This is a genomic window from Thermomonospora catenispora, from assembly GCF_006363815.1.
Lineage (GTDB): Bacteria > Actinomycetota > Actinomycetes > Streptosporangiales > Streptosporangiaceae > Thermomonospora > Thermomonospora catenispora.
In genome coordinates this window covers 1-46,385 of the sequence record NZ_RRYT01000035.1, presented here as the reverse complement: position 1 = coordinate 46,385, position 46,385 = coordinate 1, and the positions used below count along the sequence as shown (strand labels likewise).

The window sequence follows — 46,385 nt, the reverse complement described above, 5'->3', positions numbered from 1 at the left end:
GGCGGCCCCCGCCGGGCGGGGCGTCGCCGAGCCGCCCGCGCCGCGGCCCCGCCCCTCCCCCGCGCCGGCCTGGACGGCGGCCCGCCTGCTCACCGCCCTGGCCCTGCTGGTGTCGCCGTTCCTGCCGTGGGCCAGGATGCGGCCCCGCGTGCACGTGTTCGGCATGACGGTGAGCACCGATCCGGTCTCCGCGGCGGGGGTCAACCTGGACGGGACCGCCCAGGTCGTCCCGGTGCTCGCCGTGGTCGCGATCGTCATGCTCGGCTGGGGGGCGCTGGCCGCCGAGCACCGGATCGGCATGCTCGCCGCCGTCCCGGCCGGGCTGTCCCTGCTGGCGTGCCTGCTCTTCCTGCTGCGCGCAGAGCGGATCCACACCGGGTACGGCTCGACATACGGCTCGCCCTTCTCGTGGCCGCCCGGCTCGGAGTCGGCCACCGCGCCGAGGCTGGGCGCCGAGCTGGAGCTGGCCCTCGACTACGGCTGGTTCCTGTGCCTGGTCGCCGCGCTCCTGCTCACCGGCCTGGCCCTGACCCGCCGCTGAGCCCGCTCCCGTCGCCGCCGCTCACCCGTCGAAGCCCAGACGGCGAAGCTGCTTGGGATCGCGCTGCCAGTCCTTGGCGACGCTGATCTGCAGGTTCAGATAGATCCGGACCCCCAGCAGCGCCTCGATCTGCTTGCGGGCGGCGGTGCCCACCTCGCGGAGCCGGGCGCCCTTGCGGCCGATCACGATGGCCTTCTGGCTGGGGCGCTCCACGAACAGGTGGGCGTACACGTCCATCAGGTCGTCCCGCCCCTCCCGGGGCGTCATCTCATCCACCACGACGGCGATGGAGTGCGGCAGCTCGTCGCGGACGCCCTCCAGCGCCGCCTCCCGGATCAGCTCGGCGACCAGGATGTGCTCGGGCTCGTCGGTGAGGTCGCCCTCCGGATACAGCGGCATGCCCTCCGGCAGACGCGAGATGAGCAGGTCGGCGAGCAGGTCCACCTGGAAGCCGTCCACCGCGGAGACCGGGACGATCTCGGCGAAGTCGCCGAGCCGCTCCACCCGCACCAGCTGCTCGGCGATCTGCCGGCGGTCGGCCAGGTCGGTCTTGGTGACGATGGCCACCACCGGGGTCTTGCGCACGTTGGCCAGTTCCCGGGCGATGAACCGGTCGCCGGGCCCGATCTTCTCGTTGGCCGGCACGCAGAACCCGATCACGTCCACCTCGGTCAAGGTGGAGCGCACCAGGCTGTCCAACCGTTCCCCCAGCAGGGTGCGCGGCTTGTGCAGGCCGGGGGTGTCCACGATGACCAGCTGGGCGTCGGGCCGGTGCACGATGCCGCGGATGGCCCGCCGGGTGGTCTGCGGGCGGCTGCTGGTGATCGCCACCTTGGTGCCGACCAGGGCGTTCATCAGGGTCGACTTGCCCACGTTGGGGCGCCCGATGAAACAGGCGAACCCGGACTTGAAGCCACCGGTGGTCGTGTCGGTCGTGGTCTGCGGCGATGTCACCCCTCGATTGTCGCCTACCCGGCCGCCTGATCGGTTCGCCGGACGCGTCCGCCCCGGCCCGGCTCCCCGGGCCGCGGAGGGCGGTCCCACGGGAGCCGTGAGGGCCTTCTCAGGGCTTCATCAGGGCTTCAGCGTGGCGCGCAGCGTCCCGTCGGGGGCGGCGAGCAGGATCGGCGCCCCGCCGCCCAGGTCGCGAACCGCCGCGACGTCGGCGTCCGGGATCTGTTCGGCGGCGGTGACCACGGCGGCGGCCTCCAGGTCCTCGGCGCCGCTGGACACCGCCATGGCCACCGCGACCTGCAGCGCCGACAGCTTCAGCGAGGGCAGCTCCACGCTGGCGGCCGCATAGGTCCGGCCGGTCTCGTCGCGCACGGCCGCCCCCTCGGCGGCGCCGGTGCGGGCCCGGGAGGACCGGGCCAGCGTGATGATCTTCGCGTCCTCGGCACTGATCTCGCTCACGATCCCCAAGCCTAAGGCCGCATCGCCGCGGTCAGCCCCGGGCCCGCGCCGAGTCCGCCGAGCCGGCGTCCCGGCCGGAGGACTCGGTCTCCGGCAGGCGGCGCACCAGCACGGTCCCGATCCGGTTGCGGCGGCCGGCGATGCTCTCGGCGGTCAGCTCCAGTCCCGCCACGGTGGCGGTGGACCCTTCGATCGGCACCCGGCCCAGCGCGTACGCCAGCAGCCCGCCGACCGTGTCCACCTCCTCCACGTCGATCTCCACGCCGAACAGCTCGCCCAGCTCATCAGCCGGCAGCCGGGCGGTGACCCGCGCCCGCTCGCCCTCCTCCAGCCACTCCACCCGCGGGATCTCCCGGTCGTACTCGTCGGTGATCTCCCCGACGATCTCCTCCAGGATGTCCTCGATGGTGACCAGCCCGGCGGTGCCGCCGTACTCGTCGATCACGATGGCCACGTGGGTCTGCTGCGCCTGCATCTCGCGCAGCAGCTCATCGACGGGCTTGCTGTCGGGCACGTAGGTGGCCGGGCGCATCACCGACTCCACCCGCTCGGTCGACTCCCGGTCGGGACGCTCGTGGATGCGCCGCACGACGTCCTTGAGGTAGACGATGCCGACCACGTCGTCCTCGTTCTCGCCCACCACCGGGATCCGGGAGAACCCGCTGCGCAGCGCCAGCGACAGCGCCTGCCGCAGCGTCTTGCCGCGCTCGATGAACACGATGTCGGTGCGCGGCACCATCACCTCGCGGACCAGCGTGTCGCCCAGCTCGAACACCGAGTGGATCATCTGGCGCTCGTCCGGCTCGATCAGGCTGCGCTGCTCGGCCAGGTCGACCAGGTCGCGCAGCTCCGCCTCGGTGGCGAACGGCCCCTCCCGGAACCCCTTGCCCGGGGTCAGCGCGTTCCCCACCCAGATCAGCAGCCTCGGCAGCGGGCCCAGCACCCGGGCGAGCGGATGGATCACCGCCGCCCCGGCCAACGCGATCCGGTCGGCGTGGTGGCGGCCCAGGTTGCGCGGCCCCACCCCGACCACCACGTAGATCACCACGATCATGATCAGGGCGGCCGCCGCGTACGCCGGCCAGCCCTCGGCCAGCCAGGAGATGCACAGGTCCGCCACGATCACCGTGGCCGCCAGCTCGCAGCTGATCCGCAGCAGCAGCACCAGGTTGAGGTAGCGGGCCGGGTCGGCGATCACCTCGGTCAGCAGGTCGGCGCCCCGGCGGCCCTCCCGGGCCAGCGTCTCCACCCGGACCCGGGAGACCGTGGTCAGCGCGGCCTCCACGCTGGCCAGCAGCCCCGCCACCACGACCAGCCCGCCCGCGATGGCCACCAGCCAGCCGTGCGCCGTGCTCATCGCTCCACCCCGTTCACCCGTCCGCGATCCGCCCGGCGCAGGACAGGCCCCGGCCGGCCGCCGGGGCGGCGGAGGGCCTCATGTCCCGGAGCGTTCGTCCTGCCAGGAGCGCAGCAACCGCGCCTGCAGGTCGAACATCTCCTTGTGCTCCTCGGGCTCGGCGTGGTCGTACCCCAGCAGGTGGAGGATGCCGTGGGTGCACAGCAGATCCAGCTCGGCCAGGGTGCCGTGGCCGGCCTCGGCGCCCTGGCGGGCGGCCACCGCCGGGCACAGCACCACATCGCCGAGCAGCGCCGGGTCGGCCGCCTCGTCGTCGGAGGAGCCGCCGGGCTGATGGCCGGGCCGCAGCTCGTCCATGGGGAACGCCAGCACGTCGGTGGGGCCGGGCTCGCCCATCCACTTCTCGTGCAGCTCGCTCATCGCCGGCTCGTCCACCAGCAGCACCGACAGCTCCGCCAGCGGATGCACCTGCAGTCCGTCCAGCACGTGCCGGGCGAGCCGGGCCAGCCGCTGCTCGTCGACCTCGACGCCGGACTCGTTGACGATCTCGATGCTCATCGGCTCACCGCCGTTTGCGAGGGCCGCCGCGGGCCTGCTTGACCTCGGCGGGAGCCTGCCGATCGAACCGGTCGTAGGCCTCCACGATCCGCGTGACCAGCTTGTGGCGCACCACGTCGCCCGCGGTCAGCCGACAGAAGTGGATGTCGTCGATGCCCTCGAGGATCTCCTGCACCACCTCCAGGCCGCTGCGCTGGCCGCTGGGCAGGTCCACCTGGGTGACGTCGCCGGTGACCACGACCTTGGAGCCGAAGCCCAGCCGGGTCAGGAACATCTTCATCTGCTCGGGCGAGGTGTTCTGCGCCTCGTCCAAGATGATGAACGAGTCGTTGAGGGTGCGTCCGCGCATGTACGCCAGCGGCGCCACCTCGATGGTGCCCGCGCTGACCAGCCGGGGGATGGAGTCGGGGTCGACCATGTCGTGCAGCGCGTCGTACAACGGCCGCAGATACGGGTCGATCTTCTCGTACAGGGTGCCGGGCAGGAAGCCCAGCCGCTCCCCCGCCTCCACCGCGGGACGGGTCAGGATGATCCGGTTGACCTGCTTGTCCTGCAGCGCCCTGACCGCCTTGGCCATGGCCAGGTACGTCTTGCCGGTCCCGGCCGGGCCGATGCCGAACACGATCGTGTGCTTGTCGATGGCGTCGACGTAACGCTTCTGGTTGAGCGTCTTGGGGCGGATCGTGCGGCCCCGGCCGGACAGGATGTCCAGGGTGAGGACCTCGGCAGGGGACTCGGCCGTCTCCGAGCGCAACATCGCCAGGCTCCGTTCCACCGCGTCAGGGGTGAGCTGGGCGCCGCTGGCGAGCAGCGCGAGCAGCTCGGAGAACAGCCGGGAGACCAGTTCGCCCTCGTCCTCAGGGCCGGTCACGGTGATCTCGTTGCCCCGGACGTGGATGTCGCTGTGAAAGGCACGTTCGATGACGTGCAGCAGCTCGTCACGGGACCCCAGCAGGCTCACCATGGAGTGGTCATCCGGCACCACGATCTTGACTTGGGAGACCTGACCGTCCCCGCGGCCTGCGGCCCCCGTGCGCGTGATTTCCACCATCAGCCGGCCTTACGGCCTTTTGACCTGCCTTCTCTCACGATTGATCCGGTGCTCGCCTCCATGGTACCGACGGGCGAGGACCCCGCGCTCGACCATTTTTCCGGGGCCGATCAGCCCGGAGGCCAGTTCAGGTCGCGGCCGCCGAGCACATGGACGTGCACGTGAAAGATCGTCTGCCCGGCCTGCGCACCGGTGTTGAACACCAGCCGGTAGCCGGAGTCGGCGATGCCCTCGTCCACGGCGACCCGGTGCGCCTCGGTCAGCACCTCGCCCAGCAGGGCGGGGTCGGCGGCGGCCAGCGCCGCCGCGTTGGGGTGGTGCTCGCGCGGGATGACCAGCACATGGGTGGGCGCCTGCGGGTTGATGTCGCGGAACGCCACGGTGCGCTCCGACTCCCGGACGATCTTTGCCGGCACCTCACCGGAGACGATCTTGCAGAACAGGCAGTCCGACGTGGACACGGGCAGGCTCCCTTTGGGCTCGCCGAGGCGGCGGAACGCCGCCGGACCGTTGGCCAGGTGGGCATTTTACCGAGCCGTCCGACGGCCGTAGAGCGGCGCCGCCGGCCTTATCCGGGCGACGCCCGGGATCGTTTTCCGCGTCCCGCTCGCCCCGACGGCGACGCGAACCGCCCGGAGAGGAGGCAAATGCCCTTTGTGGGCGGCGGGAGCGGCGTCGGCTGGCTAAGGTTGCAGGGCGACGAACCCCCCGGTTCGCGGGCGCTCGGCGCATGTTCGGCGCACGTCGCGAAAGGGCGGGGTTCGGCTGTTGACGCCGTACCGGAGTGTTCAGTCATGGACGCCTGGGAGGCGGTAAAGGCGGCGGATATCAGGACCGAGGCACCACGGGAACATGCCCTTTCGTAAACCGGACGGCGAGGGAACGCGTCCCACGGATGTGACCGAGACCCTCGTGGCCAGGGGCACGGCCGGGGCGATGTCCGTCTCCTGGGACGCCGACCAGGCCGTGACCGCGCTGTATGCGTCCAACTACCGTCCTCTGGTACGGCTGGCCGCCATGCTGGTGCGCGACGTCGCCACCGCCGAGGAGGTCGTCCAGGAGGCGTTCATCGCCATGCACGGGGGGTGGCGGCGCCTGCGCGACCCCGACAAGGCGCTGTCGTACCTGCGCCAGGCGGTGGTGAACCGCTCGCGTTCGGTGCTGCGGCACCGTGCCGTGGTGGAGAAGTACGCCCCCAAGGGGCTGCCCGACGCTCCCAGCGCCGAGCACGGCGCCATCAACGAGCTGGAGCGCAGCGCGGTGATCGATGCCCTGGCCAAGCTGCCCGCCCGGCAACGCGAGGCGCTCGTCCTGCGCTACTACGCAGACCTGTCCGAAGCCGAGATCGCCCGTGTGATGGGCATCAGCCGCGGTGCCGTCAAGAGCCACACCGCCCGCGGCATGGCCGCCCTGCGCAACGTCCTGGAGCAACTGTCATGACCACCGACCCCGACGACAAGTACGGCGAGATCCTGCGCCGTGCGCTGCACGCGGAGGCGGAGAAGGTCGAGCCCGCTCCAGACGGCCTGGAACGCATCCGGGCCGGGATCGAGCGGCGCTCGAAGACCCGGACGTGGGACCCGGCGCTGTGGCTGCCCGACCGGCTGCGGCCCTTCACCGCCGGCTGGGCCCGGCCGATCCTCGCCGTGGCCGGCGTCATGCTGATCGTGGCGCTGGGGGTGTCGGCGCCTCAGACCATCGACCGCATCACCTCCGCCGGGGACCGCGGCCTCCCCGAGAGCCGGGACGATTCCGTGGCCGCCGCCTCCGGCTCCGAGTCCCGGCAGCCCTCCGGCGGCCCCGCCTCTCCGGCGGACCCCGACCGTCCCCCCGGGGTCCCCGTCTCACCGGGGCCCACCGAGCCCTCCGGCGCACCGGCGAACGTCGCCTGCGCGCCCGACGGCGGCCGCGACATCGCCGTCTCCTCCGCCCGCGCCACATCGACGCCCACGGCGCCGCCGAGCCCCTGCCCCCGTCCCAGCGATCCGCCGTCCGACGGCGACGGCCCCGGGACCCCCACCACCGGCCCGGACGTCCCCACCTCCTCCCCCGAGCCGCCGGAGGACTCCTCGCCGTCCCCCGCCCCGGGCCAGACGGGCTCTCCCTGACCTTCGGCGGCGCGGGCGCGCTCCAGGCCGTCCCGCCGACCGTCGAGACGGACGGCGCGGCCTGCGGGCGGCGCCGGCCGGTCCCGGCTCAGGACGACGCCGCGCCGCGCACCGCCTGTCGAGCCGCCTGTCGGCCGAGGCGTCCCGGGAGGGGGTTCACCAGCGGCCGACGGAGCTGAGCAGGACCGCCGCGGCGGCGACGCCGGCGGTGGAGGTGCGCAGGACGGTGGGGCCGAGACGGACGGAGACCGCGCCGGAGTCGGCGAACCGCTCCAGCTCCTCGTCGGTGATGCCGCCCTCGGGGCCGACCACGACGACGATGTCCCCGGCGTCGGGCAGGTCCACGGCGCGCAGGGGGAGAGTCGCCTCCTCGTGGAGCACGAGGGCGCGGTCGGCGGCGGCCAGCCGGGCGGCGACCTGAGCCGTGTCGGCCAGGTCGGCGATGCGGGGCAGGCGGCTGCGACGGGACTGCTTGGCGGCCTCCCGGGCGGTCGAGCGCCAGCGGCCCAGCGCCTTGTCCCTGCGGTCGGGCCGCCAGCGGGTGATGCAGCGGGCGGCCTGCCAGGGCACGATCTCATCGACCCCGACCTCGGTCATGGTCTCCACGGCCAGCTCCCCGCGGTCGCCCTTGGGCAGGGCCTGGACGACCGTCAGCCGGGGACTGGGCGGATCGTGCCGGTGGCGCGCCCGCACCTCCACCACCAGACGGTCCTTGCCCTCGACCGCGGCGACCACGCCCTCGGCCAGCAGGCCGGCGCCGTCGGTGAGGTCCACGCGTTCGCCCGGGCGCAGGCGGCGGACGGTGACCGCGTGCCTGCCCTCCGGGCCGTCCAGGACGACCCGGTCGGCCGCCAGGCGAGCGGTCTCGGTCAGGAAGACGGGGGCGCTCACATCCGCCCCCGCCGCGGGCCGTGTCCGCTCCCCTCCGCCGGGAGCCGGACGGACGGGCGGGCCCCCTCACGGCGCGCCGCGGCGGAGGGCGGGGGAAGGCGGTGCCGGTGTCGAAGCGGGCTCACTAGTGGCTGTTGAAGACGTCCCGGAGGCGGGAGAAGAAGCCCTGCTGGCCGGGGGCGAACTTGCCGGGCGGGCGTTCCTCGCCGCGCAGCTTGGCCAGCCGGCGCAGCAGCTCCTCCTGCTCCTCGTCCAGCTTGGTGGGCGTCTCGACGTTCACATGGATCAGCAGGTCGCCGCGGCCCGACTCGTTGAGGTGCCGCACGCCCCGCCCGTACAGCGGGATCACCTGCCCGGACTGGGTGCCGGGACGGATGTCGACCTCCTCGGGGCCGTCCAGGGTCTCGATGACCACCTGGGTGCCCAGCGCCGCGGCCGTCATCGGGATCTGCACGGTGCAGTGCAGATCGTCGCCCTCCCGTTCGAAGATCGGGTGGGGGCGTTCGACGATCTCCAGGAACAGGTCTCCGGCCGGGCCGCCGCCGGGGCCGACCTCGCCCTCGCCGGCCAGCTGGATGTGCGTGCCGTTCTCCACGCCGGCGGGGATCCGCACCTTGATGGTGCGGCGGGTGCGGACCCGGCCGTCGCCGGAGCACTCCGGGCACGGGTGCCGGATCACGCTGCCGTAGCCGCCGCAGTGCGGACAGGGCCGGGAGGTCATCACCTGTCCCAGGAACGACCGGGTGACCTGCTGGACCTCGCCGCGGCCGTGGCAGGTCTCGCAGGTCTCCGGGTGGGTGCCGGGCGCGGTCCCGGCGCCGGAGCAGGTGGTGCACACCACGGCGGTGTCGATGGCCAGCTCGCGGGTGGTGCCGAACGCGGTCTCGGCCAGATCCAGCTCCACCCTCAGCGTGGCGTTGCGACCGCGCCGGGCGCGGCTGCGCGGTCCCCGGGAGGTCGTGCTCCCGAAGAAGGCGTCCATGATGTCGCTGAACGGGAAGCCCGTCGCACCGAAGCCGGCGCCGCCCGCGGCGCCCCCGCCCGGCGCGAACGGGTCCGCGCCCAGGTCGTACATCTCCCGCTTCTTCGGGTCGGAGAGCACCTCGTAGGCCTGGGTGATCTCCTTGAAACGCTCCTGGGTCTCCGGGTCCGGATTGACGTCCGGGTGGAGTTCGCGCGCGAGCCGCCGATAGGCCTTCTTGATCTCGTCCGGGCTCGCGTCGCGGCGCACCCCCAGGATCGCGTAGTAGTCGCGCGCCACTTACGACCCCGCGAGGATCTGTCCAACGTAACGTGCCACTGCCCGTACCGCTCCCATCGTGCTGGGGTAGTCCATCCGCGTCGGCCCGAGCACGCCCAGCCGGGCCAGTGCCTGATCGCCGACGCCGTAACCGGCGGCCACCACGGAGGTGGACCGCAGCCGTTCGTGCTGATTCTCCGTGCCGATCCGTACCGTCAGACTAGACGAATCGCCGACCTCCCCGAGCAGGCGCATCAGCACCACTTGCTCTTCCAGGGCTTCCAGCACATCCCGCAGGCTCTGGGAGAAGTCCACGTGCGCCAAATTGGCCGCGCCGCCGAAGACGACCTTCTCCTCGTGCTTGTCAACCAGGGTCTCCAGCAGCACCGACAGCACGGTGGCGGCGACCGGCCGGTCGTCGGGCGGGACCTGTTCGGGCAGGTCGGCCACCGCGGTCGGGGCCTCGGCCAGCAGGCAGCCGTCCAGGCATGAGTTGAGCAGGGCGCGCAGCTTGGAGACCGACTCCTCGGAGACGTCGGCGGGGATCTCGATCACCCGCTGCTCCACCCGCCCGGTGTTGGTGATCAGCACCAGCAGCAGCCGCTTCTCGGCCACCGGCACCAGCTCCACGTGCCGGACCGAAGAGCGCGACAGCGAGGGGTACTGCACCACCGCCACCTGCCGGGTCAGCTGTGCCAGCAGCCGCACCGTCCGGCTGACCACGTCGTCGAGGTCGTAGGCGCCGTTCAGGAACGTCTCGATGGCCCGCCGTTCGGCGGCCGACAGGGGCTTGATCGTCGACAACCGGTCCACGAACAGCCGGTATCCCTTGTCGGTGGGGACCCGTCCGGCGCTGGTGTGGGGCTGGGTGATGTAGCCCTGCTCCTCCAGCACCGCCATGTCGTTACGGATGGTCGCCGGCGAGACGCCCAGGCCGTGCCGTTCCGCCAGCGCCTTGGAGCCCACCGGCTCGTTGGTGGACACGTAGTCCTCGACGATGGCGCGCAGCACCGCGAGTTTGCGGTCGTCGAGCACGTGGTCACCTCCTTGCGGCCCGCATACTGGCACTCCTTCCCCCCGAGTGCCAAGTCTACGGCGATTCGGCTGCTGCCGGAGGGGTCGGCGCGGTATCCTTCGCCCTCACCGCGCGCCCCGGCGGAGCCCGACGGAACGCCGCGCGAGGACGGTGCGAGGGGGCGCGCAAGATCCGGACGGCCGACGGTCCGCGCCGTTACAGTCCCGTCCGTGCGCAGCAAAGACTACGGCGATGACGTGCTGGCCGGGGACTGGCGGAGGCCCCGCAAAGGACTGATCCCCACGGTCCCGGCCGAACCCGGCCTGGTGGTGGAGGACCCCGACAGCGGGTTCTGCGGGGCGGTGGTCGCCTGTGACAAGCAGGGCGTGACGCTGGAGGACAGGTTCGGCAGACGCCGGGTGTTCCCCTTGGCCGAGGCGGGATTCCTGCTGGACGGCGAGCCGGTGACGCTGGTCCGGCCGCGCCCGGCGCGCCGCGACGACCGGCCGATGCGGTCGGCGTCCGGCTCGATCGCGGTCCGCGGCCTGCGCGCCCGAGTGGCCCGGCAGAGCCGGATCTACGTCGAGGGCCGGCACGACGCGGAGCTGGTGGAGAAGATCTGGGGCCACGACCTGCGCGTCGAGGGCGTGGTGGTGGAGTGCCTGGAGGGGGTGGACGACCTCCCGGCGGCGGTGGAGGAGTTCGCCCCCGGCCCGGACCGCCGGCTGGGCGTGCTGGTGGACCATCTCGTCCCCGGCTCCAAGGAGAGCCGCATCGCCGCCCGGGTCGCCTCCCCCTACGTCCTGGTGACCGGGCATCCGTTCGTCGACGTCTGGCAGGGGGTCAAACCGTCGGTGCTGGGGCTGGCCGCATGGCCCGAGGTGCCGCCCGGGGAGCCCTGGAAGGAGGGGGTGCTGCGGGCGCTCGGCTGGCCCGCGGACGTGGGGGCGGCATGGCGTCGGATCCTCGACGCGGTGCGGGACTTCCGGGATCTGGAGCCGGCGCTGCTGGGGCGCGTCGAAGAGCTCATCGACTTCGTGACCGCTCCCCCGTCCTCCCCCTAGTCCTCGGCGGCGGCCCCGCCGGGCGCGCCGGGACCGCCCCGCCCCCGCTCAGAGGAGGTCGCGGACGACGGCGTCGGCCAGCAGCCGGCCGCGCAGGGTGAGGACCGCCCGGCCCCGCTCGTAGGCGGCGGGCTCGAGCAGGCCGTCGGCGACGGCCCGCCGCACCGCCGCGTCGTCCAGCAGGTCGAGCGGGCAGCCCTCGGCCAGCCGCAGCTCCAGCATGACGCGCTCGGTGCGGCGCTCTTCGGCGTCGAGGACCTCACGGGCGTGCGCGGGGCTGCGCCGCTCGGCCAGCCGGGCGGCGTAGGCGGCGGGATGCTTGACGTTCCACCAGCGGGTGCCGCCGATGTGGCTGTGCGCGCCCGGCCCCACGCCCCACCAGTCGGCGCCGGTCCAGTACAGCAGGTTGTGCCGGCAGACGGACCGCGGACCGCTCGCCCAGTTGGAGATCTCATACCACCGCAGGCCGTGGGCGCCCAGCAGCTCGTCGGCCATCAGGTAGCGGTCGGCCATCGCGTCGTCGTCGGGGGCGGGCAGCCGGCCGCGCCGCACCTGGGCGGCCAGCCGGGTGCCCTCCTCCACGATGAGCGCGTACGCGGACACATGGTCGGGACCGGCCTCCAGCGCGGCCTCCAGCGAGGCCCGCCAGTCCTCGTCGGTCTCCCCCGGAGCGCCGTAGATCAGGTCCAGGTTGACGTGTTCGAACCCGGCCCGGCGCGCCCACCGCACGACCTGCGGGACGCGGCCGGGGGTGTGGGCGCGCTCCAGCACCGCCAGCACGTGCTCGCGCGCGCTCTGCATCCCGCAGGAGAGGCGGGTGAACCCGGCGGCGCGCAGCGCGGCCAGATATCCCTCGTCGAGGGTCTCGGGGTTGGCCTCGGTGGTGACCTCGGCGTCGGCGGCCAGGCCGAACTCGGCGTCGATCGCGGCCAGGATCCGCCCCAGGTCCTCGGGCGGCAGCAGGGTGGGGGTCCCGCCGCCGAAGAACACCGTCCGCACCGGCAGCTCGGCGTCGCCCAGCACCCTGCGGGCCAGCCTGATCTCGGCGACGGCGGTGTCGGCGTAGGACTCGCGGCTCGCGCCCGGCCCCAGCTCGGCGGCCGTGTAGGTGTTGAAGTCGCAGTAGCCGCAGCGCGTCACGCAGAACGGCACGTGCACGTAGAACGCGAACGGTCGCTCGCCCAGCCCCTCCAGGGCGTTTGCGGGCAGCGCGCCGTCGGCGGGCACGGGATCGCCATCGGGCAGGGTCGCGGGCACCCCTCCAGTCTGCCCGCCGCGAAGGGGTGCCCCGGTCGTCAGCCGGTCCCGCCGGACGCCTCGCGGAGCTTGGCGCGCAGCCAGTCGGGGATGTGCTCGCGGGAGCGGGGGAAGCGGTCCAGGTCCAGCGCGTAGGCGGAGGCGCTCAGCCGGGGCCGGAAGTCGGGCTCGTTGTCGTAGTCGAACTCCACGCTGTAGCGCCCGGACCGTTCGATGCCGAGCCGGGCGGTGAACCATGCGCCCTTGTCCCGGCGGTAGGTGTCGGTGCGCAGCTCGTCCATGTACGCCACGGCGCGGCCCGGCGGCACGAGCGAGCGGACGCTGCCGTCCATGCAGACCGCCTCCAAGGACACGCTGTCGATCCCGACCGTGGCGTAGTAGGCGAAGTTCAGCCGCCGCCACCCCGGGGGCGCGACGGCGGACAGCGCCCGCACCGCGCTCTCCACGGTCCGTCGCTCCTTGGGCGAGCGCAAGACCTGGTCAGGCTGGGTCACTGGAACCTCCTGGGCCGCGAGCTTGTGTCCGACGCTATCGCTCCTTACGGTCGCGTTGTGGGAGCCGCACTCGTTGATCCCTGACGGCACTCCCGCATTCCCTCGGGCCTGCGGTGAGTGCGTACCTTTTGTGAGCTGTAGGGCGTTCGACCGGGTGCCGGGTCGGCGCGACGAAGGCGGGGGGCGACATGGGGAACGAGGACGCGCGCGCGCCCGTGCGCGTCGTGCTGCGCGGCGACGACGAGGGCTGGCACTGCGTCGTCGTCAGCGGCGACGGAGGCGAGGAGCGCATCCCGCTGGGCGGCGGCGGGGTCTACTGGCGCTCGGGGGGCCCTCGGGACGGCGAGCCCGCCTGGTGGCGGCGCAGGCTGCGGGAGATCGCCGAGTCGCTGCGGGAGCGCGTCGGGATGCTGCTGACCGACCGGTGCTTCGAGATGTTCGGCAGGGAGGCCGACATCGTCTGGCTGGAGATCGACGAGCCGATCTGCTGGGAAGGGCTGGTGACCCTGCGGGAGCCGGACCCGGCGCGCTTCCCCGGCGGAGTCGCCCCGTTCGTGGTCACGCTGGTCCCCGGGCGCGGGGCGCTGCTGCCCCGGGCGTCGCTGCTGTTCGACACGACGGCGGCGGACGCGTGGAGCACCCTGGAGGCGGTGGCGCGCTCGTGCGGATCCCCCCCGCCGCAGGACCGGTTCCTGTGCGGCTGGGCGGGGCACCGCTCGGTGCGGGTGGGCCGGGGCCGGCTGGCGGTCTCCACCGAGCGTCACCCGGACGGCAGCGAGCGGATCGGCGAGGTGTTCGCCGAACGCCCGCCCGGCTGGGGCGGCAACCCCCCGCTGCGGCTGCGGCTGAACGGCATCGACCTGCTGGACGAGCCGGCCGAGGACGTGGTGCGGCTGCTGCGCGGCCTCGGCCACGAGGTGGTCGCGCTGCCCGGCCGCCGGCGGGTCCCCGGGCTCGGCCTGGTGCTGCACGAGCGGGACCGGCGAGAGGCGGCGGACGGACGCTTCGCCGGAGCGTCGCTGACCCCGCCGGCGGCTTGATCGTTTTTCGGGCGAGGCGGCCGCGGCGGTGAACCGGGTAGCCGTCTGGACACTCATAGACTGCGACAGAACCTCCCGAGGGGACCCTGTGAGAGGAGTCCGCCATGGCCTACGCTCCCCCGCCGGCCCCGGGTCCCGGCCCTCAGCCGGGGTACGGGCAGCAGGCACCGTGGCAACAGCAGCAGCCGCCCGGCCCGTACGCCCCGCCGCCGCCCGCCCCCATGGGCGGACCGGCCCCGCAGGCGTCGTACGGCCCGCCCACGCCCGATGAGCAGAACTGGGCATTGATGGCCTACCTGGCGCAGTTCCTGGTCTCGGCCCTCGCCCCGCTGCTGGTCCTGATGCTGAAGGGCCGGTCGCCGTACGTGCGCAGGCACGCCCGGCAGGGCCTGAACATCGCGATCGGCGCGCTGGTGGTGTGGATCGTGGGCTTCCTGCTCATCCAGGCGGCGGACGCCCTGGCGGTCATCCCGCTGGCCTACACCGCCGTGGTCATGTTCTTCCTGATCCGTGCCTCGATCGCGGTGAACCGCGGGCGGGACGTCACGGTGCCCGCGTTCGTGGCCTGGCGGCTGCTGAAGTAGCCGCCGGGCCCGCCGGGCTCAGGCGACGGGCTCGGGACCGGGCAGGATGGTGAGGGTGCCGGGCCGGCCGGCGGGCTGGTCCAGGCGCACCACCCGGCCGGGGTAGGTGCGCTCGGCGATCGCCACGTCCCGCTCGTCCCACTCCCCGTAGAAGATCGGGCAGCCGTCCTCCAGCTCCACCTTCTCCGCGCCGGTCGGCCAGCGGTGTCCGAACGCGTCGACCAGGATCGGCTCCTCGCACGACGGCAGGTCGGGCCCGATGTGCTCCATGCTGCTCCTCCTCCAGCGCCCCGCCCAGCGGGACGACTCGTCGAAGATCGTCTCGTGCGCCAGTTCGATCGGCAGTGGTGCGGTCACCTCGTGACGTCCGCCCGGGCCGATCCGGACGGTCTCGGCGTACACGCCGTCGAGGAGTTCGTGGACGCGCACCGTGGGCTCGTCCCCGTCCGGGTCGATCACCCAGTAATGCGGGACCCCGAACCGCTGGTAGGCGTCCTTCTTGGCGCCCAGGTCGCGGGCCCGTGAGGCCGGCGAGGCCACCTCCACCGCCAGCAGCGGCGGCCCCTTCACGCGCCACCGCTCGCCGTCGCACTGCTCGGTGCGGCAGACCACCAGGTCGGCGCGCAGCCAGGTGTCGTCGGCCAGTTCGACGCCGCACCCGGTCAGCGACCGGACGTCGGCGGTCTCGGCCAGGGCCACGGGGACGACGAGGTTGGAGACGAGGATCTGATGCAGAAGTGAATGACCCACGACACACAGTGTCGTGACCACAACGGCGCGTAGGCGGAGATTTACCGATCCTTGGCGCAGAGGGCCGGTTTCCCACCGCCCGGGAGAGGAGGCGGCATCCGGGTCACCGCGCCGCCCGACCGGGCCGCCCGGCCGCCCCGATCGGGCGTCCCGCGGCCGGACGCCCCCCTCGGTCCGGCCGGGCCGCCGGAGCCGCCGGGCCGGACCGGGGGGCGAGGACTCACTTCTTGGCCTTGTCGCCGGCCGGACCGCCGGTGGACAGGGCGGCGACGAAGGCCTCCTGCGGCACGTCGACCCGGCCGATGGTCTTCATCCGCTTCTTGCCCTCCTTCTGCTTCTCCAGCAGCTTGCGCTTGCGGGAGATGTCGCCGCCGTAGCACTTGGCGAGAACGTCCTTGCGGAGGGCGCGGATGTTCTCCCGGGCGATGACGCGGGAGCCGATCGCCGCCTGGATGGGCACCTCGAACTGCTGCCGCGGGATCAGCTCCTTGAGCTTGCCCGTCATCATCACGCCGTACTCGCGGGCCTTGTCCCGGTGCACGATCTGGCTGAAGGCGTCCACCGACTCGCCCTGCAGCAGGATGTCCACCTTGACCAGATCGGCCTCCTGCTCGCCGCTGGGCTCGTAGTCCAGGGAGGCGTAGCCGCGGGTACGGGACTTGAGCTGGTCGAAGAAGTCGAAGATGATCTCGCCGAGCGGCATGGTGTAGCGGATCTCGACGCGATCCTCCGACAGGTAGTCCATGCCCTGCAGGGAGCCGCGGCGCCCCTGGCACAGCTCCATGATCGCGCCGATGTGCTCGCTGGGGGTGAGGATGGTGGCCTTGACCACCGGCTCGTACACCGCGGCGATCTTGCCGGACGGGAACTCGCTGGGGTTGGTGACGGTGTGCTCGGTGCCGTCCTCCATCACCACCCGGTAGACCACGTTCGGGGCGGTGGCGATCAGCGACAGGTCGAACTCCCGCTCCAGCCGTTCCCGGACGATCTCCATGTGCAGCAGGCCCAGGAAGCCGCAGCGGAACCCGAAGCCCAGCGCGGCCGAGGTCTCCGGCTCGTAGATCAGCGCGGCGTCGTTGAGCCGCAGCTTGTCCAGGGCGTCGCGGAGCTCGGGGTACTGGTCCCCGTCCACCGGGTACAGCCCGGAGAACACCATCGGCTTGGGATCCTGGTAGCCGCCGAGCGGCTCGGGCGCCGGGTCGGAGGCCGCGGTGACGGTGTCGCCGACGCGGGCCTGCCGGACGTCCTTCACTCCGGTGATCAGGTAGCCCACCTCGCCGACGCCGAGCCCGTCGACCGGCTTGGGCTCCGGTGAGATCACCCCGACCTCGAGGGTCTCGTGGGCCGCGCCGGTGGACATCATCAGGCTCTTCTCGCGGCTGCTCAGGTGACCGTCCACGACCCGCACGTACGTCACCACGCCGCGATAGGTGTCGTAGACCGAGTCGAAGATCAACGCCCGGGCCGGGCCGTCGGGGTCGCCGCTGGGCGGCGGGACCGTCTCCACGATGCGGTTGAGCAGCTCGGGCACGCCCTCGCCGGTCTTGCCGGACACCCGCAGCACGTCGGAGGGGTCGCAGCCGAGGATCCCGGCCAGCTCCTCGGCGTACTTGTCGGGCTGGGCGGCGGGCAGGTCGATCTTGTTGAGGACCGGGATCAGGTGCAGGTCGGCGTCCAGCGCCAGGTACAGGTTGGCCAGCGTCTGCGCCTCGATCCCCTGCGCGGCGTCCACCAGCAGCACCGCGCCCTCGCAGGCCGCCAGCGACCGGGACACCTCGTAGGAGAAGTCCACATGCCCAGGGGTGTCGATCAGGTTGAGCACGTACTCGCGCCCGTCGGGGTCCTGCCAGGGCAGCCGCACCGCCTGACTCTTGATGGTGATGCCGCGCTCGCGCTCGATGTCCATCCGGTCGAGGTACTGCGCCCGCATCTGGCGCTCCTCGACCACTCCGGTCAGCTGCAGCATCCGGTCGGCCAGGGTCGACTTCCCATGGTCGATGTGCGCGATGATGCAGAAGTTCCGGATGATCGCGGGATCGGTCTTGTTGGGCTCAGGCCTGGGCACCGGGATCCGTTCGACAACTCGCAAGGGATGGATTCCTACCGCCTTCCATAGTCCCATGTCCCCCGCCGTGGTCCGTCCCGGGTCGCGTCCGCGCCCTCCCGCCGGGGTCGGAGGCGCGGACGCGGCGCGGCGGCGGCCCCGTCCTCACCCCGTCCCCGCCCCGACCACGCCGTTCCCGCCCTCCCCCGTCTTCGCCGGCCTTGGCCCGTCCTCGCCGTTCTCGCCCTCCCCGGCGCTTTCCGCGCCGTTCCCGTATCGCCTCTGCGTCCTCAGGCGTCGCCCGCTATTGTTGAACGGCCGCGACGCCCGCTCCGGTTTGGGATGCGGGATCGCAGGTTGGTAGTCTGTACGACTGCGTGTGGCGTAGCGCCGTGCCGCGAGCACCGCCGCCACGTTTTCCCGTTGGAGCCCGCCGGTCGAGGCGGGCGTGGATTGCGACCAAGCTGAGGCACTACGACGTGGCGAACATCAAGTCCCAGATCAAGCGGAACAAGCAGAACGAGAAGCGCCGCCTGCGCAACAAGGCCGTCAAGTCCGAGCTGAAGACGGCGATCCGCAAGTTCCGCGAGGCCGCCGAGGCCGGCGACGTCGAGAAGGCGATCGAGCTGCAGCGGTACGCCGCCCGCAAGCTCGACAAGGCCGCCAGCAAGGGCGTCATCCACAAGAACCAGGCCGCCAACCGCAAGTCGGCCATCGCCAAGCGCGCCGCCGCCCTCCAGAAGGCCGCCGCCGGCGAGTGACGCCGCACGGATTCAGACGCCGCACCCGCATCGGTTGCGGCGTCTTCGCTTTGTCCTCACCGTCTGAAAGACCCCGGGCCGCCCTCGGCGACGTCTCCCTCGCCCGAGCCGGCGAGGCGTGAGATCCGTGTGAGATCCGGCACCGGACGGGTCGCCGCGACGCGGGCCCGCACACCGCGGGATCGCCGCGGGGGTCGTCGGGGGGTCGTCATGGGCGCGTCGGCGGCACGGCGGGCGCCGCCGGCTCTCAGGACGCCGGCTCGAAGTCCGCCTTCACGGCGGTCTCGACGTCCGCCCAGGTGAGGGTGTGCTCGACCCAGTCGGGCACGAGGGTGCGCTGCGGGCCGAAGAGGTACCGGTGCTCGACGACGCCGCGGAGGGCCCGATGGACGTCCAGGCGGTCGTCGACCATGTGGGTGATCCCGAGCTCGGCGCAGTGCACGGCCTTCTCCGCCCGCCTGCGGCAGATGCGGAGGTTTCCCTCGGGGATCCCGGTGCGCTCCCAGAACCGGTGCCGGTCCAGCCACAGGCGCGTCTTCCGTTCGGTGACCGGGCCGCACTTGGAGATGATCCACACGCGGCCCCGGAACAGTTCCGCGAGCCGGCCCAGGGTCTCGAAGGCGCCGTCCGTGGCGGGGGTGCGCAGCGCCTGCTCCAGATCACCGCTGAGGAAGACGGTGTCCGAGGCTCCGTCGTCCGCGAGCCCTCCTCCCTGGATCACGCGCCCGAAATCCACTCCGAGCCGGGGTTGTACTGCATTCGCCATTTCCCCAGAATGAGCCGAACGCCCCCGCCGGGGAAAATCATTTTCCGCGCGGCGACCGCGCCTCCCCGGCTCCGTGCCCTCCCCGGCCTCGCCGGGCGGCGTCGCGGGGTCAGCGGGCTCCGCGGGCGGCGACGATCCGGGCGACCGCCTTCTCCAGGGCGTAGGCCGGGTCGGTCGCGCCGCCTTTGACCTGCGCGTCGGCCTCGGCGACCGCGGTGAGGGCCTGGGCCACGCCCTCCGCCGACCAGCCGCGGAGCTGCCGTTGCAGACGCTCGATCTTCCACGGCGGCATGCCGAGCTCCTTGGCCAGACCGGCTCCGCGCGCCCCGCGCGGGGCGCCGCCGACCTTCGCCAGCCCGCGGATCCCCTGCGCCAGCGCGCTGACGATCAACACCGGCGAGACCCCGGTCGCCAGCGCCCACCGGAGCTGCTCCAGCGCCTCGGAGAGCTTGCCCTCCACGGCCTTGTCGGCGACGGTGAAGCCGCTCACCTCGGCCCGTCCCCGGTAATACCGGGCCACCGCCTCATCGTTGATCTTGCCGCCGGTGTCGGCGACCAGCTGGCTGCAGGCGGCGGCCAGCTCCCGCAGATCGCTCCCGACCGCCTCGACCAGGCTCCGCGCCGCGTCCTCGCCGATCGTTCCCCCGCACCGCCGGACCTCGGCCCGGACGAACGCGAGCCGCTCGGCCGCTTTGGTGATCTTGGAGCATTGCACCTTGCGCGCGCCCGCCTTGGTCAGCCCGTCGACCAGCGCCTTGCCCTTGGCGCCCCCCGGATGCACCGCCACCAGCGCGACGTCCTCCGCCGGCCGCTCGGCGTAGGCGACCACCTCGGCGATCAGGTCCTTGCCCAGGTCCTGCGCCGAGCGCAGCACCAGGACCTTCCCTCCGCCGAACAGCGACGGCGAGGTCAGCTCGGCCAGCCGTCCCGGCTCCAGGCCCCCCGGCGTCAGCTCGATGACCTCGGTCTCCGGATCCTCCTTCCGCGCGGCGGCGATCACCTCACCGACCGCCCGTTCCACGAGCAGTTCCTCATCCCCGACGATCAGCGTCAACGCATCCGCAGGCACCCCAGCAGCATGCCACGCCCCCACGCGCTCATGCCGATCCCCGCGACCGGTCGCCGGGTCCCCGCGGGCGAGCGCCGGGTCCCCGCGGGCGGTCGCGGGCCGGCCGGGCCGAGGGCGCCGGGCGGTGTCATCGCCCCCACCCGCTCCGCGGCGCGACCGCCCGCCATGGACGTCGCGGGACGCCGTCCGCCCCCGGCCGGGCGGCGCCTTGCGGGACGCGCCGCCCGGCCGGACCTCCCGCACCCGCCGGAGAGGGCTTCTCAGGGGTGGGGTCGGCCATGGGGGGAGGGGAGAGTGGCCGACCCCACCACTGCGTTAGACACCGATTCTCTCGCGCCGGTTGCTTAAAAACTCACGAGGAAAGAGTTGCCTCCGTCACTCTTCACCCTTTAAAAATGCGGATAAGTCCGAAATGCATGCAATGAAATCGCAAATTCGCCGGGCAGGAATGAGGGGAGGTCCGGCCCCTCTCGCGGAGCCTTTCCGTGTTCCGGTCCGGTTCCGCGGTCCGGGCGCCGTGCCCACCCGCGCTCACCCGTGCTCGCTCCGCTCTCCCGATCGGCGGCGGTCTCCTGCGTTCTCCTCTCCGCGCGGAAGACGCCGTGTGGTGACGGTGAGGCCGCGAGGGGTGACGGCGACGGCGATGTCGCCGTGCAGGTCGGTGCGGTAGACGCGCATGCCGAGGCGGCGCAGGAGGGCCAGGGTGCCGGGGGCGGGATGACCGTAGTCGTTGTCCGCCCCCACGGAGATGACGGAGATCGCCGACCGGGTGGCGGCCAGGAAGGCGGGCTCCTGGTATCGGGCGCCGTGGTGGGGGACCTTGAGGAGCTCGACCCGTGGGACATGCGGAAGGAGGGCCCGCTGGGCGTCGATCTCTATGTCGCCGGTCAACAGGGCGCTGAAGCCCGGCCGGCGGGCGAGCAGCACGACGCCGGCGTTGTTGACGGCCTCACCGTCGGCCGCAGAGAGCGGGGCGGGCCCCGGGGCCGGGGCGAGGACCTCCAGGGAGAGGTCGCCGATGCGCCATCGATGACCCGCCACGGCCGGGCGGATCGACGACGCCGACAGACGACGGCCCTCCCCGCCGTGGCTGCGGGCGCTGATCACCACCGTTCCGACGGTGCGTCCGCGGCGGACGCCCGGCGCACCGTCGACGTGGTCGGCGTGCGGATGGGTGAGGACGAGCAGCGGGACCGCACGGACGCCGAGCCCGTCCAGGCAGGAGTCGATGCGATCGGGATCCGGGCCGGCGTCCACGACGACCGCCTGTCCCGGGCCCGCGAACAGCACTCCGGCGTCGCCCTGCCCCACGTCGCAGGCCACGTACCGCCAGCCCTCCGGGGGCCAGTCCGGCGCGGTGATCCGCATGAGCAGTCCGGCGGCGACCACCCCGGTGAGAGCCGCCGCGACCAGGACGAGCATCGGGCGATGACGCCACAGCAGCCAGCCCGCCGCTCCGGCGAACAGCACGGCGACCGCCCCGGTGGCGCCGTCCCACCAGGGCAGGGTGGCGTACGGCGTCTCGGCGGTGACGCGGGCGACGCCGACGATCCAGCCGACCGCCAGCCCGGCGGGCCGCACCGTCACCTTCGCCACCGGCATCGCCAGCGGGGCGATCGCCGCGGTGAGGGCGCCGAGCAGGGTGGCCACCGGGACCGCGGGCATGGCCAGCAGGTTGGCGGCGAGCGACGCCGCCGCGATCTCACCGGTGATCATCACCAGGACGGGCAGGCAGGCCAGCTGGGCGGCCGCCGTGGCGGCCAGTCCTTCCGCCACCGGGCCGGGCAGCCTGCCCCGCAGGCGCTCCCGCCAACGCGGGGCCACGATCAGCAGCCCTCCGGTGGCCAGCACGGACAGCGCGAACCCATGCGAACGCGCCAGTCCCGGGTCCAGCAGGACCAGCAGCAGCACCGCCGCGCTCAACGCCGGCACCCCCTGGCGTTCCCGGCCGGTCATGAACGCCAGCAGGCCGATCAGCGACATCACCGTCGCGCGCAGGACGCTGGGCTCCGGGCGGGCGACGACGACGAAGGCCAGCAGCGCCATCGCGGCCGGCACCGGCGCGCCTCTGCGGCCGAGCCCGACGAACCGGCAGACCGCCAGCACCGCCCCGGACACCAGGGCCAGGTTCGCGCCGGAGACGACCAGCAGGTGGGTGAGCCCCGCGTCGGCGAAGTCCTCGGCGAGCTCAGGGGGCAGCCGTGAGGTGTCCCCGACGACCATGCCCGGCAGCACCGCGCCCTGGTCCGCCGGGAGCACGGCGGCGGCGTCCCGAAGCTTGGCCCGCACCGTCTCCGCGGCCCGCTGCACGGCCGGCGGCTCGCCGATCGGCCGCGGCGGTCCGCGGACGATCCCGACGGCGGCGAGGAGCTCGGCGCGTCGGGGCGGGGACAGCCGGGCGGTCGCCCGCACCCGCTGCCCGGGGGTCAGGCTCCGCCAGGCGGGGTCCATGGCGATCAGCAGGACGGGGACCCGCACCGCGACCGTCCGGTCCGCGGCGCGCACCCGTTCGGCCCGCGCCTGCACCAGCGTGATCGTGCGCCCCTTCGAGCGCTTGGACCGGGGATCGCCGGTGAGGACCGCCTCCAGCTCCACCCGGGCGTCCGCCTCGGCGTAGTGGCGCACCGGCCCGGAGCTCACCGCCGAGACCCGCAGCCCCGTCCCGGCGGCCGATGCGGCCACGCACACCAGCACCGCGCCCGCGAGCCGGCCGAGCGACGCGGAGGGGATCCCGCCCCGGCCCGCCGCGGGGCGAAGGCCGCCTCGGCGTCCGAGCGGGCGGCCGAGGGCCGACGGCACGCCGACGACGGCGCCCACGAGCGCCACGGCGTACGCGATCGCCGGCGCGGCGCCCAGCAACGCCCATGCCGACGCCCAGGCGCCCAGGGCGGGGGCCGCCAGCCGCAGGTCATGTCCCCGTCCGCCGCCGGCATCGTCCGACATGAGTCCTCTCTCTCCGCGTCCGGGACCGCGCCGACCGCCACGACCGGCGCGGCCGTGTCCTCGCTCTCATGGCGGCTCCCATGGCGTCGCGGCGACCGGGCGGCGCCAGGCCGCCTTCCGGGGACGGAGACGAACCGGCGGGAGGTCGCTCATACGCGCACGAGGTCTTTGAGCTCGGCGTATCGGCGCTCCCCTATGCCGGTCACCTCCCGCAGCTGCTCGACCGAGCGGAAACCGCCGTTCCGGGTGCGGTACTCGACGATGCGCTGGGCGAGGACCGGCCCCACCCCGGGAAGGCCGTCGAGCTGCTCGACGGTGGCGGTGTTCAGGTCCAGGCGCTGCCCGGAGTCCGCGGCGGCGGGGGCGCCGGCGGTCCCGGGCGGCGCGGCCTCCGGCGGCGCGGCGGGAACGCCCACCGCGATCTGCTCGCCGTCGACCACGCGGCGGGCGAGGTTGAGGGTGCCCGTCTCCGCCCCGGGGCGCAGCCCTCCGGCGGCCCGGATCGCATCGACGACGCGGGCGCCGGAGGGAAGGGTGACCACCCCGGGCCTTCGCACCTTTCCGGCGACGTGGACGGTGACGCCGGCGGGCGCGGCGCCGGCGAGGGCGGTCGGCGATGCGGCGGGGGACGGCGCCACGACCTCGGCCGCCGGCTGTGACCGAGGACGCGACTGCCACAGGTACCCGCCCGCGATGAGGGCGGCGACGAGGCCCACCGCGACGAGGGCCCGAGCGCCCGGCTGATCGAGGTGCAGACGTCCCAGCCGTTCGCTCCGCAGGTCGAGAAGCCGCCGGCGCCGGGGGGAGCGTTCCTCGCCCGCCGTCTCCTCCGGAACGGTGCGCGCGGGCCGCGGCGCCGACGGATCATCCGGCCGTTCGACCGCCGGGATCATGGTCGAGGCGGTGGGCCGGTCCCGGTGCGGACGCTGCGAGGCCCGGCTCTCGAAGGCCCGGCGTTCGGGCGAGGGGACCGCCGGCTCCGGCGTCTTCTGTTCCGTCTTCTGTTCCGTCTGCTGCTCCGCCGCGGGCGGATCGGGGGGCGAGTCCAAGCCGGGCGGATCGGAAGCCGATGGATCGGCGGCGGGCGGGTCGGGCCGTACGGCGGGCCGGGGCGACGCGTGCGGGCCGGGGAACAGGTGCGCCAGGCGGGAGAGGTCGGCGTCGTGGTCGCGGTGGCGGATGCGTCTCATGCGGGCGACGGTAGGCGTCGGCGCCCACGGGGGGACAGGGGCCGCCGCACTTGTGGACAACCGGCCGGACGCGCCGAAGACGCGGGAAGGCCCGGGTCAGGAGGGCCGAGGGGACACCACGACGCCCACCATGCCCGGGCCCGTGTGAGCGCCGACGGCGGGGCCGACCTCGCCGATGCAAAGACCGCGGACGCGGCGGACGCGGGCGCGCAGGCGTGCGGCCAGGGCCTCGGCCCGGAGGGCGGCGGCCAGGTGCTGAACGCCGAGGTCCACTTCACGGTCGCCGGCGGCCTCGGCCGCCAGATCCGCCATCGCGGCCAGGGCCTGGGAGGCGGTGCGGACCTTGTCCAGCGGGGCGACCCGGCCGCCGGCGATGCAGAGCAACGACTTGACCGGGAGCACGGGGTCCGGCGACGGGGCGGCGCCGATCCGGCCGCCGCGGCGGAGATGCTCGAGGGTGTCGACGCACAAGAGCGAGCGCGTCAGCTCGGCGCGCCGCAGGGCCGCGTCCGCCGCCGCGGCGGCCCCTCCCCCGGACCGGGCGACGGCGGCGGCCGTCAGGGCGGCGAACCCCACTCCCATGCCGACGGTGCCGGTGTCGACGACGTGCACGGGGACGGGGGCGGTCTCGGCGGCCAGCCGGGCGGCCGCCACGGTGCCCGACAGGGCGGAGGAGAGGTGGACCGACACGACGGCCGAGGCGCCCGCGCCGGCGGCCGTCGCATAGGCGCGGGCGAAACGTTCCGGAGACGGCCGGGAGGTGGTGAGCGGACGTCGTTCCCGCAACGCCCGGACGGTCCGGTCGACGGTGAATTCGGTCTCGTCTCGGGCGTCCCCGTCGATCGCGACCTGCAGCGGAACGACGATCAGCCCGTGCCGATCCGGCCGTTCGGCCGGAAGGCACGCCGACGAGTCCGTGACGACCGCGACCGAGGATCCCATGCACGGAGGTTATCCGCGCGGACGGCCGGCGAAGGTGACGTCGTCGTGTCCCCGTGTAACGTCGTCGTGTCCCCGTGTAACAAGGCGATGACCGTGCCGGGCGACGTGCGGATCCGCCTCGTCTTCTCCGTTCCCCCTCGATGAGGGGCGACGGCGTTCCGGATGCGGCCGGAGGGGCGGGCTCCCCTTCCCGGAAGGGGTGCGGCGGGCCGCCTCCCCGCGCGGCCGCGGAGGAGCCCGTGGCGCGCACCGGTCCGGCGAGGCGGCCGCCGACCGGGCGGGGCTCAGTGGTGGACGGGGGTGCCGCCGCGCCAGACCCGCAGCGCGCGAAGGCCGAAGGCCCAGGCGAAGGCCCCTTCATGGTCGGCGTCCCACAGGACGATGTCGGCGAGCATGCCGGGGGCCAGGGTGCCGCGGTCGCCGAGGCGGAGGGCGGCGGCCCCCCCGAGGGTGGCCGCGCGCAGGGCCTCGGTGACGCTGAGGCCGAACATGGCGACCGCCAGTCCGATGACCAGGGGCATCGAGGTGATCCCGCACTGGCCCGGGTTGTGGTCGGTGCCGAGGGCCAGGGTGAGGCCGTGGTCGAGCATCGCGCGGACCGGGGCCGGCGGGCGGTCGCTGTTGAGGGCGCTGCCGGGGCAGACCGTGGCGGTGACGCCGGCGTGCGCGAGCGCCTTGATGTCCTCGTCGGTGACGTGGGTGAGGATGTCGGCCGAGGCGCAGCCGAGCTCGGCGGCGACCTGGGCGGCGCCGGTGCGCTCGTTGGCGCACGCGTGCATGCGGGCCTTCAGCCCAGCGCGTTTGCCGGCGTACAGCAGGACACGGGCCTCCTCGGGCGTGAAGTGGCCCTCATCGCAGTAGACGTCCATGCTGTCGGCGCCCGCCGCGACCGCGTCGGCGGCCCACTGCCGCACCGCCTCGATGTAGTCACGGCGGCGGCCGAAGTATTCGGGAGGCAGCACGTGCGCGGCCAGGAAGGTGGGGTGGATGCGCGGCATGGCCGGTTCGCTCTCCAGGGAGCGCAGCATCCGGATGTCGGCCAGCTCGCCGTCGCGGGTCAGGTGGTAGCCGGTCTTGGCCTCCACCGTGGTGGTGCCGTCCTCGATCCAGCGGCGCAGCCGTTCGCGCACCCCGTTGCACAGCGTCCAGGGGTCGGTGCCGCGGGTCACGGTGATGGTGGAGTTGACCCCGCCTCCGGCGGCGGCGATCTCCGAGTACGTCGAGCCGCTGGTGCGCATGGCCAGCTCGGCCCACCGGTTGCCGGCATAGACCGGGTGGGAGTGCGCGTCGATCAGGCCGGGGGTGACCAGGCCGCCCCCGAGGTTCTCCACGTGGTCGACGTCGACGATGTCGTCGATGACCCCGGGCACGCTGGAGGGCAGATCGGCCGCGGGACCGGCCCATACGATGCGGTCGTCGTGGATGAGGATGGCGGCGTTGCTGGAGACGTCGGTACCCGTCCAGAGCCTGCCGATGTTGGTGAGCAGCCGTACCGTCATGGGGTCACCGCCGACCCGGGTACGGCGACGAGGCGCCGCCAGGCGCTGAACCGGACGCCATGCAGTGGGTCACCTGCTCTCGATCGGATCCGCCGACTGGATGCCGGCGGATCACCGCCTGGGTGTGCGGTGATCTGGTGATCACCAGGAGCGACGAGACCGGAGATATCGGTTTCGACACGGTAGTCCACACAATGCCCAGGCGACAACCTTCTCGGGTGCACCGCGCTCTCGCCGCAGATGACTGTGAGGAACGCGGCGAGCGCGGCGAACGCGCCGGGAGCGTCCGGGCCCGGACCCCCGCCGACCGGTTCTCACGCCCACCAGTGCCGCACATTTTACCCAACTCATCCGCAGAATCCGACAATTCTCCTGCGGAGCGCAGGAAACTGCATAAAATACCTGGGCCGCGGCGACATGCGATCCTCCCGCCCCCGGTCATTCAGACCGTACGGATCCCTCCGCGTCCGTCAAGGCGAATGCCCAAGGTGTAACCATACGGCCACCGGTTTTTCCTGCGGCAACGGTCATGGACGCCCCGGGATCGTCAGGGGACGGTCGTCGGCGGGCGGGCGCGGGCCGAGGGGGGCCGCCTCGAGGCGCCCGCCCCGGAGGATCAGACCTGGACGACGGCGTAGGACTCCAGCTCGCCCGCCAGCGCGGCGGGGACCCGGGCGTTCAGCAGGGTGCCCTCGGCGGTGTGCTCCAGGGAGAGCACCTCGCCCAGCTCGTGGATGCGGGCCACCAGGTCGCCGCGGTCATAAGGCAGCAGGACGCGCATCGTGCGGTCCAGGCCGGGCAGGTTCGCCTCGATGGCGGCCAGGAGCTCGTCGATGCCGGCGCCGGTGCGGGCCGAGACCACGACGCCGTCCTTCTCCCGGCGCTGCAGACGGGCCAAGGTGAGCGGGTCGGCGGCGTCGGCCTTGTTGATGACCACCAGCTCGGCCACCCGGTCGGCGCCGATCTCGCGCAGCACCTGGCGGACCGCGTCGATCTGGGCCTCGGGCTCGGCGTCGGAACCGTCCACCACGTGCAGGATCAGGTCGGCCTCGACGACCTCCTCCAGGGTGGAGCGGAACGCCTCGACCAGCTGGTGCGGCAGGTGCCGGACGAACCCGACCGTGTCGGCCAGGGTGAACGCGCGGCCGCTGGGCGTGGCGGCCCTGCGGACGGTCGGGTCCAGCGTCGCGAACAGCGCGTCCTCGACCAGGACGCCCGCCCCGGTCAGCCGGTTGAGCAGCGAGGACTTGCCGGCGTTGGTGTACCCGGCGATCGCCACGGCCGGGACCCGGTTCTGCCGGCGGGCGCTGCGCATGGTGTCGCGGGCCTTGGACATCTCCGCGATCTGGCGGCGCAGCTTGGCCATCCGGGCGCGGATCCGGCGGCGGTCCAGCTCGATCTTGGTCTCACCGGGGCCGCGGCCGCCGATCCCCACGCCGCCGGCGGCCCGGCCGCCGACCTGGCGGGAGAGGTTGCCGCCCCACCCGCGCAGCCGGGGCAGCAGGTACTCCAGCTGGGCCAGCTCGACCTGCGCCTTGCCCTCGCGGCTGCGGGCGTGCTGGGCGAAGATGTCCAGGATCAGCGCGGTCCGGTCGATGACCTTGACCTTGACGACCTCCTCCAGATGACGCAGCTGGCTGGGGGACAGCTCGCCGTCGCAGATGACGGTGTCGGCGCCGGTGGCGCGGACGATCTCGGCCAGTTCCTCGGCCTTGCCGGAGCCGATGTAGGTGGCCACGTCGGGCTTGCCGCGGCGCTGGATCAGCCCCTCCAGCACCTGGGAGCCGGCGGTCTCGGCGAGCGCGGCCAGCTCGCGCAGCGAGTTCTCGGCCTGTTCGGCGGTGCCCTCGGTCCACACGCCGACCAGCACCACGCGCTCCAGCCGCAGCGCCCGGTACTCGACCTCGGTGACGTCGGTCAGCTCGGTGGACAGTCCGGCGACGCGGCGCAGCGCCTGGCGGTCGGCCAGGTCGAGCTCTCCGGTGAGCGGCTCGTCGTCGGCGAACCGGTCCCGATCGGCGGTCAGGTCGGCGCCTTCGCGGCGGACCTGCGGGTCTTCGAAGAAAGCAGATGTCATATGTCCTCTAGCAACGCCATGCGACGACCGGTTCTTCCCGACGATCGTGCCACGTCGCGACGGCGCCGGCCAGGTGTTTTCTCCCCGTTCGGCCCCTCCCGTTCGTCTCCCCGCTCATCTCCCCCCTTCGGGTCCTCGGCACGGTCTCGGTCCGCCTCGTCGGGAGGACCGCGGGAGGGGTCCGGCGGGACCGGCGCGCCGGGCGGGGGACGGCCGCGGAGTTAGCGGAGGTGACGGCGCGGTATGAGGTCTGGCGGGCCCGGCGGAGAAGCGGCGGGCGCAGGGCGGGGGCGCTTTGACCCGGATGAGAACCGGCGAGTAGCGTTCCACTGCACAGAAGTTGGTTTTCACGATGCGAAAGGGAAGGCAGATGGCTGCACCCGAAGGCGTGGAGGTCACCGGCCCCCTCCACGAGCGGTACGACGAGATCCTGACGCCCGAGGCGCTGTCCTTCCTGGCCGCCTTGCAGCGCGAGTTCGGGGCGCGGCGCAAGGAGCTGCTGGCCGCCCGGGCCGAGCGGGAGAAGAAGCTGGCCGCCGGGGGCACCCTGGACTTCCTGCCGGAGACCGCGGGGATCCGGGCCGACGAGTCCTGGCGGGTGGCCGAGCCGGCCCCCGGCCTGGAGGACCGGCGGGTGGAGATCACCGGTCCCACCGACCGGAAGATGACGATCAACGCCCTCAACTCCGGCGCCAAGGTCTGGCTCGCCGACTTCGAGGACGCCAACACCCCGCTGTGGGAGAACATGATCCAGGGCCAGATCAACCTGCGGGACGCCCTGGACCGCACGATCGACTTCACCGACCCCAAGACCGGCAAGTCCTACGCGCTCAAGCCCGACGAGGAGCTGGCCACCATCGTGGTCCGCCCGCGCGGCTGGCACCTGGAGGAGAAGCACGTCCTGGTCGACGGGGAGCCGATGTCCGGCTCGCTGTTCGACTTCGGCCTGTACTTCTTCCACTGCGCGCGCCGGCAGCTCGCCAAGGGCAAGGGCCCGTACTTCTACCTGCCCAAGATGGAGAGCCACCTGGAGGCGCGGCTGTGGAACGACGCCTTCAACCTGGCGCAGGACACCCTGGAGATCCCGCGCGGCACCATCCGCGCCACCGTGCTGATCGAGACCATCACGGCGGCGTTCGAGATGGAGGAGATCCTCTATGAGCTGCGCGACCACTCCGCCGGGCTGAACGCCGGCCGCTGGGACTACCTGTTCTCGGTGATCAAGAAGTTCCGCTCCCGGGGCGCGGACTTCGTGCTTCCCGAGCGGAACGCGATCACCATGACCGCGCCGTTCATGCGGGCCTACACCGAGCTGCTGGTGCGCACCTGCCACAAGCGCGGCGCGCACGCCATCGGCGGCATGGCCGCGTTCATCCCCTCCCGCAAGGACCCCGAGGTCAACAAGGTCGCCCTCGAGAAGGTGCGGGCCGACAAGACCCGGGAGGCGGGCGACGGGTTCGACGGATCCTGGGTCGCCCACCCCGACCTGGTCCCGGTGTGCCGCGAGGTCTTCGACGAGGTGCTCGGCGACAAGCCCAACCAGCGCGACCGGCTGCGCGAGGACGTCAAGGTCTCGGCCGCCGACCTGCTGGCCTTCGACAAGACCCCGGGCGAGATCACCGAGGCGGGTCTGCGCAACAACATCGACGTGGCGCTCCGCTACCTGGCCACCTGGCTGGGCGGCAACGGCGCGGTGGCCATCCACAACCTGATGGAGGACGCCGCCACCGCCGAGATCTCCCGCTCCCAGGTCTGGCAGTGGATCGCCAACGGCGTCACCCTCAAGGAGGGCCAGAAGGTCACCAAGGAGCTCGTCGAGCAGATCATGGACGAGGAGCTCGCCAAGATCCGCGCCGAGCTGGGCGAGGCCTACGACGAGGCCCGCTACGACCAGGCCGTCGCCCTCTTCAAGGAGGTCACCCTGGCCGACGAGTACGCCGAGTTCCTCACCCTCCCCGCCTACGAGCGCATGCCCTGACGCCCTGCACGGGCCCGTTCCGTCCGCCCCGCTCGCCGCGCGCGAGCGGGGCCGGCGGCGGGGCCCGCAGGCGAGGGGCGAAGTTACCGTAAAGGGAAGACCGGACAAGGGGAACGACGAGGCGGCAGGCCGGCGCGGACCGAGACCGCCGGGCGGCGGTCGCGCGCGGCCGAGGGGGCCTGAGGGGGAGCGGAGCCATGGGGTTGGCGGCGTTGGCCCGGCGCTTCGCCGAGGCGATCGGGGACGAGTGGGTCATCACCGATCCGGTGCGGCTGCGCACGTACGAGTGCGACGGGCTGACGCACCACCGGGCGACACCGGGACTGGTGGTGCTGCCCGACACCGCCGAGCAGATCGCGATGGTGGTGCGGGAGTGCGCGGCGGCGGGCGTGCCGTACGTGGCGCGCGGATCCGGGACGGGACTGTCGGGCGGGGCGCTGCCGCGGACGGACGGGGTGCTGATCGTGACCTCGCGCATGCGGCGGATCCTGCGGATCGACCCCGACGACCAGCGGGCCGTGGTGGAGCCCGGAGTGATCAACCTGGAGCTGACCCGGGCGGCCCGGCCATACGGGTACTACTTCGCGCCCGACCCCTCCAGCCAGCAGATCTGCTCGATCGGCGGGAACGTGGCGGAGAACTCCGGCGGGGCGCACTGCCTGAAGTACGGCTTCACCGCGCACCACGTGCTGGCCTGCGAGATCGTCACCCCCGACGGGGAGATCACCACGATCTCCCGCGGGGACGGGGGCTATGACCTGCTCGGCGCGTTCGTCGGCTCCGAGGGCACGCTCGGCATCACCACCAAGATCACGGTACGGCTGACCCGGCTGCCGGAGACGGTGCAGACGCTGCTGGCGGCGTTCGAGACGATCGAGGCGGGCGGGGCCGCGGTGTCGGCGATCATCGGCGCGGGGATCGTGCCGGCCGCGATCGAGATGATGGACGCGTTGTCCATCGAGGCCGCCGAGGCGGCGGTGGCCTGCGGATACCCCGAGGGCGCCGGGGCGGTGCTGATCGTGGAGCTGGACGGTCCCGCGGCCGAGGTGGAACGGGAGTTCGCCGAGGTGCGGCGGCTGTGCCGCGAGAGAGGCGCGTTCGAGATCCGCACCGCCGCCGACGAGGCCGAGCGCGAGCTGATCTGGCGGGGGCGCAAGTCGGCGTTCGCGGCGGTCGGCCGGATCAGCCCCGCCTATCTGGTGCAGGACGGGGTGATCCCGCGGACGGCGCTGCCGCGGGTGCTGGCCCGCATCGACGAGCTGTCCCGCGACTCGGGGGTGCGGGTGGCCAACGTCTTCCACGCCGGGGACGGCAACCTGCATCCGCTGGTGCTGTTCGACGACGCCGAGCCGGAGGCGGCCCGGCGCGCCGAGGAGGTGTCCGGCAGGATCCTCGACCTGTGCATCGAGCACGGCGGGTCGATCACCGGGGAGCACGGGGTGGGGGTCGACAAGGCCCGCCACATGCCCCGCATGTTCACCGAGGTCGACCTGGACACCATGCAGATGGTGCGGTGCGCCTTCGACCCGGCGGGGCTGTGCAACCCCGGCAAGGTGTTCCCCACGCCCAGGCTGTGCGGCGAGGTCCCGGGGATCCGCAAGGAGCCCCATCCGCTGGTGCGGGAAGGAAAGGCGGAGCTGTTTTGACCGGCGACGCGCTGGAGGCCCTCAGGCGGGTCTGCGACGAGGTCCGCGAGGGCCGGCCCGAGGAGGGCGTGCTCGGAGTGACGCCCTCGATCGTCGCCGCGCCCGGCACGGTCGAGGAGGCGAGCGCGGTCATGCGGGTGGCCGCCGAACGGGACCTGGCGGTGATCCCGCGCGGCAACGAGACCCGGCTGGACTGGGGCATGCCCCCGACCCGCTGCGATCTGCTGCTGGACACCGCCCGGCTGGACCGGGTGATCGAGCACGCCGCCGACGACCTGGTGGTCAAGGTGGAGGCCGGGCTGTCCCTGGACCGGCTCGCCGAGACGCTGGCCGCCCATGGGCAGCGGCTCGCGCTGGACCGCCCGCTGCCCGGCTCCACGGTGGGCGGCACCCTCGCCACGGCGGCGGGCGGCCCGCTGCGCCTGCTGTACGGGTCGTCCCGCGACCTGCTGATCGGCGTCACGATGATCCGGGCGGACGGTCAGGTCGCCAAGGCGGGCGGCAAGGTCGTCAAGAACGTCGCCGGATACGACCTGGGCAAGCTGCTCACCGGGTCGTTCGGCACCCTGGGCCTGATCGTGGAGGCGGCCTTCCGGCTGCATCCGCTGCCGCAGGCCCGCGCCTACGTCACCGGCGCCGCCGAGCACGCCGAACGCGCCTGGCAGGCGGTGCGCGGCGTGCTGCACTCCCCCCTCGCGCCCGCGGCGATCGAGGTGGACGCCGCATCCGACGGCCCGGTCACCGTCGGGGTGCTGGTCGAGGGCGTCCCGGAGGGGGTCGCGGCGCGGGCCGAGGCCGTGGCCGGCGTCCTCGGCCCCGACGCCCGGATCGCCGACGCCCCGCCGCGGTGGTGGGGCGTCTACCCCGAGGGCAGCACGTTGATCGAGGTCACCGCCCCGCCCTCCGCGCTCCCCCGCCTCGTCGCCGCGCTCGCCGCGGCCCCCGGCGCCCGGCTGCGCGGCTCGGCGGGGCTGGGCGGCCTGTTCGTCGGCCTGGACACCACGGATCCCGCCGAGGCGGCGGCGCTGCTCAAAGCCCTGCGGTCGGTGGGCGCCGCGACCGTCCGGTACGCCCCGCAGCCGGTCCGGGACGAGATCGACCTGTGGGGCCCCGTCCCGGCGTTGACGCTGATGCGACGGGTGAAGGACCAGTTCGACCCCGGGCACCGCCTGAGCCCCGGCCGCTTCGTGGGAGGCATCTGAGATGGCGTCCGAAGAGCTGCGCACGCTGCTCGATGACTGCGTGCACTGCGGCTTCTGCCTGCCCACCTGCCCGACGTACGCGCTGTGGGGCCAGGAGATGGACTCCCCCCGCGGTCGGATCCACCTGATGGGCCAGCACGCGGCGGGCGAGCCGCTGAGCGACCCGATGGTCGAGCACTTCGACCGGTGCCTGGGCTGCATGGCGTGCGTGACGGCGTGCCCGTCCGGAGTGCGCTACGACCGGCTGATCGAGCTCACCCGCGCCGAGGTGGAGCGGCGGCATCCGCGCCCGCTCTCCGAGCGGGCGCTCCGCGAGCTGATCTTCCGGCTGTTCCCCCACCCGCGCAGGCTGCACGCGGTGCGCGGTCTCCTGCGGCTTTATCAGCGCAGCGGGCTGGACCGGTGGGTCCGCCGCACCGGGATGCTGGAGCGGCTGTCCCCCGCCCTGGCCGCGATGGAGCGGCTGGCCCCTCCGGTGCGACCCGCGCCCCGGCTGCCGGAACGCGTCCCGGCGCGCGGACGGCACCGGGCCACGGTGGGCATGCTGACCGGCTGCGTGCAGCGGGAGTTCTTCCCCGGCGTGAACGCCGCCACCGCCCGGGTGCTGGCGCTGGAGGGCTGCGACGTGGTGATCCCCCGCGACCAGGGATGCTGCGGCGCCCTGTCGGTGCACGCGGGCCGGGAGCGGGAGGGCCGGGAGTTCGCCCGCCGCACCATCGCCGCGTTCGAGGGGGTGGACGTGGTGGTGGTGAACGCGGCGGGCTGCGGATCGGCGATGAAGGAGTACCGCAGGCTGCTGGCCGACGACCCGGTGTGGTCCGCTCGCGCGGAGGCGGTCGCCGCCAAGACCCGTGACCTGGCCGAGTTCCTGGTGGAGCTGGGGCCGCGGGCGGAGCGGCGCCCGCTGCCGCTCACGGTCGCCTATCACGACGCCTGCCACCTCTCCCACGCCCAGGGGATCCGCTCCCAGCCGCGGGCGCTGCTGGCCGCGATCCCCGAGCTGACGATCGCGGAGATCGCCGACCCCGACCTGTGCTGCGGGTCGGCCGGCACCTACAACCTGCTGCAGCCCGAGGCGGCGGCGCAGCTGGGCGACCGCAAGGCCGCGAACGTCTCCGCCACCGGGGCCGAGCTGCTGGTCGCCGCCAACCCCGGCTGCTCCATGCAGATCGCCGCCGCGCTGCGCCGCAGGGGCGAGGAGATCGCCGTGGCGCACACCGCCGAGGTGCTGGACGCCTCGCTGCGCGGGCTGGGGCGGGCCGCATTCGGTCTGTAGCGTTTTGTCCGATATGGTCTGCCATCGCCCTCTGTCGTCACCGAGACGACGCCGAAGGCGGCTTCCCTGAGTCCTTCTCTCGAGCCCCTCCGCGTCACGGCCCAGCGCACCCTCGAACCGGAAACCCGTCGATGTCAGGAAACCACCGCTCCCACCGTCGCAAGAAGAGCAACGCCGGGCGGATCGGCCTGGCCGGGGCGCTCGCCGGAGTCCTGGGCGCTGGAGCCCTCGTGGCCGGTCATCTGGCGCTGCGGCCGGACGCCGGGGAGGAGGCGCCGGCCCGCCCGCGGAAGGCCGTGCGGGACGCCTCCCTCACCGTGGCGCCCTCCCCCACGACCGGGCCGACGCTGAGCGTGACCACCCCGGAGGGCTACACCTATGCGCTGGGCGCGGTCCGCACCGGTGTCGAGGACCGGCCGCTGTCGCAGAGCACTCCCCCGCCGCCCGGACGGACCCACGCCTACGGCGAGTACGTGCTGACCAACACCATGCGGCGGCCGATCCTGCTGGACTTCCCGGCCGACCTGTACCTGTCCCGCGCGCACGTCCCCGAGGAGCTGCGGGACCGGTGCGCGCCGCAGGCGGGCGTCCCCGACGACCTGTGCACGCCGCCTACCCACAGCGAGGTCGTGGCGCGGCTGGACGGCTCCGAGCCCCCGATCGAGGAGGACAGCGGCGACCGGCTCATGCCGCCCGGCGCCTCGTACCTGGTGCGGATCGCCACCCAGATGCCGATGGAGGAGGGGATCGCCGACGGCACCGTCCGGCTGTACGTGTGGCACGCCCGCTTCACCGCCGACCGCAGGGGCATCGAAGTGCGGCTCCCCTGACCGTCGCCGGCTCAGCGGGCGGCGGGCGCGAGGAAGCCGATGTCCTCGTACGCCAGGTCGTGGAAGCCGCGGGCGCCGAAGTTGGCCAGATCGGCGCGGACCGCCAGCAGCTGGGGCCGCTGGTAGAGGGGCAGCACCGTGGCCTGCTCCCACACCAGCCGGTCGGCCTTGTTGATCAGCTCGCGGGCCTCGGCCGGATCGAGCTCGGCGGCGGCCCGGTCCATCGCCCGGTCCAGCTCCGCCGTCCCGATCCGGGAGTAGTTCTGCTGGACGTTGCCGCCCTTCGGCCGGGCGAACACCGCCCGGTTGGAGGAGATCGGGAACGGGGTGCCCAGCCAGGAGAAGGGCACGATGTCGAAATTCCCCGGCAGCACGTACCTGTCGAACAGGTCGTCGGTCGGCACCGGCACGATGTCGACCCGCACCCCGATCCGGTCCAGCATGGCCTGTACCAGCTCGCCCTCCCGCTTGCTGATCTGCTGGGTGGCGGGCACCACGAACCGCAGCCTCAGGGTGCGTCCGGCGCGCGTCCGGTACCGTCCCGACCGCCGCCACCCCGCCGCGTCCAGCAGCCGCCGCGCCCGGTCCGGGTCGTACCGGCCGATCACTCCGGAGTTGTCCCGGTAACCGGCCTGGGTGTGCATGAAGAAGTGGTTGCCGAGCGTCCGGATCGGCCAGTCCAGGTCCTTCAGATCGGCCTCGGCCAGCGCCCGCCGGTCGATCCCCGCCATGATCGCCTGCCTGACCCGCACGTCCGTCAGCATCGGGCTCGCCGCGTTGAACGTCAGATGCCGCCAGTCCGGCCCGGCGGCGCGGCGGACCACCGCCCCCTTCACCGACAGCGCCCGCCGGTAGGCGCTGGCGTCGCCTCCGGCGTCCAGCACGTCCACCTCGCCGTTGGCGAACGCGCCGGGCACGGCGGCGGGGTCCATCACCCGGAACACGATGCGGTCCAGCAGGGCGGGACGCCCCCACCACCGCGGATCGCGGGCGATGGTGACGGTCTTGGCGGTCCGGTCGATGGACTCCACCCGGAACGGCCCGGCGCCGACCGGAACCCGGTTCACCCAGCCCTCGTTGAAGACCCGGGGGTCCCCGCAGGTTCCGGCCGGGTACAGCGGGGTGAACAGCGACCGCCAGTCGGCGTACGGCCGGGCGAACACCACCACCGCCTGCCGGTCGGTACGGCCCCGTTCGACCCTGGCGATCCGGTCGTAGCCGGTGACCGCGGCGACCCGGTACCGCCGGTCGCGCCCGGACAGGGCGCGGGCCTGGGCGGCGAAGTCCCGGTAGGTGATGGGGGTGCCGTCCGACCACCGGGCCCGCGGATCGATGGTGTAGGTGACGACCTGACGGGGCTCGGTGACGACCTCGACCTTGTCGAGGTATTCGGGCACGGGCCGGACGACTCCCCTCTCGTCGGACCGCATCAGATACGGCATCACGCCCCGCAGCACCTCGTTCACCACGCCCTTGGCCCCTTGGACATGGTGGAAGTTCCACTGGACCGGGAACTCGGGCATCGGCCAGCGCAGGACGCCCCCGGTGCGCAGCCGCTCCCGGGGCGTCGGGTTGACGTCGGAGGCGGGGAGCGCGGACATCTCGTCGGGGGCCCGCGGCCCCGCGGGGCGGTGGACGGTGCACCCCGCCGCGACGAGCAGGGCGAGCAGCGCCGACGATGACGCGAGAGCGCGAAGTGTTCTCATGGGCTGGTCGTCTCCGGATAGTGGCAGGCCGCGTACCGGCCCGGGGCGACCTCCGTCGAGCGGGGCTCCTCCTCCTCGCAGCGCCGCGCCCGGCCGGCCTCCAGGGTCCGGTAGCGGGGGCAGCGGGGGCGGAACCGGCAGCCGGGCGGCGGAGCGGCCGGGTCGGGCGGGTCTCCGGGCAGCACCGCCCGGGGGCGGCGGCGCGCACGCGCGGGGTCGGGCACCGGGACCGCCGACAGCAGCGCCCGGGTGTAGGGGTGGGCGGGGTCCCGGCAGACCCCTCGGACGTCGCCGAGCTCCACGATCCGCCCCAGGTACATCACCGCGATCCGGTCGGCGACGTGCCGAGCCACGGCCAGGTCGTGGGTCACCAGCAGGCATGTCAGGCCGAGCCGGTCCTGCAGCCGGGTCAGCAGATTGCAGATCCCGGCCTGCACGGAGACGTCCAGGGCGGAGACCGGCTCGTCCAGCAGCAGCAGCCGAGGGCGCAGCGCCAGCGCGCGGGCGATGGCGACCCGCTGCCGCTGCCCGCCCGACAGGGCGCCGGGGTGGCGCCAGGCCAGCTCCGCCGGAAGCCCGACCATCGCCAGCAGCTCGCGGACCGGACCGCCGACGTCACGGCGGCGGTGACCGTGCGCGAGAAGCGGCTCGGCGACGATCTCGGCGACCCGCATCAGGGGGTCCAGCGACGCCAGCGGGTCCTGGAACACCGCCTGCACGTCGCGGCGCAGCGCCCGGCGGGTGGCGCGGTCCAACGCCGCGGTGTCGTGCCCGAGCACGGTGATCCGCCCGGCCTGGGGGGCGCGCAGCCGCAGGATCTCCAGCAGCGTGGTGGTCTTGCCGCAGCCGGACTCGCCCACCAGGGCCAGGGTCTCCCCCCGGCGCACCGTGAAGTCGACGCCGTCGACCGCGCGCACGGTGTCGCGGCGACGGCGCAGCGGCCCCGCTCCGCGCCGCACATGGTGGCGGACCAGGCCGGAGACCTCCAGCACCACCGGTCGTTCGACGCGGTCGACGGCGGGCTCCGGCCCCGGGTCGGGCGGGGGGTAGACGGCCGCCGGATCCGCCACGTCCTGCAGGCAGGCGACGGTGTGGCCGTCGGCGCCGGGGACCGGCCGGGGCCCGGGCTCCTCCTCCGCGCAGCGCGGCCCGGAGATCGGGCAGCGCGGGGAGAAGGAGCATCCGGGGCCGGGCCGCTGCGGAGGGACGCCGTCGATCGGCACCAGCACGGGCCTGCGCGGGCCGGGCACCGCCGGGCCGAACGGCGGCCGTCCGTCCAGCCGGGGCACCGCCTGGAGCAGGCCGATGGTGTAGGGCATCCGCGGCCGGGCGTACACCTCCTCGACCGGTCCGCTCTCGACGGGGCGGCCGGCGTACATGACGGTGACCCGATCGGCGATCTCGGCCGCCACCCCCAGATCATGGGTGATCAGCACGATCGCCGCGCCGGTCGCCTCCCCCGCGGCGCGCAGCACCTGCAGCACCTGCGCCCGGACGGTGCCGTCCAGGGCGGCGGTGGGCTCGTCGGCGACGATGACCGCCGGATCGTTGGCGACCGCCATGGCGATCATGACGCGTTGCCGCATCCCTCCCGACAGCTCGTGCGGATAGGCGCGGGCGCGGCGGGCCGGATCGGGGATCCCCACCAGGTCCAGCAGCCGCACCGCGCGGGCGCGGGCGGCGGCCCGGGAGGCCCCCTGGTGGATCCGGATCGTCTCGGCGATCTGGTCCCCCACCGTGCGCACCGGGGTCAGCGCCGACGACGGATCGGCGAACACCATCGCGATGTCCCGGCCGCGCACCCGGGCCAGCTCGGCGTCGGAGCGGCCGACCAGCTCCTTTCCGTGCAGTCGCACCGACCCGGCGACCTCGGTGCCGGGCGGCAGCAGGCCGAGCAGGGCGAGGGCGGTGGTGGTCTTGCCGCAGCCGGACTCCCCGACGACCGCGTGCACCTCGCCGCGGTCGACGGCCAGGTCCATCCCGCGCACGGCGGGAACCGTGGCGTCCCGGAAGGTCACCCGAAGGTCGGCGACCCGCAGCACCGTCACCGCACGCCGCCTCCTCCGGTCGGGTCCAGGGCGTCGCGCAGCCCGTCGCCGACGAGATTGACCGCCAGCACCAGCAGCACCAGCAGCGCCGCGGCGAACCCGAACAGCCAGGGGAAGGTGGTGGCCGCGGCGGCGCCCTCGGCGATCACGGTGCCCAGCGAGCTGTCGGGGGGCCGCACTCCGAAGCCGAAGTACGACAGCCCGCTCTCGGCGATGACGGCCGCGCCGACGTGCAGGGTCCCGTCGATGATCAGCAGCGAGCCCAGGTTGGGCAGCAGGTGCCGGACCAGCACGCGGGCCGGGGAGACGCCCATGCACCGGGCGGCCAGCACGAACTCGCGCTCCTTGAGGGAGATCGTCGCCTGCCGCACCATCCGCGCGGTCACCATCCACATGAACGCGGCCAGCGCCGGCACCAGCAGCGGCCAGGCCGACCCCAGCGTCGGGCCGAGCACCGCCAGCACCAGGAAGGCCGGCAGCACCAGCAGCAGATCGGTCACCCCCATCAGCACCCGGTCCGCCCACCCCCCGGCGTAGCCGGCGACCATGCCGACCAGCGCGGCCAGCCCGGTCGACAGCACCGCCACCGACAGCCCGATGAGCAGCGACTTCTGCAGGCCGCGCACGGTGAGGGCGAAGACGTCCCGGCCGCTCGCGGTGGTGCCGAACCAGTGCTCGGCCGACGGCGGCTCGCGCAACGCGGTGAAGTCGGTCTGCTGCCAATCCCAGCGGGCCAGGTGCGGCCCGGCGAACGCCAGCAGGAACAGCCCGGTCAGCAGCGCCAGGCCGAGCACGGCGCGGGGCTGCGCCAGCAGCCGGCGCGTCAGCGCCGGGCCCCGGACGGGCATCGCCTCCGGCGGGGCCCCCGACGGGTCGGATGCGCCGGGCACGGTCATCGGCCGGCCCTGACCCGCGGATCCAGGATCGCGTGCGCGATGTCGGCCGCCGCGCCGGCGAGCAGCACCAGCACCGCGGCCAGCAGGGCGACGGCGGCGACGGCGTTGACGTCACCGCGATGGACGGAGTCGATCAGCCACTCTCCCATCCCGTGCCAGCCGAAGATCTTCTCGGTGAACATGGCGCCGAGCAGCACGAAGCCGAAGGTGTAGGCGAAGTAGGTGGCGGTCGGGACCAGCGCGGTGCGCAGCCCGTGCCGCACCAGCGCCTGACGGCGGGTGAGCCCGCGGGCCATGGCGGTGCGCACGAAGTCGGCGTCCAGCACGTCGAGCATCAGGTGCCGCTGGTAGCGGCCGAACACCGCGGCCTGCACCAGCACGACGGTCAGCGTCGGCAGCACCAGGTGCCGCAGCCGCCCGAGCGCTCCCTCGGCCGCGCCGGGGGTGTACTCCCCCGCCCACTCGAAGATCCGCACACCGGTGATCTGGTTGATCCGTTCGGCGCCCAGCTGCAGCAGCACCGCCAGCACGAACACCGGGGTGGACAGCACCGCGAAGGAGCCCACGGTGATCAACCGGTCGGCGGGGCGGTGCCGCCGCGCCGCCGCGTACGCGCCGGCCAGCACCCCCAGCACCGCCCCCAGCACCGTCCCCACCGCCAGCAGCCGGAGGCTGACCAGGGCGCGCCGCCACAGCTCGGGGGCCACCGGCTCGCCGGCCAGGGTGCGGCCGAAGTCGCCGCGCAGCACCCCGCCCGCCCAGACGGCGTAGCGCCGTAACAGGGGCGTGCGGTCGTTGAGGTTGAGGGCGGTCAGCTCGGCGTCCACGACGGCGGCCGGCGGACGGGGGTTGCGCTGCTCGAAGTGGGCGCGCGGGCGAAGGGCGGAGGCCGCCAGCAGGTAGGTCAGGCTGGCCGCCAGCGCCACGAGCACCGCGCCGTGCAGCGACCTGCGAACCAGGAAACCCGCCACTGCCCCCCCTCGCGACCAGAGCAGTACGGCATGCTACTGACTCGTCACGGGACGCGCAGGGAAATCGGAACGCGGTGCGTTCGTTCCATTTCAGACCGTGATCACGCCGGGCGGCTCAGCGCAGCCAGTCGTCGCGGATCCGCCCCTCGGCGACCAGGACGGCCGGGCCGCGCAGGTGGCTGGTGCGCCCGTCGAAGGTCACGGTGACCCGGCCGCCGGGCACGTCCACCGTCCACTCGCCGGCGCGGTCGGCGCCGCCCGCCGCCGCGACCGCGGCGGCCACCGCCCCCGTCCCGCACGAGCGGGTCTCGCCCGATCCGCGCTCGTGCACGCGCATCTCCACATGCCGCTCCCCCAGGACGCGGAACAGCTCCACGTTGACGCCCTCGGGGAAGACGGCCGGATCCACCGCCGGCGGACGGGTCAGGTCCAGCTCCCGCACCGGCCGATCGACCGGGCAGGCCAGGTGCGGATTGCCCATCGAGACCCGCAGCCCCGGGTACTCGATCCCGCCCACGGTCGCGCCGGCCTCGCCCTGCACGACCGGCAGGCCCATGTCCACGCCGACGTCCCCGGACGGCCCCAGCGTCACCCGCCTGAGACCCGCCCGCGTCGCCACGTCCCACTCCCCCGGCGCGGCCAGTCCGGCGTCCACCAGGTAGCGGGCGAAGACCCGCACCCCGTTGCCGCACATCTCGGCGACGCTGCCGTCGGCGTTGCGGTAGTCCATGAACCACTCGGCCGCATCGGCCAGCTCCTCGGCCGCCGGGTCGCCGGCGGCCTTGGTGCGCACCACCCGCAGCACGCCGTCGGCTCCGACGCCGGCCCGGCGGTCGCACAGGGCGGCCACGGTCTCAGGCCGCAGATCCAGGGAGCCGTCGGGGTCCGGCAGGATCACGAAGTCGTTCTCGGTGCCGTGCCCCTTGACGAAACGCATGCGCCGATCCTATGCCCTGGCCAGGGCGAGCGCGCGCTCCACCAGATCCGGCGCATCGTAGGGCAGCCAGTGCACCCGGGGGTCGCGGCGGAACCACGACTCCTGGCGGCGGGCGAACCGGCGGGTGGCCCGGATCGTCTCCTGCTTGGCCTGCTCCTCGGTCCACTCCCCGGCCAGGTACCGCAGCACCTGGGCGTACCCGAGGGCGCGCCCGGCGGTCCGGCCCTCCCGCAGGCCCCGCCGCTCCAGCCGGCGCACCTCCTCGACCAGGCCCGCCGCCCACATCCGCTCGACCCGCAGCGCGATCCGCTCGTCCAGTTCCGGGCGGGGGACGCGCAGCCCGATCTGCACGGCGCGGCGGCGGTAGCGGTGCTCGGGCAGCGTCGCGGTGAACGGGCGGCCGGTGATCTCGATGACCTCCAGGGCCCGCACGATCCGCCGCCCGTTGCTGGGCAGGATCGCCGCGGCGGCCCGCGGATCGCGCTCCCGCAGCCGCCGGTGCAACGCGCCCGGCCCCACCGCCGCCAGCTCCTCCTCCAGCCGGGCGCGCACCGCGGGATCGGTGCCGGGGAACTCCAGCTCGTCCAGCGCCGCCCGCACGTACAGGCCGGACCCGCCGACCAGGATCGGCACCCGGCCCCGTCCGCGGATCTCGGCGATCGCCCGGTCGCTGAGCCTCTGGTACTCGGCGACGCTGGCGGTCTCGGTCACGTCCCACACGTCCAGCAGGTGGTGCGGGACGCCGCGCCTCTCCTCGAGGGTCAGCTTGGCGGTGCCGATGTCCATGCCCCGGTACAGCTGCATGGAGTCGGCGTTGACCGCCTCGCCGTTCAGCGCCAGCGCCAGTTCCACCGCCAGATCGGACTTGCCGGACGCGGTCGGGCCGACCACGGCGAGCACTTCGGGGAAGGTCACGCGCATAACTTTGCCATCTGAGCGGTATGGGGGAGGTGTTCGGGCGCCGGGCGTCCGCCCGGCGCCGCCAACCGTGAATCGGGGGTTCCCATGTCGATCATCAGCAAGGTCAAGCAGATGCTGGGCCAGCACCCCGACCAGGCCAAGAAGGGCGTCGAGAAGGCCGGGGACGTGATCGACCGGCGCACCGGCGGCAAGTACGCCCAGCACGTCGACAAGGGCCAGCAGAAGGCCGGCGAGTACATCGAGGGCGAGGGCGGCCGGCGGAACCCGCCGAACGCCTGACCCGCACCGGGCGCCTGACCCGCGTCGGGCGCCTAATCCGCCCGGGTCCGCACCCAGCTCGCCGCGAAGTAGCCGACGCCGTAGGGCGCCTGGTGCGCCAGCAGCGCGGCGTCGTACCCGGCGTCGCCGGCCGCCCCGGCGAGGAACTGCCACGCCGCCCGCCCGGCCGCCCCGAGCTCGGCCGACAGCCCGGGATCCAGGGCGGCCAGCGCGGCGGTGTCGGCGCGTCCCAGGGCCCGCGCCACCTCGGCGTCGTACGGCTCGGCCCGCTCGTCCAGATAACCGGGGGCCTTCTCGCTCCGGCAGGCGCTCCCGTCGCCCATGACCAGCAGTCCGAGCCGGCCGGTCCGGCGCGCCGCCCGTTCGCCGAGCCGGAGGCACTCGGCGGCCGGGGCGTCGAACGCCAGCGCCCGGTGGCGGACGCGATCGAGGTCCACGCCCGCCGGGCGGCGGTGCAGCAGCCACGCGCCGATCGACAGGGACAGCGGCAGCGACGGCCCTCCCGGCCGCCCGCCGCACACCAGGTCCGCGCCGTAGGGCCGCAGGTCGCACCGGCCGTCGGGGCCGTACTCCCCCGCCTGCTCCGCACCGCCGACGACCAGGATGAGCTCCACGTCCGCCTCGACCAGCCGGCGGATCGCCTCGTCGCAGGCGGCGCGCAGCCCGTCCAGTTCACCGGCCGCCGCCCCGGCCATCTCCGGCACCAGCAGCGGAGGGTGCGGGCAGACCGCCGCGGCGACCAGCATCAGCCGCGCTCCGCCGCGCAGGCGGAGGCGGACGCCGCCGGGGCGGGGGGACGGCCGATGGTCGGCATGCCCAGCGACACGCCCTTGGGCGCGTTCCGCCGGGCCTCCCACGCGTCGCCCGCCCGGGTCCGGCGGATCGCCTTGACCGGGCCGTCGGCGACCAGGTGGTGCGGGGCCGCGTAGGTGACCTCGACGGTGACCATGTCGCCGGGGCGCACCGGCTCCTCCGGCGGGCGGAAGTGCACCAGCCGGTTGTCGGGGGCGCGGCCGGACAGCCGCCGGGTGGCGTCGTCCTTGCGGCCCTCGCCCTCGGCGACCAGCACCTCCAGGGTGCGGCCGAGCTGCTTTCCGTTCTCCTCCCAGGAGATCTCCTCCTGGAGGGCGACCAGCCGCTCGTACCGCTCCTGCACGACCTCCCTGGGCACCTGGTCGTCCATCTCGGCCGCCGGGGTGCCGGGGCGCTTGGAGTACTGGAAGGTGAACGCGCCGGCGAACCGGGCCTCGCGCACCACGTGCAGGGTCTGCTGGAAGTCCTCCTCGGTCTCGCCGGGGAAGCCCACGATGATGTCGGTGGTGATGGCGGCCTCCGGCATCGCGGCCCGCACCCGCTCGATGATCCCCAGGAACCGCTCCTGCCGGTAGGAGCGGCGCATCGCCCGCAGGATCCGGTCCGACCCGGACTGCAGCGGCATGTGCAGCGACGGCATCACGTTCGGGGTCTCGGCCATCGCGGCGATCACGTCGTCGGTGAAGTCGCGCGGATGCGGGGAGGTGAAGCGGACCCGCTCCAGTCCCTCGATCTCGCCGCAGGCCCGCAGCAGCTTGGCGAACGCCCGCCGGTCGCCGAACTCGCTGCCGTAGGCGTTGACGTTCTGCCCCAGCAGCGTCACCTCCAGCACGCCCTCGGCCACCAGCGCCTCGATCTCGGCGAGGATCTCGCCGGGCCGGCGGTCCTTCTCCCTGCCGCGCAGGGAGGGGACTATGCAGAAGGTGCAGGTGTTGTTGCAGCCCACCGAGATCGCCACCCAGGCCGCGTACGGGGACTCACGGCGGGTCGGCAGCGTGGAGGGGAACGTCTCCAGCGCCTCCTTGATCTCCACCTGCGCCTCCCGCTGGACGCGGGCGCGTTCCAGCAGCACCGGCAGCGAGCCGATGTTGTGGGTGCCGAACACCACGTCCACCCAGGGGGCGCGGCGCACGATGGCCTCCCGGTCCTTCTGCGCCAGGCAGCCGCCGACGGCGATCTGCATGCCGGGCCTGCGGTCCTTGACCGGGCGCAGGTGCCCCAGGTTGCCGTACAGGCGGTTGTCGGCGTTCTCCCGGACCGCGCAGGTGTTGAACACGACCACGTCCGGCTCGCCGGACTCGTCGCGCACATAGCCGGCCGCCTCCAGCAGCCCGGCCAGGCGCTCGGAGTCGTGCACGTTCATCTGGCAGCCGTAGGTACGGATCTGGTACGTACGGGGCTGGCCGCCGGGATGAATCGTGGGCGTGCTCATCGGACTCCCTCAACGCGTGCGGACCCCGCGCCGGGGCGGGGAGAAGACACGGCACCTGCCGCTGCGGACATCTCTGTAGGGTAGGCGCTGGCCGCGCGTGCGGGCCACGTCGATTACCCGATGCCGCCGCCTCATGGAAGCCTTCCGGCCCGATCGGCCCGATCCGGCCATGACCTCCGCGCATCGTGCGGAGCGACGTACGAACTTGTGATCCTATCGGTACCGCTCGGTGAGCGTGAGCACCTTCACGATGCCCTAGAGTCCGAGCCATGACGGACAGCGGCATCGAGGCCGGTGGGGCGGACCTGCGCAAAGGCCTCCCCGGGGACACCGGATCGACGGCGGACACGGGGGACGGCCGTCCACTCGTTCGCCTGGAGAAGGTCAACAAGTACTTCGGCACGTTGCACGTGCTGCGGGACATCGACCTGAACATCCGTCGCGGCGAGGTCGTGGTGGTGATCGGGCCGTCCGGGAGCGGCAAGTCCACGTTGTGCCGCGCGATCAACCGGCTCGAGCCGATCGACAGCGGGATCATCGAGATCGACGGGCAGCGGCTGCCCGAGGAGGGCAAGGAGCTGGCCCGGCTGCGCGCCGACGTCGGGATGGTGTTCCAGTCGTTCAACCTCTTCGCGCACAAGACGATCCTGCAGAACGTCACGCTGGGCCCGATCAAGGTGCGCAAGGTCCCCAAGGCCGAGGCGGAGGAGCGGGCCATGGCCCTGCTGGAGCGGGTGGGCATCGCCCACCAGGCCGCCAAGTACCCCGCCCAGCTGTCGGGCGGCCAGCAGCAGCG

General features: G+C 73.6%; 42 protein-coding genes. 14 read left to right on the top strand and 28 right to left on the bottom strand.

Annotated features, from left to right (window positions below):
* Window positions 1-541 (top strand): hypothetical protein (locus EIO00_RS24275; RefSeq protein ID WP_161602765.1); only part of this gene is annotated, 541 nt, incomplete at its 5' end.
* A 21-nt stretch (window positions 542-562) separates the two neighbouring features.
* Here the strand turns inward: EIO00_RS24275 and era are convergent.
* From era to EIO00_RS20760, 6 genes are all read right to left on the bottom strand, one after another.
* Window positions 563-1,495 (bottom strand): GTPase Era, encoded by a 933-nt coding sequence (era, locus tag EIO00_RS20785; protein ID WP_140181543.1) that lies wholly within the window; start codon window positions 1,493-1,495, stop codon window positions 563-565.
* Between the two features lie 120 nt (window positions 1,496-1,615).
* Window positions 1,616-1,954, bottom strand: coding sequence for a cytidine deaminase (locus tag EIO00_RS20780; protein ID WP_140181542.1), 339 nt, complete (start codon window positions 1,952-1,954; stop codon window positions 1,616-1,618).
* Between the two features lie 31 nt (window positions 1,955-1,985).
* Entirely contained in the window at window positions 1,986-3,311 is a 1,326-nt protein-coding gene (locus EIO00_RS20775) for a hemolysin family protein (protein ID WP_140181540.1), read from the bottom strand.
* Window positions 3,312-3,389: 78 nt separating this feature from the next.
* Window positions 3,390-3,869: an rRNA maturation RNase YbeY gene (gene ybeY, locus EIO00_RS20770; RefSeq protein ID WP_140181538.1), complete on the bottom strand. Its 480-nt coding sequence runs from the start codon at window positions 3,867-3,869 to the stop codon at window positions 3,390-3,392.
* 4 nt (window positions 3,870-3,873) lie between these two features.
* Window positions 3,874-4,920, bottom strand: a complete 1,047-nt coding sequence (locus tag EIO00_RS20765; protein ID WP_140181536.1) for a PhoH family protein — start codon at window positions 4,918-4,920, stop codon at window positions 3,874-3,876.
* Window positions 4,921-5,030: 110 nt separating this feature from the next.
* Window positions 5,031-5,381, bottom strand: a complete 351-nt coding sequence (locus EIO00_RS20760) for a histidine triad nucleotide-binding protein (RefSeq protein ID WP_140181534.1) — start codon at window positions 5,379-5,381, stop codon at window positions 5,031-5,033.
* Window positions 5,382-5,772: 391 nt separating this feature from the next.
* Between EIO00_RS20760 and EIO00_RS20755 the strand changes: the two genes are divergently transcribed.
* Both EIO00_RS20755 and EIO00_RS20750 read left to right on the top strand, forming a co-directional pair.
* Window positions 5,773-6,360, top strand: a complete 588-nt coding sequence (locus tag EIO00_RS20755; protein ID WP_140181532.1) for a SigE family RNA polymerase sigma factor — start codon at window positions 5,773-5,775, stop codon at window positions 6,358-6,360.
* Window positions 6,357-7,028 carry a hypothetical protein gene (locus EIO00_RS20750; RefSeq protein ID WP_140181530.1) on the top strand — a complete coding sequence of 224 codons (672 nt, stop codon included), beginning with the start codon at window positions 6,357-6,359 and terminating at the stop codon, window positions 7,026-7,028. Before EIO00_RS20755 ends, EIO00_RS20750 begins: the two co-directional genes overlap by 4 nt.
* A 156-nt stretch (window positions 7,029-7,184) precedes the next feature.
* Here EIO00_RS20750 and EIO00_RS20745 read toward each other — a convergent pair whose 3' ends face one another.
* The 3 genes from EIO00_RS20745 to hrcA form a co-directional block, all read right to left on the bottom strand.
* Window positions 7,185-7,919, bottom strand: coding sequence for a 16S rRNA (uracil(1498)-N(3))-methyltransferase (locus EIO00_RS20745; RefSeq protein ID WP_140181528.1), 735 nt, complete (start codon window positions 7,917-7,919; stop codon window positions 7,185-7,187).
* A gap of 124 nt (window positions 7,920-8,043) precedes the next feature.
* Window positions 8,044-9,180 (bottom strand): molecular chaperone DnaJ, encoded by a 1,137-nt coding sequence (gene dnaJ, locus EIO00_RS20740; protein ID WP_140181526.1) that lies wholly within the window; start codon window positions 9,178-9,180, stop codon window positions 8,044-8,046.
* On the bottom strand, window positions 9,181-10,194 hold the full coding sequence (gene hrcA, locus EIO00_RS20735) for a heat-inducible transcriptional repressor HrcA (protein ID WP_140181524.1): 1,014 nt from the start codon (window positions 10,192-10,194) through the stop codon (window positions 9,181-9,183).
* Window positions 10,195-10,404: 210 nt separating this feature from the next.
* On the opposite strand from hrcA, the gene EIO00_RS20730 reads away from it, so the two are divergent.
* Window positions 10,405-11,238 carry a DUF3097 domain-containing protein gene (locus tag EIO00_RS20730; protein ID WP_140181522.1) on the top strand — a complete coding sequence of 278 codons (834 nt, stop codon included), beginning with the start codon at window positions 10,405-10,407 and terminating at the stop codon, window positions 11,236-11,238.
* A gap of 48 nt (window positions 11,239-11,286) precedes the next feature.
* Here the strand turns inward: EIO00_RS20730 and hemW are convergent, their stop codons facing one another.
* Together hemW and EIO00_RS20720 are read right to left on the bottom strand one after the other, a co-directional pair.
* On the bottom strand, window positions 11,287-12,495 hold the full coding sequence (hemW, locus tag EIO00_RS20725) for a radical SAM family heme chaperone HemW (RefSeq protein WP_140181520.1): 1,209 nt from the start codon (window positions 12,493-12,495) through the stop codon (window positions 11,287-11,289).
* Between the two features lie 38 nt (window positions 12,496-12,533).
* Entirely contained in the window at window positions 12,534-12,989 is a 456-nt protein-coding gene (locus tag EIO00_RS20720; protein WP_140181518.1) for an antitoxin YezG family protein, read from the bottom strand.
* 188 nt (window positions 12,990-13,177) lie between these two features.
* Here EIO00_RS20720 and EIO00_RS20715 point away from each other — a divergent pair, with 188 nt between their 5' ends.
* Both EIO00_RS20715 and EIO00_RS20710 read left to right on the top strand, forming a co-directional pair.
* The gene (locus EIO00_RS20715) at window positions 13,178-14,029 is read left to right on the top strand and encodes a hypothetical protein (protein ID WP_140181516.1); all 852 of its coding nucleotides are present in this window, start codon (window positions 13,178-13,180) and stop codon (window positions 14,027-14,029) included.
* A 104-nt stretch (window positions 14,030-14,133) separates the two neighbouring features.
* A complete protein-coding gene (locus EIO00_RS20710; RefSeq protein ID WP_140181514.1) occupies window positions 14,134-14,613 on the top strand; it encodes a DUF4870 domain-containing protein in 480 nt (159 codons plus the stop codon).
* An 18-nt stretch (window positions 14,614-14,631) separates the two neighbouring features.
* On the opposite strand, the gene EIO00_RS24885 is transcribed toward EIO00_RS20710, so the two are convergent.
* Window positions 14,632-15,363, bottom strand: a complete 732-nt coding sequence (locus tag EIO00_RS24885) for a Uma2 family endonuclease (RefSeq protein WP_241661490.1) — start codon at window positions 15,361-15,363, stop codon at window positions 14,632-14,634.
* A 220-nt stretch (window positions 15,364-15,583) separates the two neighbouring features.
* Window positions 15,584-17,428, bottom strand: a complete 1,845-nt coding sequence (gene lepA, locus EIO00_RS20700) for a translation elongation factor 4 (RefSeq protein ID WP_140181550.1) — start codon at window positions 17,426-17,428, stop codon at window positions 15,584-15,586.
* 458 nt (window positions 17,429-17,886) lie between these two features.
* On the opposite strand from lepA, the gene rpsT reads away from it, so the two are divergent.
* Entirely contained in the window at window positions 17,887-18,168 is a 282-nt protein-coding gene (gene rpsT / locus EIO00_RS20695) for a 30S ribosomal protein S20 (protein WP_140181512.1), read from the top strand.
* Window positions 18,169-18,415: 247 nt separating this feature from the next.
* Here the strand turns inward: rpsT and EIO00_RS20690 are convergent, their stop codons facing one another.
* The 7 genes from EIO00_RS20690 to hflX form a co-directional block, all read right to left on the bottom strand.
* On the bottom strand, window positions 18,416-18,889 hold the full coding sequence (locus EIO00_RS20690; RefSeq protein WP_241661489.1) for a hypothetical protein: 474 nt from the start codon (window positions 18,887-18,889) through the stop codon (window positions 18,416-18,418).
* Window positions 18,890-19,043: 154 nt separating this feature from the next.
* Window positions 19,044-20,003, bottom strand: a complete 960-nt coding sequence (gene holA, locus EIO00_RS20685; RefSeq protein ID WP_140181508.1) for a DNA polymerase III subunit delta — start codon at window positions 20,001-20,003, stop codon at window positions 19,044-19,046.
* A gap of 531 nt (window positions 20,004-20,534) precedes the next feature.
* Window positions 20,535-22,946, bottom strand: a complete 2,412-nt coding sequence (locus EIO00_RS20680; RefSeq protein ID WP_140181506.1) for a ComEC/Rec2 family competence protein — start codon at window positions 22,944-22,946, stop codon at window positions 20,535-20,537.
* Between the two features lie 149 nt (window positions 22,947-23,095).
* Window positions 23,096-24,136 carry a helix-hairpin-helix domain-containing protein gene (locus EIO00_RS20675; protein ID WP_241661488.1) on the bottom strand — a complete coding sequence of 347 codons (1,041 nt, stop codon included), beginning with the start codon at window positions 24,134-24,136 and terminating at the stop codon, window positions 23,096-23,098.
* Window positions 24,137-24,232: 96 nt separating this feature from the next.
* Window positions 24,233-25,078, bottom strand: a complete 846-nt coding sequence (locus EIO00_RS20670; protein ID WP_140181504.1) for a DegV family protein — start codon at window positions 25,076-25,078, stop codon at window positions 24,233-24,235.
* A 284-nt stretch (window positions 25,079-25,362) separates the two neighbouring features.
* The gene (gene hutI / locus EIO00_RS20665) at window positions 25,363-26,577 is read right to left on the bottom strand and encodes an imidazolonepropionase (RefSeq protein WP_140181502.1); all 1,215 of its coding nucleotides are present in this window, start codon (window positions 26,575-26,577) and stop codon (window positions 25,363-25,365) included.
* Window positions 26,578-27,193: 616 nt separating this feature from the next.
* On the bottom strand, window positions 27,194-28,654 hold the full coding sequence (hflX, locus tag EIO00_RS20660; RefSeq protein WP_140181500.1) for a GTPase HflX: 1,461 nt from the start codon (window positions 28,652-28,654) through the stop codon (window positions 27,194-27,196).
* Between the two features lie 370 nt (window positions 28,655-29,024).
* Here hflX and aceB point away from each other — a divergent pair, with 370 nt between their 5' ends.
* From aceB to EIO00_RS20635, 5 genes are all read left to right on the top strand, one after another.
* On the top strand, window positions 29,025-30,632 hold the full coding sequence (gene aceB / locus EIO00_RS20655) for a malate synthase A (protein WP_140181498.1): 1,608 nt from the start codon (window positions 29,025-29,027) through the stop codon (window positions 30,630-30,632).
* A gap of 197 nt (window positions 30,633-30,829) precedes the next feature.
* The gene (locus EIO00_RS20650) at window positions 30,830-32,278 is read left to right on the top strand and encodes an FAD-linked oxidase C-terminal domain-containing protein (RefSeq protein ID WP_140181496.1); all 1,449 of its coding nucleotides are present in this window, start codon (window positions 30,830-30,832) and stop codon (window positions 32,276-32,278) included.
* Window positions 32,275-33,480: an FAD-binding oxidoreductase gene (locus tag EIO00_RS20645; protein ID WP_140181494.1), complete on the top strand. Its 1,206-nt coding sequence runs from the start codon at window positions 32,275-32,277 to the stop codon at window positions 33,478-33,480. Before EIO00_RS20650 ends, EIO00_RS20645 begins: the two co-directional genes overlap by 4 nt.
* Window position 33,481: 1 nt before the next feature.
* Window positions 33,482-34,756, top strand: coding sequence for a (Fe-S)-binding protein (locus EIO00_RS20640; protein ID WP_140181492.1), 1,275 nt, complete (start codon window positions 33,482-33,484; stop codon window positions 34,754-34,756).
* Window positions 34,757-34,887: 131 nt separating this feature from the next.
* On the top strand, window positions 34,888-35,586 hold the full coding sequence (locus EIO00_RS20635) for a hypothetical protein (RefSeq protein WP_140181490.1): 699 nt from the start codon (window positions 34,888-34,890) through the stop codon (window positions 35,584-35,586).
* Between the two features lie 11 nt (window positions 35,587-35,597).
* On the opposite strand, the gene EIO00_RS20630 is transcribed toward EIO00_RS20635, so the two are convergent.
* The 6 genes from EIO00_RS20630 to miaA form a co-directional block, all read right to left on the bottom strand.
* Window positions 35,598-37,292: an ABC transporter family substrate-binding protein gene (locus EIO00_RS20630; RefSeq protein ID WP_140181488.1), complete on the bottom strand. Its 1,695-nt coding sequence runs from the start codon at window positions 37,290-37,292 to the stop codon at window positions 35,598-35,600.
* On the bottom strand, window positions 37,289-39,340 hold the full coding sequence (locus EIO00_RS20625; RefSeq protein WP_140181486.1) for a dipeptide ABC transporter ATP-binding protein: 2,052 nt from the start codon (window positions 39,338-39,340) through the stop codon (window positions 37,289-37,291). Before EIO00_RS20625 ends, EIO00_RS20630 begins: the two co-directional genes overlap by 4 nt.
* Window positions 39,337-40,188, bottom strand: a complete 852-nt coding sequence (locus tag EIO00_RS20620; protein WP_140181484.1) for an ABC transporter permease — start codon at window positions 40,186-40,188, stop codon at window positions 39,337-39,339. The genes EIO00_RS20625 and EIO00_RS20620 overlap by 4 nt, the downstream gene beginning before the upstream one ends.
* Before the next feature lie 44 nt (window positions 40,189-40,232).
* A complete protein-coding gene (locus EIO00_RS20615; RefSeq protein WP_140181482.1) occupies window positions 40,233-41,207 on the bottom strand; it encodes an ABC transporter permease in 975 nt (324 codons plus the stop codon).
* 115 nt (window positions 41,208-41,322) lie between these two features.
* Complete coding sequence (dapF, locus tag EIO00_RS20610; protein ID WP_140181480.1) at window positions 41,323-42,144, bottom strand: diaminopimelate epimerase; 822 nt, start codon at window positions 42,142-42,144, stop codon at window positions 41,323-41,325.
* A gap of 9 nt (window positions 42,145-42,153) precedes the next feature.
* Window positions 42,154-43,065, bottom strand: a complete 912-nt coding sequence (gene miaA, locus EIO00_RS20605; protein WP_140181478.1) for a tRNA (adenosine(37)-N6)-dimethylallyltransferase MiaA — start codon at window positions 43,063-43,065, stop codon at window positions 42,154-42,156.
* Window positions 43,066-43,149: 84 nt separating this feature from the next.
* Between miaA and EIO00_RS20600 the strand changes: the two genes are divergently transcribed.
* Window positions 43,150-43,344 (top strand): antitoxin, encoded by a 195-nt coding sequence (locus EIO00_RS20600; RefSeq protein ID WP_140181476.1) that lies wholly within the window; start codon window positions 43,150-43,152, stop codon window positions 43,342-43,344.
* Between the two features lie 32 nt (window positions 43,345-43,376).
* Here the strand turns inward: EIO00_RS20600 and EIO00_RS20595 are convergent, their stop codons facing one another.
* Together EIO00_RS20595 and miaB are read right to left on the bottom strand one after the other, a co-directional pair.
* Window positions 43,377-44,090 carry a class III extradiol ring-cleavage dioxygenase family protein gene (locus EIO00_RS20595; RefSeq protein ID WP_175596293.1) on the bottom strand — a complete coding sequence of 238 codons (714 nt, stop codon included), beginning with the start codon at window positions 44,088-44,090 and terminating at the stop codon, window positions 43,377-43,379.
* Entirely contained in the window at window positions 44,090-45,589 is a 1,500-nt protein-coding gene (miaB, locus tag EIO00_RS20590; protein ID WP_140181474.1) for a tRNA (N6-isopentenyl adenosine(37)-C2)-methylthiotransferase MiaB, read from the bottom strand. The genes EIO00_RS20595 and miaB overlap by 1 nt, the downstream gene beginning before the upstream one ends.
* A 269-nt stretch (window positions 45,590-45,858) precedes the next feature.
* Here miaB and EIO00_RS20585 point away from each other — a divergent pair.
* Window positions 45,859-46,385: amino acid ABC transporter ATP-binding protein (locus EIO00_RS20585; protein WP_140181472.1), on the top strand; the 527-nt coding region annotated here is incomplete at its 3' end.

Bases quoted from the DNA above. Each gene is read 5' to 3' on its own strand.
- EIO00_RS20775 (WP_140181540.1), bottom strand. From the start codon at position 3,311: ATGAGCACGGCGCACGGCTGGCTGGTGGCCATCGCGGGCGGGCTGGTC.
- ybeY (WP_140181538.1), bottom strand. From the start codon at position 3,869: ATGAGCATCGAGATCGTCAACGAGTCCGGCGTCGAGGTCGACGAGCAG.
- EIO00_RS20765 (WP_140181536.1), bottom strand. From the start codon at position 4,920: ATGGTGGAAATCACGCGCACGGGGGCCGCAGGCCGCGGGGACGGTCAG.
- EIO00_RS20755 (WP_140181532.1), top strand. From the start codon at position 5,773: ATGCCCTTTCGTAAACCGGACGGCGAGGGAACGCGTCCCACGGATGTG.
- EIO00_RS20750 (WP_140181530.1), top strand. From the start codon at position 6,357: ATGACCACCGACCCCGACGACAAGTACGGCGAGATCCTGCGCCGTGCG.
- EIO00_RS20715 (WP_140181516.1), top strand. From the start codon at position 13,178: ATGGGGAACGAGGACGCGCGCGCGCCCGTGCGCGTCGTGCTGCGCGGC.
- EIO00_RS20710 (WP_140181514.1), top strand. From the start codon at position 14,134: ATGGCCTACGCTCCCCCGCCGGCCCCGGGTCCCGGCCCTCAGCCGGGG.
- EIO00_RS20680 (WP_140181506.1), bottom strand. From the start codon at position 22,946: ATGTCGGACGATGCCGGCGGCGGACGGGGACATGACCTGCGGCTGGCG.
- EIO00_RS20675 (WP_241661488.1), bottom strand. From the start codon at position 24,136: ATGAGACGCATCCGCCACCGCGACCACGACGCCGACCTCTCCCGCCTG.
- EIO00_RS20670 (WP_140181504.1), bottom strand. From the start codon at position 25,078: ATGGGATCCTCGGTCGCGGTCGTCACGGACTCGTCGGCGTGCCTTCCG.
- hutI (WP_140181502.1), bottom strand. From the start codon at position 26,577: ATGACGGTACGGCTGCTCACCAACATCGGCAGGCTCTGGACGGGTACC.
- hflX (WP_140181500.1), bottom strand. From the start codon at position 28,654: ATGACATCTGCTTTCTTCGAAGACCCGCAGGTCCGCCGCGAAGGCGCC.
- aceB (WP_140181498.1), top strand. From the start codon at position 29,025: ATGGCTGCACCCGAAGGCGTGGAGGTCACCGGCCCCCTCCACGAGCGG.
- EIO00_RS20650 (WP_140181496.1), top strand. From the start codon at position 30,830: ATGGGGTTGGCGGCGTTGGCCCGGCGCTTCGCCGAGGCGATCGGGGAC.
- EIO00_RS20640 (WP_140181492.1), top strand. From the start codon at position 33,482: ATGGCGTCCGAAGAGCTGCGCACGCTGCTCGATGACTGCGTGCACTGC.
- EIO00_RS20635 (WP_140181490.1), top strand. From the start codon at position 34,888: ATGTCAGGAAACCACCGCTCCCACCGTCGCAAGAAGAGCAACGCCGGG.
- EIO00_RS20630 (WP_140181488.1), bottom strand. From the start codon at position 37,292: ATGAGAACACTTCGCGCTCTCGCGTCATCGTCGGCGCTGCTCGCCCTG.
- EIO00_RS20620 (WP_140181484.1), bottom strand. From the start codon at position 40,188: ATGCCCGTCCGGGGCCCGGCGCTGACGCGCCGGCTGCTGGCGCAGCCC.
- dapF (WP_140181480.1), bottom strand. From the start codon at position 42,144: ATGCGTTTCGTCAAGGGGCACGGCACCGAGAACGACTTCGTGATCCTG.
- miaA (WP_140181478.1), bottom strand. From the start codon at position 43,065: ATGCGCGTGACCTTCCCCGAAGTGCTCGCCGTGGTCGGCCCGACCGCG.
- EIO00_RS20600 (WP_140181476.1), top strand. From the start codon at position 43,150: ATGTCGATCATCAGCAAGGTCAAGCAGATGCTGGGCCAGCACCCCGAC.
- EIO00_RS20595 (WP_175596293.1), bottom strand. From the start codon at position 44,090: ATGCTGGTCGCCGCGGCGGTCTGCCCGCACCCTCCGCTGCTGGTGCCG.
- miaB (WP_140181474.1), bottom strand. From the start codon at position 45,589: ATGAGCACGCCCACGATTCATCCCGGCGGCCAGCCCCGTACGTACCAG.